Source organism: Bradyrhizobium sp. MOS002 (assembly GCF_003020115.1).
Taxonomy (GTDB): Bacteria; Pseudomonadota; Alphaproteobacteria; order Rhizobiales; family Xanthobacteraceae; genus Bradyrhizobium.
On the sequence record NZ_PYFX01000017.1, the window covers coordinates 57,672 to 115,342 of the forward strand.

Annotated in this window: 42 protein-coding genes and 5 pseudogenes (2 of these 47 cut by a window edge); 27 read left to right on the plus strand and 20 right to left on the minus strand. The window is 58.6% G+C overall.

Annotated features, from left to right (window positions below):
• The 7 genes from C7G41_RS30625 to C7G41_RS30655 form a co-directional block, all read left to right on the plus strand.
• Window positions 1-2,209, plus strand: partial view of a formate dehydrogenase subunit alpha gene (locus C7G41_RS30625; RefSeq protein ID WP_373681171.1) — the 3' portion only. Its footprint begins 743 nt before the window's first position; 2,209 of the gene's 2,952 nt are visible here — the last part of the coding sequence; its start codon lies beyond the left edge, outside the window; its stop codon occupies window positions 2,207-2,209.
• A 12-nt stretch (window positions 2,210-2,221) separates the two neighbouring features.
• Complete coding sequence (fdh3B, locus tag C7G41_RS30630; protein ID WP_106946021.1) at window positions 2,222-2,824, plus strand: formate dehydrogenase FDH3 subunit beta; 603 nt, start codon at window positions 2,222-2,224, stop codon at window positions 2,822-2,824.
• 64 nt (window positions 2,825-2,888) lie between these two features.
• Window positions 2,889-3,884, plus strand: coding sequence for a formate dehydrogenase subunit gamma (locus C7G41_RS30635; protein ID WP_106946022.1), 996 nt, complete (start codon window positions 2,889-2,891; stop codon window positions 3,882-3,884).
• A 132-nt stretch (window positions 3,885-4,016) separates the two neighbouring features.
• The gene (locus C7G41_RS30640) at window positions 4,017-6,017 is read left to right on the plus strand and encodes a 4Fe-4S binding protein (protein ID WP_106946023.1); all 2,001 of its coding nucleotides are present in this window, start codon (window positions 4,017-4,019) and stop codon (window positions 6,015-6,017) included.
• Window positions 6,014-6,520 carry a DUF3305 domain-containing protein gene (locus C7G41_RS30645; protein ID WP_106946024.1) on the plus strand — a complete coding sequence of 169 codons (507 nt, stop codon included), beginning with the start codon at window positions 6,014-6,016 and terminating at the stop codon, window positions 6,518-6,520. The genes C7G41_RS30640 and C7G41_RS30645 overlap by 4 nt, the downstream gene beginning before the upstream one ends.
• Window positions 6,513-7,094, plus strand: coding sequence for a DUF3306 domain-containing protein (locus C7G41_RS30650; RefSeq protein WP_245446782.1), 582 nt, complete (start codon window positions 6,513-6,515; stop codon window positions 7,092-7,094). Before C7G41_RS30645 ends, C7G41_RS30650 begins: the two co-directional genes overlap by 8 nt.
• Before the next feature lie 118 nt (window positions 7,095-7,212).
• Window positions 7,213-7,740: a molecular chaperone gene (locus C7G41_RS30655; RefSeq protein ID WP_245446784.1), complete on the plus strand. Its 528-nt coding sequence runs from the start codon at window positions 7,213-7,215 to the stop codon at window positions 7,738-7,740.
• A 256-nt stretch (window positions 7,741-7,996) separates the two neighbouring features.
• Here the strand turns inward: C7G41_RS30655 and cydB are convergent, their stop codons facing one another.
• From cydB to rclC, 3 genes are all read right to left on the minus strand, one after another.
• On the minus strand, window positions 7,997-8,983 hold the full coding sequence (gene cydB / locus C7G41_RS30660; protein WP_106946026.1) for a cytochrome d ubiquinol oxidase subunit II: 987 nt from the start codon (window positions 8,981-8,983) through the stop codon (window positions 7,997-7,999).
• Window positions 8,984-8,985: 2 nt separating this feature from the next.
• On the minus strand, window positions 8,986-10,395 hold the full coding sequence (locus tag C7G41_RS30665) for a cytochrome ubiquinol oxidase subunit I (protein WP_106946071.1): 1,410 nt from the start codon (window positions 10,393-10,395) through the stop codon (window positions 8,986-8,988).
• A 356-nt stretch (window positions 10,396-10,751) separates the two neighbouring features.
• Window positions 10,752-11,429 (minus strand): reactive chlorine resistance membrane protein RclC, encoded by a 678-nt coding sequence (gene rclC, locus C7G41_RS30670; RefSeq protein WP_106946027.1) that lies wholly within the window; start codon window positions 11,427-11,429, stop codon window positions 10,752-10,754.
• Window positions 11,430-11,776: 347 nt separating this feature from the next.
• On the opposite strand from rclC, the gene C7G41_RS30675 reads away from it, so the two are divergent.
• Both C7G41_RS30675 and C7G41_RS30680 read left to right on the plus strand, forming a co-directional pair.
• Window positions 11,777-13,282 (plus strand): multicopper oxidase family protein, encoded by a 1,506-nt coding sequence (locus C7G41_RS30675; RefSeq protein ID WP_106946028.1) that lies wholly within the window; start codon window positions 11,777-11,779, stop codon window positions 13,280-13,282.
• 732 nt (window positions 13,283-14,014) lie between these two features.
• Complete coding sequence (locus C7G41_RS30680) at window positions 14,015-15,625, plus strand: OprO/OprP family phosphate-selective porin (protein WP_106946072.1); 1,611 nt, start codon at window positions 14,015-14,017, stop codon at window positions 15,623-15,625.
• Between the two features lie 236 nt (window positions 15,626-15,861).
• On the opposite strand, the gene C7G41_RS30685 is transcribed toward C7G41_RS30680, so the two are convergent.
• On the minus strand, window positions 15,862-16,212 hold the full coding sequence (locus tag C7G41_RS30685) for a response regulator transcription factor (RefSeq protein WP_106946029.1): 351 nt from the start codon (window positions 16,210-16,212) through the stop codon (window positions 15,862-15,864).
• A 316-nt stretch (window positions 16,213-16,528) separates the two neighbouring features.
• Between C7G41_RS30685 and C7G41_RS30690 the strand changes: the two genes are divergently transcribed.
• Window positions 16,529-17,170 (plus strand): response regulator transcription factor, encoded by a 642-nt coding sequence (locus tag C7G41_RS30690; protein ID WP_106946030.1) that lies wholly within the window; start codon window positions 16,529-16,531, stop codon window positions 17,168-17,170.
• A gap of 386 nt (window positions 17,171-17,556) precedes the next feature.
• Here C7G41_RS30690 and C7G41_RS38415 read toward each other — a convergent pair whose 3' ends face one another.
• A complete protein-coding gene (locus C7G41_RS38415; protein ID WP_245446786.1) occupies window positions 17,557-17,841 on the minus strand; it encodes a hypothetical protein in 285 nt (94 codons plus the stop codon).
• On the opposite strand from C7G41_RS38415, the gene C7G41_RS39075 reads away from it, so the two are divergent.
• Entirely contained in the window at window positions 17,749-17,949 is a 201-nt protein-coding gene (locus C7G41_RS39075; protein WP_373681173.1) for a transcriptional regulator, read from the plus strand. The genes C7G41_RS38415 and C7G41_RS39075 overlap by 93 nt on opposite strands.
• 536 nt (window positions 17,950-18,485) lie before the next feature.
• Here C7G41_RS39075 and C7G41_RS30700 read toward each other — a convergent pair.
• From C7G41_RS30700 to C7G41_RS30710, 3 genes are read right to left on the minus strand one after another with little or no spacing between them, the layout of a single operon-like run.
• Window positions 18,486-20,684 (minus strand): xanthine dehydrogenase family protein molybdopterin-binding subunit, encoded by a 2,199-nt coding sequence (locus C7G41_RS30700; RefSeq protein WP_106946032.1) that lies wholly within the window; start codon window positions 20,682-20,684, stop codon window positions 18,486-18,488.
• Window positions 20,685-20,687: 3 nt separating this feature from the next.
• On the minus strand, window positions 20,688-21,683 hold the full coding sequence (locus C7G41_RS30705; RefSeq protein WP_106946033.1) for a xanthine dehydrogenase family protein subunit M: 996 nt from the start codon (window positions 21,681-21,683) through the stop codon (window positions 20,688-20,690).
• A 3-nt stretch (window positions 21,684-21,686) separates the two neighbouring features.
• The gene (locus C7G41_RS30710) at window positions 21,687-22,211 is read right to left on the minus strand and encodes a (2Fe-2S)-binding protein (RefSeq protein ID WP_106946034.1); all 525 of its coding nucleotides are present in this window, start codon (window positions 22,209-22,211) and stop codon (window positions 21,687-21,689) included.
• Window positions 22,212-22,818: 607 nt separating this feature from the next.
• On the opposite strand from C7G41_RS30710, the gene C7G41_RS30720 reads away from it, so the two are divergent.
• The 6 genes and pseudogenes from C7G41_RS30720 (at window position 22,819) to C7G41_RS30745 (ending at window position 33,602) form a co-directional block, all read left to right on the plus strand.
• On the plus strand, window positions 22,819-28,323 hold the full coding sequence (locus C7G41_RS30720; protein WP_106946036.1) for an AAA family ATPase: 5,505 nt from the start codon (window positions 22,819-22,821) through the stop codon (window positions 28,321-28,323).
• Window positions 28,324-28,423: 100 nt separating this feature from the next.
• Complete coding sequence (locus C7G41_RS30725) at window positions 28,424-29,272, plus strand: ABC transporter ATP-binding protein (RefSeq protein ID WP_199198698.1); 849 nt, start codon at window positions 28,424-28,426, stop codon at window positions 29,270-29,272.
• Window positions 29,269-30,069 carry an ABC transporter permease gene (locus tag C7G41_RS30730; RefSeq protein ID WP_106946037.1) on the plus strand — a complete coding sequence of 267 codons (801 nt, stop codon included), beginning with the start codon at window positions 29,269-29,271 and terminating at the stop codon, window positions 30,067-30,069. The genes C7G41_RS30725 and C7G41_RS30730 overlap by 4 nt, the downstream gene beginning before the upstream one ends.
• A gap of 113 nt (window positions 30,070-30,182) precedes the next feature.
• On the plus strand, window positions 30,183-31,211 hold the full coding sequence (locus C7G41_RS30735; protein WP_106946038.1) for an ABC transporter substrate-binding protein: 1,029 nt from the start codon (window positions 30,183-30,185) through the stop codon (window positions 31,209-31,211).
• Between the two features lie 711 nt (window positions 31,212-31,922).
• Window positions 31,923-32,237 (plus strand): annotated as a pseudogene (locus C7G41_RS39080) (hypothetical protein); the annotation flags it as partial.
• Between the two features lie 1,032 nt (window positions 32,238-33,269).
• Window positions 33,270-33,602, plus strand: a complete 333-nt coding sequence (locus C7G41_RS30745) for a hypothetical protein (RefSeq protein ID WP_106946039.1) — start codon at window positions 33,270-33,272, stop codon at window positions 33,600-33,602.
• Here C7G41_RS30745 and C7G41_RS30750 read toward each other — a convergent pair whose 3' ends face one another.
• Window positions 33,603-33,809 carry a hypothetical protein gene (locus C7G41_RS30750; RefSeq protein ID WP_106946040.1) on the minus strand — a complete coding sequence of 69 codons (207 nt, stop codon included), beginning with the start codon at window positions 33,807-33,809 and terminating at the stop codon, window positions 33,603-33,605.
• 62 nt (window positions 33,810-33,871) lie between these two features.
• Window positions 33,872-34,084, minus strand: coding sequence for a hypothetical protein (locus C7G41_RS30755; RefSeq protein WP_106946041.1), 213 nt, complete (start codon window positions 34,082-34,084; stop codon window positions 33,872-33,874).
• A 333-nt stretch (window positions 34,085-34,417) separates the two neighbouring features.
• Between C7G41_RS30755 and C7G41_RS30760 the strand changes: the two genes are divergently transcribed.
• From C7G41_RS30760 to C7G41_RS30785, 4 genes are all read left to right on the plus strand, one after another.
• On the plus strand, window positions 34,418-34,723 hold the full coding sequence (locus C7G41_RS30760) for a hypothetical protein (protein ID WP_106946042.1): 306 nt from the start codon (window positions 34,418-34,420) through the stop codon (window positions 34,721-34,723).
• 721 nt (window positions 34,724-35,444) lie between these two features.
• Window positions 35,445-35,633, plus strand: a complete 189-nt coding sequence (locus C7G41_RS30765; protein WP_106946043.1) for a hypothetical protein — start codon at window positions 35,445-35,447, stop codon at window positions 35,631-35,633.
• A 932-nt stretch (window positions 35,634-36,565) separates the two neighbouring features.
• Window positions 36,566-37,066 carry a DUF2939 domain-containing protein gene (locus C7G41_RS30780; protein WP_245446790.1) on the plus strand — a complete coding sequence of 167 codons (501 nt, stop codon included), beginning with the start codon at window positions 36,566-36,568 and terminating at the stop codon, window positions 37,064-37,066.
• Between the two features lie 270 nt (window positions 37,067-37,336).
• Window positions 37,337-37,735 carry a hypothetical protein gene (locus C7G41_RS30785; protein ID WP_146159832.1) on the plus strand — a complete coding sequence of 133 codons (399 nt, stop codon included), beginning with the start codon at window positions 37,337-37,339 and terminating at the stop codon, window positions 37,733-37,735.
• An 860-nt stretch (window positions 37,736-38,595) separates the two neighbouring features.
• Here the strand turns inward: C7G41_RS30785 and mddA are convergent.
• A complete protein-coding gene (gene mddA / locus C7G41_RS30795; RefSeq protein WP_245446792.1) occupies window positions 38,596-39,378 on the minus strand; it encodes a methanethiol S-methyltransferase in 783 nt (260 codons plus the stop codon).
• Window positions 39,379-39,893: 515 nt separating this feature from the next.
• On the opposite strand from mddA, the gene C7G41_RS30800 reads away from it, so the two are divergent.
• Both C7G41_RS30800 and C7G41_RS39085 read left to right on the plus strand, forming a co-directional pair.
• A complete protein-coding gene (locus C7G41_RS30800; RefSeq protein WP_158268058.1) occupies window positions 39,894-41,540 on the plus strand; it encodes a winged helix-turn-helix domain-containing tetratricopeptide repeat protein in 1,647 nt (548 codons plus the stop codon).
• Window positions 41,541-42,001: 461 nt separating this feature from the next.
• Entirely contained in the window at window positions 42,002-42,292 is a 291-nt protein-coding gene (locus C7G41_RS39085) for a hypothetical protein (protein WP_373681172.1), read from the plus strand.
• Window position 42,293: 1 nt separating this feature from the next.
• Here C7G41_RS39085 and C7G41_RS30810 read toward each other — a convergent pair whose 3' ends face one another.
• The 6 genes from C7G41_RS30810 to C7G41_RS30835 all read right to left on the minus strand — a co-directional run bounded on the left by C7G41_RS30810 (window position 42,294) and on the right by C7G41_RS30835 (window position 48,543).
• A complete protein-coding gene (locus C7G41_RS30810; RefSeq protein WP_106946048.1) occupies window positions 42,294-42,770 on the minus strand; it encodes a hypothetical protein in 477 nt (158 codons plus the stop codon).
• 1,225 nt (window positions 42,771-43,995) lie between these two features.
• On the minus strand, window positions 43,996-44,706 hold the full coding sequence (locus C7G41_RS30815) for an ABC transporter ATP-binding protein (RefSeq protein WP_106946049.1): 711 nt from the start codon (window positions 44,704-44,706) through the stop codon (window positions 43,996-43,998).
• Window positions 44,703-45,455, minus strand: coding sequence for an ABC transporter ATP-binding protein (locus C7G41_RS30820; RefSeq protein ID WP_106946050.1), 753 nt, complete (start codon window positions 45,453-45,455; stop codon window positions 44,703-44,705). The genes C7G41_RS30815 and C7G41_RS30820 overlap by 4 nt, the downstream gene beginning before the upstream one ends.
• A complete protein-coding gene (locus tag C7G41_RS30825) occupies window positions 45,452-46,387 on the minus strand; it encodes a branched-chain amino acid ABC transporter permease (RefSeq protein WP_245446794.1) in 936 nt (311 codons plus the stop codon). Before C7G41_RS30825 ends, C7G41_RS30820 begins: the two co-directional genes overlap by 4 nt.
• A 14-nt stretch (window positions 46,388-46,401) precedes the next feature.
• Window positions 46,402-47,301 (minus strand): branched-chain amino acid ABC transporter permease, encoded by a 900-nt coding sequence (locus tag C7G41_RS30830; RefSeq protein ID WP_106946052.1) that lies wholly within the window; start codon window positions 47,299-47,301, stop codon window positions 46,402-46,404.
• A 6-nt stretch (window positions 47,302-47,307) separates the two neighbouring features.
• Window positions 47,308-48,543 (minus strand): ABC transporter substrate-binding protein, encoded by a 1,236-nt coding sequence (locus C7G41_RS30835; protein ID WP_106946053.1) that lies wholly within the window; start codon window positions 48,541-48,543, stop codon window positions 47,308-47,310.
• A gap of 619 nt (window positions 48,544-49,162) precedes the next feature.
• Between C7G41_RS30835 and C7G41_RS30840 the strand changes: the two are divergent.
• Window positions 49,163-50,131, plus strand: a pseudogene (locus C7G41_RS30840) (MBL fold metallo-hydrolase).
• A gap of 424 nt (window positions 50,132-50,555) precedes the next feature.
• Here the strand turns inward: C7G41_RS30840 and C7G41_RS30845 are convergent.
• The 3 genes and pseudogenes from C7G41_RS30845 to C7G41_RS39095 form a co-directional block, all read right to left on the minus strand.
• A complete protein-coding gene (locus C7G41_RS30845) occupies window positions 50,556-52,163 on the minus strand; it encodes an NAD(P)/FAD-dependent oxidoreductase (RefSeq protein WP_106946054.1) in 1,608 nt (535 codons plus the stop codon).
• A gap of 154 nt (window positions 52,164-52,317) precedes the next feature.
• Window positions 52,318-52,746 (minus strand): ketopantoate reductase C-terminal domain-containing protein, encoded by a 429-nt coding sequence (locus C7G41_RS39090; protein ID WP_373681174.1) that lies wholly within the window; start codon window positions 52,744-52,746, stop codon window positions 52,318-52,320.
• A gap of 62 nt (window positions 52,747-52,808) precedes the next feature.
• Window positions 52,809-52,994, minus strand: a pseudogene (locus tag C7G41_RS39095) (ketopantoate reductase C-terminal domain-containing protein); the annotation flags it as partial.
• A gap of 1,563 nt (window positions 52,995-54,557) precedes the next feature.
• Between C7G41_RS39095 and C7G41_RS30865 the strand changes: the two are divergent.
• The 3 genes and pseudogenes from C7G41_RS30865 to C7G41_RS30875 form a co-directional block, all read left to right on the plus strand.
• A pseudogene (locus C7G41_RS30865) lies at window positions 54,558-55,558 on the plus strand (autoinducer 2 ABC transporter substrate-binding protein).
• A gap of 109 nt (window positions 55,559-55,667) precedes the next feature.
• Window positions 55,668-57,152: pseudogene (locus C7G41_RS38870) on the plus strand (sugar ABC transporter ATP-binding protein).
• On the plus strand, window positions 57,145-57,671 hold the 5' portion of the coding sequence (locus C7G41_RS30875) for an ABC transporter permease (protein WP_106946057.1). It continues 478 nt past the right edge of the window; 527 of the gene's 1,005 nt are visible here — the first part of the coding sequence; it begins with the start codon at window positions 57,145-57,147; its stop codon lies off the right edge, out of view. The pseudogene C7G41_RS38870 and the gene C7G41_RS30875 overlap by 8 nt, the downstream one beginning before the upstream one ends.

A 57,671-nucleotide genomic window follows, 5' to 3' on the forward strand; every position in this document is an offset into this window, starting at 1 on the left:
ATTGGAAGGGAAGGAGCTCAACCGCGCCAACATGATCGTAGTAGACCCCCGCATGACGCGGACAGCTGCTCATGCGACTGAATATGTAAGGGTCCGGCCCGGCACTCACATCCCCACAATCTACGGCATGCTGTGGCACATCTTCCAAAACGGTTGGGAAGACTCAGAATTCCTTGCTCAACGTGTACACGGCGTCGACGAAATCCGTGAGGAAGCAAAGAAGTGGCCGCCGAAAGAGGTCGAACGTGTCACCGGCCTTCCCGAGGCCCAAGTCAAGCATATCGCCGAGCTGTTTGCCAAGCAGAAGCCTGCAACCTTGATCTGGGCGATGGGGCAGACACAGTTCACAACCGGCACCGCCAACGTGCGTGCAAGTTGTCTTCTGCTGCTCGCCACCGGGAATGTCGGTCAGCCGGGCGCCGGTGCGAACATCTTTCGTGGTCATACCAACGTGCAGGGCGCGACCGATCTCGGCCTCGATGTCACATCGCTCCCGCTCTACTACGGGTTATCTGATGAGGCTTGGCGGCATTGGTGCCGGGTGTGGGATGTTGACTACGAATGGATGACATCTCGCTTCCCAAGCAAGACGTTGATGGAAACGCCTGGAATTCCAAGCACGCGCTGGTTCGACGCCACCTTGTTGCCCAAAGATCAGATCGATCAGCCCAGCCCGGTCCAAGCCATGTTCATCATGGGCCATGGCGTCAATACGATCACCCGAATGCCGGAGGCGATACGCGGGATCGAAAAGCTTGAGCTTTTGGTGGTGTGCGATCCGTATCCGACTGCGTGGTCAGTGCTTTCCAAACGCAAGAACGGCATCTATCTCCTGCCGACGTGCACCAGCTTCGAGATGGAGGGCTCACGGACCGCGTCGAATCGCTCACTCCAATGGGGTGAGAAGATCGTCGATCCGGTTTTTGAGTCAAAGAACGATTACGACATCATGTATATGCTAGCCGTCAAGTTTGGCTTTGCTGACTTGATGTTCAAGAACATCAAAGTCGAGACGGGATCCGTGTCGGCTGAGGATATCCTTCGCGAGATCAACCGGGGCGGCTGGTCGACCGGCTATTGCGGCCAATCTCCGGAGCGGCTCAAAGCTCATATGAAAAATCAGGCCAAGTTCGATTTGGTCACGATGCGAGCACCGAAGGATGATCCTGAGGTCGGAGGCGACTATTACGGACTCCCATGGCCGTGTTGGGGAACGCCGGAGTTCAAGCATCCGGGAACGCCCATCCTCTACAACACCAATCTTCCCGTCAAAGAGGGTGGTGGGACCTTTCGAGCCAGATTTGGAGTGGAGCGGATTGTCAAGCGCAAGGTGCTGGAGAATGGGCAGGAGGTCGAGCGTGAGGATCACGACAACCTTCTTGCCGAGGGCTCCTACTCCGCTGGTTCGGAGATCAAGGATGGCTATCCGGAGTTCACGCTGGGCGTGTTGAAGAAGCTTGGCTGGGACAAGGATCTCACGCCGCATGAACTGCAAGCAATACTGCGCGTCAGTCCCACCAGACCGGATTCAGTGTCTTGGGCGACGGACCTCTCTGGTGGCATTCAGCGGGTGGCTATCGAACACGGGTGCTCGCCCTACGGCAACGCCAAGGCTCGCATGATGGCCTGGAACCTTCCCGATCCGATTCCTGTGCACCGCGAACCCATCTACACTCCTCGGCCGGACCTCGTCGCCGACTATCCGACATTGCCCGACGCCAAGCAGTTTCGCGTACCAAATATTGGCTTCTCCGTGCAGAGAGCGGTCGTCGATCGCGGCATCTCGATGCAGTTTCCGCTAATTCTTAGTTCGGGCCGGCTGGTCGAATACGAAGGCGGCGGCGAAGAAACCCGTTCCAATAAATGGCTTGCCGAATTGAAGCAGCACATGTTCGTAGAAATAAACACCGTCGATGCGGCCGAACGCGGCATCAAAGACGGGGGCTGGGTGTGGGTAACCGGCCCGGAAAGTGGCTCGCGGGCCAAAATGAAGGCGCTCGTGACCGAACGGGTCGGCAAGGGCGTTGCTTGGATGCCGTATCACTTCGCGGGCTGGTTCGAAGGCGCTGATCTGAGAGCAAAGTATCCGAGCGGCAGCGACCCGATCGTGCTGGGCGAGAGCGTGAACGCGCTGACGACCTATGGCTATGACCCCGCAACCGGCATGCAGGAGCCGAAGGCTACGCTCTGCCAGATCAAGGCTGCTTGAAAGGAACGCGCGATGTCACGAATGAAATTCCTGTGTGACGCGGAACGATGCATCGACTGCAATGCCTGCGTTACAGCTTGCAAGAATGAGAATGAAGTGCCCTGGGGTATCAATCGTCGCCGCGTTGTCACTATCAATGATGGCAAGCCCGGCGAGCGATCGGTCTCAATGGCGTGCATGCATTGCACCGACCCGCCGTGCGCGGCGGTGTGCCCCGTCCAATGCATCTACCCGACCGAAGATGGCGTCGTTCTCCACAACAAGGATCTGTGCATCGGCTGTGGTTATTGCTTTTATGCCTGTCCGTTTGGCGCGCCGCAGTATCCGCAAGTCGGCAATTTCGGAACGCGCGGAAAGATGGACAAATGCACTTATTGTGCCGGTGGCGGGGGAACTGAGGAGCCCGGCAGCGCCGCGGAATACGCGAAGTACGGCTCGAACCGTTTTGCCGAAGGCAAATTGCCACTATGCGCCGAAATGTGCTCGACAAAATCTCTACTGGCTGGAGATGGAGACATCATCGCACAACTGTATGGAGAACGGGTCCGCACCCGCGGCTACGGGTCAGGAGCATGGGGCTGGGAGACCGCCTATCACGAGGACACCAAACCCTGAGCAGCCAGCGCAATTGGCCGCCGTTACGTAAGTCTCGATAGGACGATCGGCACAGGTTAGCATCATGTTTGTTCTAGTCCGCAATAGCTTAGTGATCTTCGCGCTGTTGGTGCTTGGGGTCGGTGAAGCGCCCAGCCTGGCACAAAAGCTCGGTACGGACGGTGCTCCAAACCCGGACGCCAGCGTCGTGAACCAGCGCACGCTGCTCGAGCAGGCGCCCCGTATCGAGGGCCGCATCGATATTCCGGATGTCAAGGCGAGCGTCCTCATTCAGCCAGCAGGACGAACCTGGGACTATTTCCATGAAGTCCTTTTGCATTGGGGCGGCGCCATCATGCTCCTCGGAACGCTGGCAATGTTGATCGTAGCTTACCTGGTAGTCGGACCACTTCGCATTTCAGCAGGGCGCTCAGGCCAGAAAATCATACGTTTTATCGCATTCGAGCGTTTCTCGCACTGGTTGACGGCGACCTCCTTCGTCGTCCTTGCTCTGACTGGCTTGAACATCACCTTCGGCAAAATCCTGCTGCTGCCGATAGTCGGTCCTGAGACGTTTTCCGAGATCTCACAGATTGCGAAATACCTCCATAACTTTGTCAGTTTCGCTTTTATGACGGGCGTGGCCCTGATCGCGGTGATCTTTTTTCGGCACAATCTGCCGCAACGGGTCGACCTCGAATGGATCAGGCAGGGTGGCGGATTTATCAAATCCAAGCATGCACCGGCCGGACGATTCAATCCCGGTGAAAAGATGGTCTACTGGTTGTCGGTCGCCGCTGGCCTTTTTATTTCTGCGTCCGGACTTGTGCTCCTGTTTCCTTTTTACGGCACCACCATTGCTGACATGCAGATCGCGCACGTGGTCCACGCGGTCATCGCAATGTTGTTTGTGGCTCTCATTCTCGCCCACATCTATATCGGCACGATAGGGATGGAGGGCGCATTTGAAGCCATGGGTACCGGGAAGGTCGATCTCAACTGGGCGCGCGAGCATCATGATCGCTGGTTAGCCGAAAGCCTTGAGGACGAGCGACATTCTGCCGCGACACCAGCCGAGTGATGCGATGGATCACACTCCCGTCAAACTATCCTTACGGACTCACGATGCTGCTCTCGCTGGAGGCAATCGACGATCTTGAGCCCAACATTTGATCCCACCAGGCAAGCTCTGATTTGCTCGTGTGAGCACACGATGCCGCTTGATGTTGATGCGATTCGCAGCGGCTGCCCTCAGCCTATGACAGCGGTCAATCAGCTTTGCGGCGCCGATATCGATCGCTTCAGAGAAATCGCTTCCGAAGATCGCCCGCTGACAGTCGGCTGCACCCTGAAAGCAGCGCTATTCTCCGACGTCGCTGCGGAACTCGGTCGGAAGACTCCGATACAGTTTGCGGATATCCGGGAAACTGCCGGGTGGTCCAGCGAAGCCAATCGGGCCGGCCCGAAGATGGCCGCATTGCTGGCTGCCGCCGCAGAGCCTGCGCCGGCAGCGCCTTGGGTCGAACTCGAAAGTCGCGGCGTCATTCTCATCTCTGGTTGCGACGAAAAGGCGATCGAGGCCGGCAATCTGCTGAAAAATCACCTAGATGTCACGGTACTGATCTCGTCACCAGCCGCCATCACTACCCCGTACAGTGCGGTCTTTCCGATAGCGAAAGGCCGGGTGACGGGTGCTACCGGACATTTTGGCGCGTTCGAGGTAACGGTCGACGATTTCGCGGAGGCCGCGCCCTGGTCGCGCGGGACTTTGACATTCGGACCATCTCGGAATGGCGCCCGTTCTGCCTGCGACATTATTCTTGATCTGACAGGCGGGCGACCGTTGTTTGCGGAGTCTGGTCTCCGTGATGGCTACCTGCACCATGATCCCGATAGCCCAGCATCGATTCTGCAAGCCGTGATGAAGGCTCGCGACCTCACCGGAACCTTCCAGAAGCCTCGCTACGTCAATTTCGAACCCAAGCTATGCGCTCATTCGCGTTCGCAGCGCACTGGCTGCACCCGATGTCTCAACCTCTGTCCGGCGGGGGCAATCACTCCCTCCGGAGATCACGTAGAGATCAACGCAAACATCTGTGCTGGCTGCGGCCAGTGCGCCGCTGCCTGTCCTACCGGCGCGGTATCCTATGCGCTTCCGTCAGAGGAAGCGCTTGTGCTTCGAATGCGCGCAATGATGATGGCCTACCGAGCAGCTGGAGGTGAGCGCGCTATCTTGCTCGTGCACGATGCGGCTCATGGAGCACCGCTCATCGAGGCACTATCACGCTGCGGTGATGGGTTGCCGGCCAACGTGCTGCCGTTCGCACTGAACGAGACAACGCAAATCGGTCTCGAGACGATCGCAGCGGCCTTTGCCTACGGCGCATCGACGTTGCGGCTTCTGCTCCGGGCGAAACCGCGTCATGACATCTCCGGATTGGCACAAACACTGATACTTGCAGATTCAATCCTCTCTGGACTTGGCTTCGGTGCGGACCGGGTCGCGACCATTGAAACGGATGACCCCGATCTCCTGCTGCAAAATCTACGCGCAATTCCGCCTCTGGCGCCGTCGGCGCAGCCGGCGGGCTTTCGAGCAGTCGGGAAGAAACGGGACGTGCTCCGTTTTTCGCTTGGCGCACTGCACCGTTCGGCTCCCGCTCCGGTGGGCATCGTTCCGCTCCCTCCCGGGTCCCCCGTGGGTGCTGTCGAAGTCGATACTGCAGGCTGCACCCTTTGCCTGTCCTGTGTCTCCGCCTGCCCCACGAGCGCTTTGCGAGACGATCCTGAAAGGCCTGTATTGCGATTTGTCGAGGATGCCTGCGTACAATGCGGCTTGTGCCAAGCGACTTGCCCGGAGCACGTCATCAAACTGGTGCCGCGCATCAATTTTGAGACCGCGAGGACGCCATCCCAGATCCTTAAAGAAGAAGAGCCGTCTTGCTGTATTCGCTGCAGCAAACCGTTTGGAGTCAAAAGCAGCATTGATCGCATCATCGCAAAGCTGGATGGCAAGCATTGGATGTACGCAGGTTCCTCCCGTAGGCTTGACGCGATCAGGATGTGCGGAGATTGCCGTGTCGCATTTCTGGCTGAAGAGATCACCGAGCCCTTCAATGCCGGCAAGCCTACCATGCGTACGACGGATGATTACTTCCGCAAACCGAGTCAGAAATCGGTGGTTGATCAGGATCGGAGCGGAGGTGAGAAATGATATCAACTGCGTTGGCGCACATCCCGATTGGCGTCGTGGTCGAGCGACGCAAAGCAAAGAGCGCCTGGGCCGATACCTTGTGGCGACCCGTGTTGGTGTTCGGTGGAAGGCCCGCCGCTAATCCCTGGACTTGGCTCGGCGGTGGCGACGACGTGTCATTGTTCTATGCAGGCGAGGCGATCGTCGAATTGCACCGCACCGAAGCCAACAATTATCGCGACAATCTTCTTTCGGGTAGGCCGAGCGTGTGGGTGAATATGCGCCCGATCGCCTCCGAACCGCCATACGAATTACGGGCAGTTACAGTCGATCCGGCTGAGGGCGAAGCCTTTACGGACGCCGGCAGCAATCTGGTCGAGGCCGTTTCGATGCCATCAGAAATCGCGGAGATTGTCCACCGTTTCGTCGCTGAGCATTATGTCGAGCGTCCTTTCGTCAAACGGGCGCGCAGTCAACAGAGCACAATTCGTCGTAATTGGACCCACGGAGAAGCCGGTGAGTGAGCGGGAAAGTTTATTTCTGCGCTGGGCACGGTTGAAACAGACTGCCAGATCTTCAGAAGAGCGCCCTTATGATTTGTCTGAAACCGGTCCGGCTGTTGTGCCGGACCGCGCGGAAATGCCGTTCGACACGACGAGCCTACCGCCCATCGAATCGATAGTGGCTGAAACGGACGTCACCGCATTTTTGCGGTCGGGAGTACCCGCAGATCTGACGCGCCTGGCTCTGCGCCGGGCCTGGACGAGCGATCCCGCCATTCGGGATTTCATCGGGATCGCCGAGAATCAATGGGATTTTAACAACCCAACTGGAGTTCCGGGGTTTGGAGCCCTGGCGCCGCTGGAGAGCAGCGTTGATGTGCTTAGCTACATAGCGTCTCGAGGACCTTCGTCGTCTGCTCCTTCTGAGGGCTCCGCAGTTGTCGATCCTTTCTCCGAGAGCGCGAGAGCTCAAACAATTTCACTGGAGCGCAACGCAGACGCCTCATCGGTCGTCGGCGTCAAAGGAACACCTGCGGGACAGACAAGCGATAGGGCCGCGAGCCGGCCACGTCATGGCGGCGCGCTGCCCACCTGAAACACATTCTTTGGACCAAGCGGCGCATAGCGTCGGGGAGTTGAAGAGGATGGTACATGAGATCTCACCGAGGCGCACTGTCGAAGAGGTCGACATAGCTCGAGCCCGGGAGTATGCCTTGTTGGCAACCTTGCTAACCCGCAGTCCGTGCGCGCAGCTTCTGGCCAATCTTGCTTGTCTACCCGGCGGTACCACCCCGCTTGGTCAAGCACATATGGCTTTGGCGGAATCTGCTGTGAGATCAACCGCGATAAGCACTGCCGACGAATACTCGTCTTTATTTGCCGGAGTTAGCGATGGCGCTCTGCTGCCTTATGCATCGCATTACCTAGCCAACACATTGTACGGGCGCCCGTTGGCACGGCTTCGCGAAACGCTTGGGATCCTTGGCATCGAGAAGGGATTGGAGCGGATAGAACCTGAGGATCACGTCGGCATTCTTTGTGAGATCATGGCGGCTTTGATCGACGGTGGCATTTCAGCGCCTGCTGGCGCAGATCAAATGTTTTTCAGCAAACATCTTGGCTCATGGCTGAACCGCTTCTTTGTTGACCTTGAGAATGTAACTTGCGCGCCCTTCTATAAGTCCGTCGGCACGCTTGGCCGAACTTTCATCGAGATCGAGGCAGAGGCTTTCGCATTGTAACATTGTGTGGCGAAACATCTTCGTTGTAGCAGGTTGTACCAATCACGGTGCACCCAGGAGCCCGGTAAATGCGAACGTTTGTCATTGCGTGTCTAGTGTTGACCACTATTGCATTTGGATCTGCTGCGACACTTTTGATGTTTGTTCAGGAGTCGGCCGCGACAGCGTTCGCCGAGCCGAGCGCAAGAGTGTAACCCGACCACCCTCATTGTGAGTTGGTCGATCCAGCTTCTGGCGATCACACCGGCCTGGACCGTCAATGGTGATCGAGGCCAGAGGTCGCTTTGCCGCGGAAAACACGATAACCAATGGCGACATAAAGAAGCATCAGTGGGAACACGAACAGTCCCTCACCCCAGAACATGAACGCGAGACTTGAATGAGGAGCTGCGGCCTCGTCGATCGTGACGACAAATGGGATCATGTACGGCCAAAATGACAGGGCAAATGTTCCGAACGCCGACACGAAGATCAATGCGACCATGCGGAACGGCCAGTTATCGTTGTGATGCAGTACACTCCTGGCCAGCACCGCGGCCGCCAACGCGCTGATTAGCGGAAACACCAGAAGATATGGCCGATCGACCCATCGTTGCAGAATCGCGAGGTGCTCGGATAGTGCGTAGATAAAGACGGCGGCCAGAAACGCCAAGACTGCAGTTGCAAGCGCCGGGATTTGGCGACGAGCCGTATTGCGGACCGCACCCTCGCCCTTTCCGACCAGCCAGCAGGCGCCAAGCAGGGCATAGCCGAAGCAGAGGCCTAATCCACACAGTAGGGAAAATAGGGATAACCATCCGAACGTTCCGCCGGTGTAGTCTCCGTTTGAGAATTTCAATCCTTCGACCAACGCTCCGACCATTGCTCCCTGCATGAAGCTTGCAGCGGACGAGCCGAGGACGAAGCTCGCGCTCCAGACCCAGCGTGAGCGTAATGCCCTGCCTCGAAATTCGAACGCCACGCCGCGCAGAATCAATCCCAGCAGCATGATGATGACCGGGATATAAAAGGCGGATAAAAGCATGGAATAGACCACCGGAAACGCACTCCACATGATCACGCCGGCCACCACCAGCCAGGTCTCATTGCCATCCCATACTGGAGAGATCGTGTTCAGCATCGTGTTCCGGCTCGTTTCACCGTTCGGCAGGCCAAACAACATCCCGACACCGAGGTCAAATCCGTCAAGAAGAAGGTAGATAAGGATACTGATGGCAAGGAGCGAAACCCAGAACATCACCATGTCTACTGTCCCGCTTTGTCATAGGTGCGCGCCACGCGCACCGGGTCGGCAAGGGACATCGGTCGGTTCGGAGCGGGCATGAGCGATGGGCCTTCTGCGAGGCCCTCGGGGCCCGCCCGCATTAGCCGATAGATGTAATACGTGCCAAATGAGAAGATAACGGCGTAGACCACCACGAAGAGTATCAAAGAGGTCAACGCAGCCGACGCGGTGAGGAACGGCGTACCAGAGTCGGCTGTCCGCAATACGCCATAGATCGTCCAAGGCTGGCGCCCCACTTCTGCGGTGTACCAGCCCGTGAGTATCGCGATCCAGGGCAAGGGAAAGCTGAGGAAGATCCCCCAAAGCAGCATCCGGCTCCGCTCGAGGCGATTTCTGAGGACGAGCCAACTCCCGAGCCAAGCCAGCGCCAGCATTAGAAGGCCGCAGCCCACCATTATGCGGAATGCGAAGAACGGGATCAGCACCGGTGGCCGGTCCTTTGGCGCGAAGCTGGTCAAGCCAACCTCCTTCGAACTCAAACTCATGCTCCCGATGATGCTCCCGAGCACCGGAACCGATATCGCGTATTTGTTCGATTCCGTGCTGGAGTCGGGGATCGCGATCAGCACTTCGGAGGCCGGCTCCTCATCATGCCAACGCGCTTCGATCGCTGCGAACTTGGCCGGCTGGTAGTCGTGGACGTAGTCGCCGACGAGATGCCCGATAAAGAGCTGAATCGGAAGCATCAGAGCCGCGAGCAGAAGGCCCATGCGCAGCATGACATGCGCCTCCGCCCGATAGCACCGCCGCAACAAATACCATGCGCCGGTTGCCGCCACGCAGAACGCACCAGTGAGGTAGGACGCGAGCAGCATATGTGGGAATCTGACCCAGACAACGCGATTGAAGATGATCTGCGTCCAATCGTCGGGCACGAACTGCCCATTCTGCAGGACGTATCCCGTAGGCACCTGCATCCAGCTATTGTTCACCATTATCCAGAAGGCAGAAATGGCGGTTCCTAGTGCCACCATTGCGGTGGAGAACAGATAGAACCAGGGCGAGACGCGAGGCCGTCCGAACATGAGAATGCCGAAAAACCCTGCCTCCAACATGAAGGCCGTAAATGTCTCGTAGGAAAGAAGGGGGCCCTGGATTGGTCCAGACATCCTGGAGAGCACACTCCAGTTCGTTCCGAACTGAAATCCCATCACTACGCCCGACACGACACCCATTCCGAAGGCGACGCCGAAGATTTTGAGCCAGAATTCAAACAAGGTCCGGTAAACGGGCCTGCCACTCTTTAAGTGCATTGCTTCGAGTACTGTGAGCCACGCCGCAAGGCCAATCGTGAAGGCCGGGAAGATGATGTGAAACGAGATCGTAAAGGCAAATTGCAACCGGGACAGGAGAAGTGCAGTCGGATCCATCGACGAAGTCCTTTCGGTTATCATCAGGTCTTGTCTGACTGGCGCAAAGGCACGCAAGAGGGCCGACCACGATCAAAGCTCGCAGGCTGGCAAAACGGGGACATAAACCGCCGCCCCACCCCCAGTATCCGACCAGATCCGGGTGCTACTTCAACGTACGTCGGCATCTGCTAAGACAGTCGGAAGCCATCTTGGTACTTCTGCTTTTTGACAGCCCATGTGTATTCTCTCCGTGAGCAGAGGAACGGAAGGAAACGCGCTCATTTCCCAATAAGAATGATTGGAATCACGCGAGTTCCGGACACTCACAATCGAGCTTTCGATCGACGATCTTCTCCGCCGAGCGAGCAGCTCGACTATCGCCTCGGCTCCAGCTTCTTGAGTGAGGGAGCAGGTCGTAAGTAGCACTCCGGGATAGCCTCCGCGAACCGTGCCTTTCGATTGCGCAGCGAATCCCGCACGCAATCGACCACGACCAACCACGAACCTGCGAAGAGCAGGACATCCTTGATAACCAGGCGACCCGCCCCGGAAAGAAACGGGAATCCGAAGTTTGCGTCGCCGAGATTTCCGACCCACGCCTCCGGTGTCGTAATCAAGAACGACAACGTAACCAGCGGAGTGAGCAGGGACAGCATGGCGCCCGCTAATCCGTAACGCGGTGAAAACAGCCCGATCAGCGTGAGAAGGCCGATGAGCACCTCCACGATCCCGAGACCTTGCGAAAATCCGTAGGTATTGTTGTTCGTCTGCCATTCTCGCTCTGCCGGCACAAGCTCACCCTCTCGCGTGAGATGTGCCTTGTATTCCGCTGGGTGGTTGTAGAACAGGCGCATCACTGGGTTATTGGCAACAAATGGTGTGATGCTGTCAGCTTCGTACGGGACGAACTTCAACGCCCCGATCCACAGAAATACAATAGCGATCGCGATGCGCATTGCTTGGATGCCAAGCTGCTCGGACCGGGGCCCGGCAACCCAGTGAGCTAGACGACGCCTCCCATTCTGCGCGCCAGATACTAAGTGGAGTCTCATTGATCATGCCCTTTCTGTTGGTTTAAGCCCCACCTCGTTAATCGGCGGCGGCCTACGCCAACTCTGTCTGCCTATGTGCCTCTGGGAACGAGTGCATCTGTTCTTACACGCCTTGAAAGACCTGCTGATCTTTAGGCTCTTGTCTGTCCATCAGCGGCGTACCCGCCGAGCCGCAGGCTGTGCAATTCGGAGCGATGGTGGAAGTGAAAGTGTTGCACTGATCAGATGACAGCTGCTCAGTAGAGCAAGGCAGTTACATCGACTATTCTTATGGGCAGCTCGGCCGCGTGAAATTCCAGCTGTACGTAGAGTCTCCTGAACAAGCTCCCGTGCGACGAAGCAAAACAATGCGAGTATTCTCAACGCCAGATCGCCGTTCCTTTATCAGGGCTGCCAGCATCGTCGTTGGCGGAACGATCGGGGCCGGGAAACTGCTAGCGACCGGCGCTTCGAAGCAAGCGACCGGCGTCCGCTCGCAATTTGGCAATATGCCTGAGCCGCTCATCCAGCCGACCGAAGTGCGTAGCACTAACGGCCTGCTAGATTTTGCGATGACGGCAGCGCCAGGCCAGGTGCATCTAGGAAAGCGCAAGTTCAATGGGCTGCTATACAATGGCGCTTACGTGCCGCCAACGTTACGAGCACGCCTGGGCGACACCCTGCAGATCACCTTTCGCAACAACCTCGAATCGGGGCTGGATCGCACCGAATCTCTCGGGCCTATTTGCGCCGGAGCTGGCACTCCTTCAAATCTACATTTCCATGGGATGAGCGTGTCGCCACAGGCGAACGGCGACAACGTGTTCGTCCACGTTCAACCCGGCGAGACCTTCCGATACCAGGTTCACATCCCAACGTCTGGACGCCAAGGCCGCGGATTATTTTGGTATCACCCGCATGCTCATGGTTTCGTCAATCAGCAAATTCTCGGTGGGCTGTCTGGCGCTCTCGTCGTCGACGGCATGGACGAGATCTTCCCGTTGCTGCGCGGATTGCCGGAACGCATCATGCTGATCAAACAAGTCCAATTGGACGACGGAAGCGAGATCATTTCGATCAATAGTCAGGTCAATCCCCTAATCGAAATACGGGCCGGCGAGCTGCAGTTTTGGCGCATCGCGCACATAGGAGCATCGAAATTCCTTCGCTTTCAGCTTGATGGCGTGCCCCTCTTCGTCGTAGGCACCGACGGCCATGCGCTATCGCAGCCTCGTAAGATGGCTGAGTTCTTCATCGGCCCCGGGGAGCGGATTGATGCGATCGCTATTGGACCGGCATCTGGCAACTACGCGGTGCGAACCATTCCTTTTCAGAACGAGGCTTGGCGGTCGCCAGAACCGTCAGTGCAACTGGCCACCATCAGCTCCAGTGGCTCGTCTTCGAACGTGGCGATCGAGGATGAAGTCGTGCGTCAGCGCGTGATGGGGCCGCGATGGATTGACGATGTTCGCGCGGCGCCGATCGCGCGACGTCGGACGCTGACTTATTCGCGGAACCCAGACCGCAAGATATTCCTGATCGACGACCGCGCTGTGAATGAGGCACGCACGGATCAGACTGTCAAACTTGGCGAGACGGAAGAGTGGACGGTCGTCAACATGGATCAACAGTATCACAGCTTCCACATTCACCAGACGGCCTTTTTGGTCACGGAAATCAACGAGGTTTCGTTAAGTGACGATGGTCTGCGCGACACTTATTCGGTGCCGCCTGCAACTGATCAGCGTCCTGGCGTGCTCAAAGTTGTGATCCCGTTCACCGACCCCGTAATCGTTGGTCGGTTCGTTTACCATTGTCATGCAGTCGACCACGAAGACAAGGGAATGATGGGCGTCATCGAAGTCGTCGCCTAAACACGGCTGCACCTATCTCTCAGTTCTGGGCACTCTCAAATCGACGGCGGTCTGACCTGCAAGCTCGTGATAGGGAAGCAGGCGCCTCGACCTATGGCCACCGCCTCACCAGCCCAGAAACCGATCCACGGAACGAACGACTTCTATTGCCACTGGTAGAGCGATTAGTATCGACGCAATAAGAGCGACAAGCGCAGCAACATAAGCGGTGACGAATTCCAATCTCACATAACTTCCTTAAGTGACTTAGGTTGATTGCCATGCTTCCAGTAGCTTCGACTAGCGAGGCAGTGTTAGTCGCGGAGAATGCGAAATATGCTTTGTCGGTGGAAGTGAAAGCACTTCACCTGCCACATGAAAATTCTGCAGTTGTGCTCGCACATGCAGCAAGGTATTTCGCGCTACCTCGCTGACGACGACTCATCGGCTTTGTCGCGCACTGGTTGGTGAAATGCTCTCCGCGGCGATAGCGGAGCTTGCCTTGACGCCTCGCATAAGGCGGCCATCCGGCAGGCGACTTGGGGTCCTGAGCGCCGCCTAGGCTTACAGGCAAGACTTCAAACAAATCGCTCGCTAGCTCTACCATGGCCCTGCCCATCTCCACGGACTCGGTGCAAATCTCATGTCAGAACTGCTGCCATATCGTGAGAGCGCCGGGAGTTGTGCGAGCGCAAGGACCGGTGCAGGCTTCAAGGATCAAGCTGGAAAATTTCAAAAAGGGGGATGCCAGTGATCAGCAAAACATTCGCGGCCGCAACACTGGGCCTCGCCGCCGCACTGGCGGCCTCTCAGGCCCGGGCCCAATCGGCGAGCAGCAGCGACCAGGAGATCACGCTCCTGAAGCAGCAGTTGAAGTTGCTGGAGCAGAAGCTCGACAAGCTCCAGAGCCAGACCGCTGCGAACACTGCCGCTGCGGCAAAGGCCAGGACCGAAGCCAAGGCGGAGGCGAAAGCTGAGGCGCGGTCCGAAGCGAAGGCCGTCGTCGCCAACGCCAACGCGGCGATCCCGCTCAAGGGACCGGCGCCCGCATCCGGCGTCGTCGTGACGATGCCGAACAACCGGCCGACCATCTGCACGGCCGATGGGGCAAACTGCGTCGGGATCACAGGCCGCGTGCATTGGGATGTCGGCGGCTACGACTATCGGCCCAACACGGCGGCAACCGTGCCGCAGAAGCTCGACAGCGGCGAGAACGTCCGCCGCGCGCGCATCGGTGTCGCCGGCAAGTTCTTCCACGACTGGAATTTCGCGCTGGTCTACGACTTCGGCGGCTCCTCCGACGGGTTTGGCGGCGCAGCTCCGGGTTCGCTGCCCGGCGGCGGCGTCTCTGGCGTCGAGAACGCCTATCTCAGCTATACCGGCCTGAAACCGTTCGGCGGCAAGATGGCCATCGAAGGCGGCATCATGGACCTACCCTACACTCTCGATGAAGCCACGAGCTCCAACGACATCATGTTCATGGAGCGCGCCTCGGCCGGCATCGTCGCGACCAGCATCGCCGCGGGCGACTTCCGCTCGGCTGTCGGCACGCGCTGGTACAACGACCAGCTCTGGATCGGCGGCTATGTCACGGGGCCCTCGACCGGCGCGATCCATTCGGCGTCGAGCGCAGCACCGAACGGTGCCTCCGAGCAGTATGGCGCCGTCGCCCGCGTTGCGGGCCAGGTCGTCAGCGGCAAGGATTACTCGCTGCATCTTGGCGGCAATGCCGAATGGCTGATCCAGCCGTCGCGCAACATGGTGACGGGTGCGCAGACGGTGACGCTTAACGATCGTCCGGAACTGCGCATCGATCCCACGGCACTGGCCACGACCGGCGCAATCGCCAATGCCTCCGGCGCGCAGGTCTACAGCGTCGAAGCGGCCGCCACCTATGGGCCATTGATCCTGCAAGGCGAGTATTTCTGGTACAACATCGATCGCAGCGCCAATACCGGTCTGCCGCCGCTGGGTGCGCCGAGCCTCAAATTCCAGGGCGGCTACGCGCAGGCCGGCTACGTGCTGACGGGCGAGGGTCGCAGCTACAATGCGGCGAATGCGGCCTATGGCGGCGTCAAGCCGGCGCACCCGTTCTCGCTCGAGGGCGGCGGCTGGGGTGCGTGGGAAATCGCGGGACGCTTCTCCACGATCGACCTCAACGATCAGCTCGGGACCGCCACCGGCATCGCGGGCGGCCGGCAGACCGTCTACACGGCGGCGCTGAACTGGTACGTCAACGGCAACGTCCGTTTCATGCTGGACTATTTGCACGGCACGGTGTCGAGGCAGGCCTCGCCAATCTCGGCCGCCAATGTTGGCTCGAAGTTCGATGCGGTCGCCATGCGGACGCAGTTCGCGTTCTGAAGGATGCATTGATGGAGCGCTGGGCCGCGTTTGTTCTTCCATGCGCGAACCGAGGAACACGGCACGCACGGTCGAAATCGGCCCACGAGCGACTATTTTACGGTTGAAGGTTACCTCCTGCAAATGCGCAAGAGAGGGCACCATGATGCCGCCCTGTCACATTCCGCAAGCCGACAAAGCGCTTACCCGAGCGAAGCGATGCAGTTCGCGTAGCCACCAGTCGCCGGAGTTCCGCTTCACAAGGCATTTTCAATGCATTTGATCAGATCATCTATTTCAAAGGGCTTTCTGAGTAAGCCCGCTGCACCGGCTGTCTCGAGAATTGCTTCCGTATTCGCTGTAACCAGTATTACTGGAATCAGCGATCCTCGGGCTTCAAGCCATTGAACTAGCTCAAGCCCGCTCATTCCAGACATATGAATATCTGTGACGACGCAATCATAGGATCTGTTAGCAGCTGTCGAAATAAAGCTCTCCCCAGAGGAGTATCCATCAGCTCCAAAACCCCGCGAGGAAAGCGAATCCACCAGTGCCACACGCAACGAATCATCATCGTCGATGACTGCAATTTTTGGCTCTTCTGGCACTCAGTATCCTACCCCGAACTAGATAGACGGCACGGTCGCAACACCACATTCGCACGGCCCCATGGGCGAAGGAACTATACGAGAGTGTTAGGTCGGGCGCGCGGTATGGTTGAGCATCCGAGAAAATCAGCGGCTTGATCAAGATCTGACAATAGTTCCCTTAACTCGTCAGCCGGGCAATGCGGCTTCTGTCAGACTGTTGTAGTCGGCAGTTTCGGCGTGGCTCCGAAGAGCTCTGCTGAACTGGAATATATGATCGCCTAAAACGTGCCATTTTGATAGCATTTCCGTCTGGATAGACTCTAGGTTCAACATCATGCTGTTGTCCGCAAACGAAAAACCACTTGTGCATGTGGTCGATGACGATGCTTCCATGCGAAGCGCGTTGGAAGGTCTTTTTGATTCAGTGGGCCTGCAAACCCTCACGTATGCGACTGCCGAGGATTTCCTGTCCGCGAACCGGGCGGACAGACCAGGCTGTATCATTCTTGATGTCCGCCTGCCGGACGTGAACGGCCTCGAATTCCAGAGTCGCCTGGGTCAGATTGGAGTAGGGATGCCGGTCATCATGATAACCGGGTTTGGAGACATTGAAATGTCGGTTCGCGCCATGAAACGCGGCGCAGTCGACTTCCTTCCGAAGCCGTTTCGGGACCAGGATATGCTTGACGCGGTCATGGCCGCTATTGAGCGCGACCGACAACGTCGGAGCACTGAATACGATCTCTTTCAACTCAAGGAGCGTTTTGACACTCTCTCGCCCCGCGAGCAGGAGGTGATGTGGCATGTCACCGCTGGTAAAATGAACAAGCAGGTTGCAAGCGATCTAGGCGTTAGCGAAATCACGGTCAAAATCCATCGTGGTGCAGCGATGCACAAGATGAGCGCCAAAACGTATGCCGAGTTGGTTCGAATGGCTGATGCATTGAAAGCGTCTCGTGGCAAACGGCGATTATAGATAAGGACATACGCCTCTTTTGAAGGCTTCGCAGATCGACGCTTCAAATAGTACAGCCCGGTGCTCTCTGCCCCGATTGAATAATGGCGAACAGCGGCACGCGAAGTTGGAAAGGCATCCGACCGCCTTCCTACTCCCGAGTGGCAGCACCATGCAGAAGTCGCGCTTCCCAAATCAGAAGCCTCGAAGCTGTCTTGCATATGAGCTCGCCCCCTCCTCATGTCGCTGCCACCTATACGTCAGTATTAGATTTTCCATCTTAGCGACATCGCAATCCCACCAACGTGCAATTGCTGCCTGGTGCCGATCGCCTTAATAAATCCACTTGTTGCCCAAGGCTCACAGGCCGGAGGGACATCAATCGAAAGTGGGTGAATGCCATGCAATCAAATGAACTCATGTGTGCCCCCACACAGCGGGGCGAGGATGTGCTGGGGCGAATATTGCAGCTGCGAGCCGTAGAATCCGAACACTTCAAATTCGGGCCTTATACCTTGATACCTGGCAGACGGCTCTTGTTTGAGGGACACGATCAGATCGAGCTTGGCGGCCGGGCCTTCGACATACTGGTATTGCTCGTGAAGCGGGCCGGCGAAGTTGTCAGCCTCCGCCAGATCTTGGAGCAAGTCTGGCAGGACGTCGCGGTCGACGATTCGAACATCAGAGTTCAAGTGGGTGACCTTAGGCGGGCATTAAGCCCGAAGCATCAGCGCTTTATTGTAACCATACATACGAGAGGATATGTGTTTGTCGCGCCGGTGCAACGGCTTCCGTCGTAAAGCGTGCCATGGCCCGCCACTTGGTCCCATTCCGCTTGGCTGGATGGTCGCACAAAATCGTCGTGTCGCCGAGACGGTGTAGCGGACGTCGCTTCGCCGGGCGGCGCGATAGTGGCCAACACCGCAACAAGCGACAACTTTTCACTCCGGCATGTCGAAGCACACATGTCTGACCAATCGAACTGCCTTTGTCTCTCTTCGGCCGAAGTATTGGCTCTGGATGAACCAGAACGTCCTATCCTTGGTGCTTTCTTCTTCGTCTCCCGGAACAAGGTCGGGGCGGGACAAAGGATGAGACCTGAACCCGCTTTCGCGCGGCGATCCTCGCTTGAAGTAGCTATCCGGCGCTTGCGAGGGCCAACTTTCGGATAGCCGGCAAAAGGGCTCTGATTCACCTGAGGTGGCGCTTGATGCTCGAGGCAACGGCATGGATTGCCTCTCCAGAGCGATGTCGATCCGGTTTCTTGGAGCAAACCGTTGACGCAGTCGCGGCGGCCCGGCTCATTTGAGCAGATCGGAGGCTGGCCTGACGCTATCTAGAGCAGGTGATCGATGCGGACCGGCAGATCGCGCAAACGACGGCCAGTCGCATGAAACACGGCATTGGCGATCGCAGGTGCCACACCCGTCATCGCCACCTCACCAAGGCCCTTGACCCCGCTGCGGTTAAAAACCGGGTCGGGTTTGTCGATGAATTCCACATCGATAGAGCCGATGTCGGCATTCACCGGCAGTACATAGTCGGCGAGATCGGCGTTCAGGAAACCGCCATAGCGAGGATCGACCTCGCTGGATTCGCGCAGCGCCGCGCCAATCCCCCAAACGACTCCACCTCGTACTTGGCTAGCCGCCGTGCGTGGGCTTATGACTCGGCCGCAATCGGCGACGCTCACCACACGCGGCACCCGGATGCGCCGCGTGCCCGGCTCGATGACAACCTCCACGAAATGAGCGATGTAGCTAAAGGTAACGTGGCTGCGGTAGACGGGACCCGCGACGGACGGCAACCCGGCGCGGAGCCGTCCGAGGATCTCATCAGGCTGGCCCGGGGGCTTTCTCTGTACCTCAACCTCCAGCGTGCGCCGGCCGGCGGCTTTGAGGATCTCAGCCGGGGTGCGGTCTGCAATGCCCGCAGGCGACATCTCGGCGAGAGCCATCAGCATTGCATCCGCAGCATCCTCGGCCGCCGGGATGGCGGAGGCCGTGCCCCAGGAGCCGGCGGTGAGGTGCTGAGGAGCGGCGCGCGTATCCCCGATCACCGCCCTGACCTTTTCGGGAAGAACGCCGAGCTTGCGGCTGACCGTGTTCGCTAGAGACGTACGGATGCCCTGCCCCATTTCGTGGCCACCGATGCTGATCACCACGCAGCCATCTTCGTCGGCCTTCAAATGCGCAACCGCCGGCGTGGTCAGTCCTGGATAGGCGCCTACCGCCACGCCCCACCCGATCGCACTGCCGTCCTTAGCGCGCATAGAGCGCGGCGCCATAGAACGCCTGGTCCAGCCAAATAGCTCGGCACCCCGCTTCAGGCACTCAGCCAGATAGCGCGACGAGAAGGGTAGCCCAGTCGCCACGTCGGTATCGGTGTCGTTGGCCAGCCGCAGTGCCACCGGATCCTGGCCGAGCGAATAGGCCAGTTCGTCGACACAGCATTCCATGGCGAAGCAGGCCGGATGCTCGAACGGGGCGCGCATATAACCGGGCGTCTGCACGTCGGTGCGAACGAGGCGCTCCACACCCCGGAAACTGCCAAACCCATAAAGGCGCGAACTGGTCGCCGTGTATTCGCCAGGAAAGAGGTCATGCCGGGAAGTTTGCGCGTCGACTTCGTGGATGGCTGCTAGCATTTTTCCAGTTCGTTCGGCACCGAGCCGGATATGGTGGCGGCTCTCTGGCCGGAAGCTCGCAGCATGAAAGAGGGTGGCTCGCGGGACGACCAGCTTCACCGGCCGCCCGGTTTCGCGCGCCGCCACGGCCGCTAACAGCGTTTGCATCTGCAACGAGTTCTTCTGGCCGAAGCCGCCACCGAGATATGGCGAGATCACTTCCACCTGCTCCGGCGCGATACCAAGCGCCGTCGCAACACCGTGACGAACGGCCTCGGCATTCTGAGTGCCCTCGTGCACGGTGAGCTTATTGCCTCGCCATTCGGCTACCGAGGCGATCAGCTCCATCGGGTTCTGGTGCTGCGGCGGGGCCTTGAACACCGCATCGATCTTGACTGGTGCTTTTGAGAGGGCCTGGTCCGCATCGCCTGAGGCGATCTCGGGGATGAAGTTCTTCAGCGGCGTATCTGCCTGATGGACGACTTCAACGCCCGGCGCGTCGAGGCTGACGCCGAACGGCTCCTCAGCATAGCGGGCTCTAACGAGGTGCGCCGATTCAACCGCCTGTTCAAGTGTCTCGGCGGCAACGAGGGCGATGGGCTGGCCGCGATATGCGATTGCCGGCGACAGCATGGGCTGGAGGCTTTGAAACCCATAGCCGCCGCCCATGATAAAGCCGGCGGACTTTGCAGCGCCCATCGTCTTGTGGGTGAGCACCAGTCTGACGCCGTGCACGGCGCTGGCCGCTTGCGTATCGATGTCGGTGATGCGCCCCTTAGCGATGGTCGAGACCGCCAGCGCAGCGTGAAGGAGACCCGGACGATTGTCGTCCGCCGCGTAGATCGGTTTGCCGCGGACCTTGTCCTCGGCATCAACGCGGATCGTATAAGGATACGGCAGGCTGGTCATAGCTTAAGCTCTTTGCCTTGCAATCATCAGGGCGTCTGCGACGGTACGCGCGCCGAGTTCGATGCGGAAGGAGTTGTTACGGCCAGGCTTTGCTTCGTGCAGGGCAGCATCGCCGGCCTGCCGTGCGGTTCGCTGCGAGAGCGTCTTGCCTGCCAGGACCTGCTCCGCCGCACGAGCGCGCCAGGGCCGCGTGGCGAGCCCACCAATAGCTATGCGCGCATCCCGGACGGTGTCGCCATCCATGTCCAGCGCAACGGCCGCGGAGGCGAGTGCGAAGGCATAGGACTCTCTGTCCCGTATCTTGTGGTACGTTGATGCTCGACCCATCGTCGTCTTGGGCACACGAACACGTAGGATCAATTCACCGGATTTGAGCGTGGTCTCGACATTCGGACTCGTTCCCGGCTCGCGGTGCAGAGCTTCCACGGCAATCGTGCGCTCTCCAGTCACGCCGAGCACGTCGATTTTTGCGTCGAACGCAACGAGAGCGACCGCTAAATCACCGGGGTATACAGCGACACAGGAACTGCTTCCACCAAGCAACGCATGGCCACGATCATTACCTTGCTGCGCCGCGCATCCGCTGCCGGGGTCTCGCTTGTTGCAGGCGAACGGCTCACCACCGCGGAAGTAGACGCACCGCGTGCGCTGCAGGAGATTGCCGCCGAGCGTCGCCACGTTGCGGAGCTGCTGCGAGGCCGCTCGCCATAGCGATTCCGAGATGGCGGGATACTCATCGGCGATCTGCGGATGGGCCGCCACGTCGCTCATACGGGCGAGCGCGCCGAATACGAGTTCACTGTGTCCCCCAGCGTCGATGTGATTCAAATCCCTGAGCCCGGTGATGTCAACTATCTTGTTTGGCGTCTCGAGATTGAGCTTCATCAGGTCGTAGAGCGTGGTGCCCCCCGCGATGAAGCACGTCCGCGGCCCGGCGCCTGCAACGCTGCGAACGGCGTCTTCAACGGTCTCCGCACGCGTATAGCTAAAAGTTTGCATGCCTCAGGTCCTCCGCATCTTGGCCGCAGCATCCTGGATCGCGCTAACGACGCCAACATAGGCGCCGCAGCGGCAGATGTTGCCACTCATGTATTCGCGGATCTCTTCAGTCGAACCGGCGTGCCCTTCATCGACGCACGCCACGGCGGCCATGATCTGCCCCGGTGTGCAATACCCACACTGCAATGCGTCATGGTCGATGAACGCCCGCTGCATCGGGTGAAGTTCACCGTTCGGACTGGCCAGAGCTTCGATCGTCTTCACCGCGCGCCCGTCGGTCTGCACCGCCGGCATGAGGCAGGACACGATGCGTCGGCCGTCCAAATGCACAGTGCAGGCGCCGCACTGTCCATGATCGCAGCCCTTTTTCGCACCAGTGAGGGCCAGATGCTCGCGCAGGAGATCGAGGAGTGACGTGCGCGGATCGATCGCGAGCGACCGCGTCTCGCCATTGACAGTCAGTGTGACGTCGACGCGTTCTGATTCACCGCGTGCGGCCTGGTCGGCCGCCTGCTCATCGGCCGTCATCGCCTGAGTCGTATTGTGCGCCCGGAACTTGCCGTTTCTCCATCGTTTTTCCCCGAATAGTTGTGCAACCAATCAAGATCGATGCGGGATCGATCACCACCCGTAGCCTGCCGCTCTAGTTTTTACCGTTCTCGAGCAAGCAGGAAGTGAAACCAATTCAATGCTAGGATGAGCGCGATGCACTACGAGGTTCGACAAAAGGAAGCACCGCTCCACGGCGATGGAGCGGGTAGTGCGCTGGCGCGCGACATCGTTAGCGCGATCCATGAAGAATGGTGACCGGGCTCAACGCCTCGACCGGCATTTCCTACGAAAGCCCATGCCCAGCGAGAGTTCTTGCGTCCCCGATCCGATCAGCGGAACGACTCTCTTCATGAGCAACGAGGTGATCGATCCGGCTCGGACGTTGGTCTTGTTGGTCCGCCCTAAGCTCGAGATCGCAGACGGCTAGGAAGGAAGTCTACAGCCGGTCTTTCGGGCCTTGCACATACGGCTTTCAAGGGTATGTGCAAACGGCTAATGTTCCTTAGGAGAGGGAAGGACAACGCGGCAAGGACAAGGATAGGCAAAGGTCGTGCCATCTCCCGGCTCAGCGGCAGGGTTTGCGATGGATCTGTCTTCTCGCTTCAGCGCGAGCGGACTTGGCGGCCTTCGAGTGTTGTCGGAGGACGGTGAACTCACTCTCGGCAGAGGGTGGCGTCACACAAGTGAAGGTATGCAAGTCGGCGTGCTGGTCAAGTTCCCGGCCGCGGAACGGCCAACGCGGACCGCCTGCGATCGCCTTGCCCACGAATTCTCCTTTAAGCATGAGCTGGACAGCACGTGGGCGGTACGCCCCCTTGAACTTGAGCGCGAACGCGGTCAGACCTTTCTGGTGCTTGAGGATGCAGGCGGCGAGCTCCTCGATGGGCTCCTCGGCGGGCCGATGGAGGTAGGAGATTTCCTGCGGCTCGCAATCGGCGTTGCCGCGTCCCTGGGAAGGGTGCACCAGCACGGCCTGATCCACAAGGATATCAAACCTGCCAGTATTTTAGTAACCACGGCGAGCAATGAGGTACGGCTTACTAACTTCGGACTCGCGTCACGGCTTGCTCGAGAGCGGCAGGCCCCCTCAGCGCCCGAATTTATCGCCGGCACGCTCCCCTATATGGCACCGGAACAGACTGGCCGGATGAATCGCTCAATCGATTCTCGAAGCGACCTCTACTCCCTTGGTGTTACGTTCTACCAGATGCTCACGGGAAGGCTGCCGTTCAGCGCGCATGATCCCTTGGATTGGGTTCATTGTCACATCGCTAAAATGCCGATACCGCCGTGTCAAAGGCTGGAGACGATCCCGCCCCCTATTTCGCAGCTCGTCATGAAGTTACTCGCCAAGATTGCTGAGGAGAGGTACCAGACCGCCGCCGGCCTCGAGCATGATCTTCGACGATGCCGCGCCGAATGGGAAGCGCAGGGCCGGATCGACCTGTTTCAGCTCGCAGAGCATGACTCCGCGGATCGGCTGTTGATTCCCGAGAAACTATACGGGCGTGCGCAAGAGGTCACCACCCTGCTCGGCGCATTCCAAAATGTCGTGGCGGTCGGCACTCCGCAAATGGTTCTCGTCTCCGGATATTCGGGCATCGGCAAGTCCTCGGTGGTGCATGAGCTCCACAAGGTTCTGGTACCGCCACGAGGTCTGTTCGCTGCCGGCAAGTTCGATCAGTTCATGCGCGACATTCCTTACGCTACGTTGGCGCAGGCCTTTCAAAGTCTGGTCCGGCACATCCTGAGCAAGAGCGAGACTGAGCTCCAAAGCTGGCGGGAGGCGCTTGCCGAAGCGTTGGGCGCGTACGGACGTTTGATTGTAGACCTCATCCCCGAGGTGGAACTTGTCATCGGCAAACAGCCGGCCGTCCCCGATCTACCGCCGCACGATGCGCAGCGCCGATTCCAAGCAGTGCTGCGGCGGTTCATTAGTGTCTTTGCGCGCCCAGAGCATCCGCTTGCGCTCTTCCTCGACGATCTTCAGTGGCTCGACGCCGCCACGCTCGACCTGATCGAAGATCTTCTGACGCGATCAGCCGTCAGACATTTGCTGTTGATTGGCGCCTACCGAGACAACGAGGTCAGCGCTACGCACCCACTTTTGCGCAAGCTCGATGCGATCCGTCGGGCGGGCGCAACGGTACACGACATCGTATTGGCGCCCTTGAGCTATCACGACCTCGGACACTTGATTTCGGATTCCCTGCGCTGCGAGATTGGACAAGCGAACCCGTTGGTGAAGCTGGTGTACGAGAAGACCGGCGGAAATCCATTTTTTGCTATTCAGTTTCTCTCTGCGCTCGCAGATGAAGCGATGCTGGTTTTCGATCAAAGTCGGGCGCAATGGTCCTGGGATCTCGATTGCATCCACGCAAAGCGCTACACCGATAACGTCGTCGATCTCATGGTCGGTAAACTCGGTCGTTTGCCATCAGAAACCCAAACGGCACTTTGCCACCTTTCGTGCGTCGGCTCCAGTGCGGTGTTCGCCCTCCTTGAAACCGTCTGCGAGACGTCGCAGGAACTTCTTCATCATAGCCTCTGGGAGGCCGTTCGAGGCGGGATGGTGCTCCGCTTGGAAGACTCCTACGCTTTTCAGCATGATCGCATCCAGGAGGCAGCCTATTCGGTTATTCCTGCCGACGCGCGCGCCGAAGCGCACCTGCGGATCGGCCGTTTGTTGCTGGCGCATACGCCGCCCGACAAGCGCGAAGAGATCATTTTCGAGATCGTAAGTCATTTCAATCGAAGCATGGCATTGCTCACCTCGCAAGACGAGCGCGAGCAACTGGCACAGCTCAATTTGACTGCAGGCAAACGCGCCAAGAACGCAGCGGCCTATTCATCGGCACTGACCCATTTTGCAGCCGGCCGCGCGCTGCTGGCAGAAGATTGCTGGACGCGACAGTACCCTCTCACCTTCGAACTCGAATTTCACCACGCTGAGTGCGAGTTCTTGACCCACGATTTGGAGAATGCCGAAGAACGGCTATCGGTGCTTGCGAGTCGCACGAAAACCCTTGTCGATCTAGCTGCCGTCACCTCTCTGCGCGTAGACCTGTACATAATGCTCGCTCGGTCGGCGCGCGCTCTCGACGTCGTACTCGAGTATCTCCGGCAGGTTGGCATCGAGTGGTCGCCTCATCCATCCGATCACGACGTCCGACAGGAGTTCGATCGTTTGTGGCAACAGCTTGGAACCCGTCCGATCGAGAGTCTGATTGATCTTCCCGTGATGAATGACACCGGCACGCTCGCGACCATGAACGTTCTGTCCAAGCTCGTGCCGTCCGGCAACAACACGGACAACAACTTCAACTACCTGTTGGTCACGCGCATGGTGAACCTCAGCCTTGAGCACGGCAACAGCGATGCATCGTGCCTCAGCTATATCTCGCTAGCTTTGGCCTTGGCCACTGACTTCGGAGACCACTCGACAGCCCTGCGCTTTGCCCAGCTCAGCCTCGATCTGGTCGACAAGCGCGGCTTGGATGCCCTAAAGGCCCGCATTTACCTCAGAATTGGGGGAGGCATCAGCCCATTGACCCATCATTTTCGAATTGGCCGCTCGCTCCTTCTACGAGCTTGCGATGAGGCAGATAAAATCGGTGACGTTCTTTATGCTAGTCATTGTCGCTCTCACGTTATCAAGAATTTGATCGCTTCTGGTGAGCCTCTTCACGAGTTGGAACTGGAGGCAGCGAATGGCCTCGGCATTGCGCGGAAGACTGGTTCTAGTTTTGTTTATTGCATCATCCTTAACAAGCTCTACTTGATTCGGAGGCTCAGAGGCCGATCGCTCGATCTCAGATTATTCGATGATACAGAGGTCAATGAAAGCGACTACGAGCAGTACCTTGAATCAGATTCAAATCTGACGAACCCCAAGTATGCATATTGGACCCGAAAGCTACAGGCGTGCGTCTTTACAGAAGATTATGCGTCAGGTGTTGATGCGGCCGTCAAGGCACAAGGCATGCTCCTTGGTCCGTCACCGGTCGAGCGCGCCGAGTACCACTTTTATGCTGCACTCGCCCGGGCTGGGTCTATCGAGGCCGTCGAGGGCGTTCGACCCGATCGGCAGACGACGCACTGGCAGGCTCTGACAGCGCACCACCAGCAACTTCAGATGTGGGCCGCGCGCTGTCCTGAGAATTTCGAAGACCGCGCAGCGCTGCTCGCCGCCGAGCTGGCTCGCCTGGAGTACCGTGACCTTGATGCCGAGCGTCTATACGAACAGGCGATCCGTTCGGCGCGCGCAAACGGATTTATCCATAATGAGGCGCTTGCTTGCGAAGCAGCCGCGCGCTTCCACGCCGCGCGCGGCTTTGAGGTGATCGCCGAGTTGTTTCTAGAAAAGGCCCACGCCGGCTATTTGCATTGGGGTGCCGATGGCAAGGTGCGGCAACTTGAGGCCCGCTATCCACAACTGGTCATGGCCGGTCTGCGCGGCCGGAAAAGAGACGCTACTTCCACGGATCAACAGCTCGACGTGGCTGCCGTCGTGAAGGCCTCGCAGGCGCTATCCAGCGAAATGCTGCTGCCCGGCTTGATCGAGCGGCTCATGACCATCGCCCTGCAAAATGCGGGCGCCGACCGTGGCTTGCTGATCCTGCCACAGGAGAGTGACTACCGCATTGAAGCCGAGGCGCGGGCGAATGGTGAGAAAATTGTCCTCCACTACGGCCCCGTAGCCGGTCCGGCTGTTCCCGAAGCCATCGTCCGCTACGTCATGAGGACGCAAGAGAGCGTAATCTTGGACGACGCGGCTAAGCAAAATCTCTTCTCCGGAGATCCATATTTTGGTCTTCGCCAACAGCGATCGATCCTTTGCCTTCCACTCATTCGTCAAGGCGCAATGGTCGGACTGCTCTACCTGGAGAACACACTGGCGTCGCACGTCTTCACTCCGAATCGCGCGCGTCTCCTTGAGCTTTTGGGCTCGCAAGTCGCAATTTCGTTGGAGAACAGCCGTCTATATGGCGTTCTCCAAGAACGAGAAGCTAAAGTTCGGCGCCTTGTTGAATCCAATATCATCGGGATATGCATTTTCAATCTTGACCGTCGTATCATAGAGGCCAACGACGCGTTTCTCAGCATCGTGGGCTATGGCCACGATGACGTCCTTTCGGGTCGTCTGAGCCTCACCGGCTTGACGCCTCCCGAATGGGCCGGAGCTGAAGAACAGCTCCTAGCGGAGCTGGCTTCTACTGGAACCTGGAAACCAAGTGAAAAGGATTTTTTTCGGAAAGACGGCAGTCGCGTGCCCGTACTTGTGGGTGGGGCGAGCTTCGGCGAACTCCGCCACGAGGCCGTTGCCTTCGTCGTCGACCTGAGCGAGCGAAAGCGAGCGGAGGCAGAGTTGGCGCACGCGAACCGTGTAGCGACAATGGGTCAACTTTCAGCCTCCATTGCGCACGAAGTCAACCAACCTATCGCGGCTCTGCTTACGAATGCCGGAACGGCTATGCGCTGGCTGGCTCGTCAGCCGCCAAATTTGGAGAAGGCGAAAACGTTGATTGACCGCGTCATCGGCGACGGCAAGCGGGCGGCCGAGATTGTGAGCCGGATTCGTGATTTCTCTAAAAAGGCGCCGGCTCAGAAGGAAGAATTGCAAATCAATGAAGCGATTCTGGAGATTGTCGCTCTGACTCGTGTCGCCATGTCGCAGCATAGCGTTTCAATGAAGCTGGAACTGTCAGAAGGGCTGCCCTACATTCTGGGAGATAAAATCCAGTTGCAACAGGTCATCCTAAACTTGATCATGAACGCAATTGAAGCGATGAGCGAGGTACGCGAGGGATCGCGCGCGTTGCTGATCAGCACCAGCGAGGCCGAGTCGGGTGGCATGCTCGTTGCGGTAAGCGATTCGGGTCCCGGGCTGCCTCCGGCGAACTTGGCTCGCATCTTCGAGGCCTTTTATACGACCAAATCGAGCGGTTTGGGGATGGGATTGTCGATCTGCCGCTCTATCGTAGAGGCGCATGGTGGGCGCCTGTGGGCCGCGTCAAACGAGCCTCACGGCGCGATCTTTCAAATGATGCTGCCGACCGGAAACATCGCTTGGGAGCCCGAACCGTGAAGGGCCTGATCCTGCAAAAAGGTGAATGCGGCTGCTGGTAGCCGGGCCATTTGAACCATAGCTGCCGAGATTAGTGAAAAGAGATTCAGGAGGCGACTGGATGCCGTTTATTACTCGAAAGAGCCCAGCGCTTGAGATGGTGGAGCCGACGACCGACGAAATCGCGGTGAGTTTGGATGGGGTGGGCCACTGGTTCGACGGACCGTCGGGCCGGACGCAAGTATTGAGCGACATTAACATCCAGATAAAGACGGGCGAGTTCTTCACCGTGCTTGGCCCTTCCGGCTGTGGCAAGACTACCTTGTTGAATATCGTCGGCGGCTTCATCGAAGCCAAGGCTGGTGAGGTGGCTACTTTTGGCGAAGCTGTTACCGGTCCGGGCCCGGATCGCGGCGTCATCTTTCAAAGTTATGCGTTATTCCACTGGCTAAGCGTTTTGAAGAACGTCGAATTTGCCCTTCACGGCCACAAGCTTCCGAAGTCCGAACGAGCGGACGTGGCGCTTCAATATCTCGATCTCGTCGGCTTGAAGGACTTTCGGCACCATTATCCCTATCAGTTGTCCGGCGGGATGAAGCAACGAGTGGCAATCGCGCGTGCACTCGCGGCGAATCCAAAGATCTTGCTGATGGACGAGCCGTTCGCAGCATTGGACGCTCAGATGCGCGAGGTCCTCCAAGAGGAATTGCTCGAAATTTGGCAACGCACACGAAAAACTGTGCTCTTCATTACGCATAGTGTTGATGAGGCGATCTTCCTATCGACCGACATTTGCGTTATGTCCGCAAATCCCGGCCGGCCGAAGGCGCTCCTGTCCAACAACTTGCCCCAACCCCGCGCGGATTGTCGAGCGCGGACTACAGCGGCATTTCAGGAAAGCAAAGAACGCATCCTCGGACTGATTCGGGAAGAGGTGCATCCAACCAGAATTCGGGGGCCGCTTCCATGATGCGCACGCGCCTTAAGCAAGCCGCCAACGCTCTGGAGGCCAGACCGGCACTTGTCGGAACGATGTCCACATTGTTGCTTCTGATCATCTGGTCCATTTGGGCGCGCGAAACGGAAACCATGCACTCCAGCTTCGTCGGCCCCTTAGAACTGTTGTACCAAGTCTATCTACTCGCCACGCAGGGTTATGGAGGCACACCGCTATGGGTACATATCGCCACCAGCCTTTTCCGAGCGGGCGTAGGCTTCATTGCCGGCGCGATCGTCGGCATCTGCGTGGGTGTAGCGATGGGTTACAATCGGATCATCTCAAGCGCGCTGGCGCCATTCTTTTCTTTCATTCGACCTATCCCGCCGATCGCGTACATTCCGCTCGTCATTCTCTGGTTCGGAATTGGTGAATTTTCGAAGATAGTCTTGATATTTCTGACGTCTTTCCTGTACGTCGCGCTCAACACCGCCGCGGGTGTGCGCGCGGTCCCGCAGGACCTTATCCGAGTCGCCCGCACATTCGGCATCAGTAATTTTCGGTTGTTCTATGCGGTCGTTCTACCCGAGGCGCTCCCCTATGTAATCGTTGGCCTGAAAGTCGCTCTAGCCTTAAGTTGGGCGGTGGTTGTCGCCGCCGAGTTGGTGGCGGCCCAGGCCGGGCTTGGTTACCTTATTATGGACGCAGCAACTTTCTTCCGCATTCCTGATCTGTATGTTGGGATAGTCCTCATTGGGTTAATTGGCCTGTTGCTGGAGCGCGGGCTCACCATGTTCGAACGGCGCTTCGTACATTGGAGCGGCAAATGATCGAGCCGCTGCATCGACATCACGGAGGAGAATTAACGAGCGTAATTTAGCAGACGGCGCTCCGCCGGCCGCTCCATCGCGATTTGGCGACACTCATCGAAGGGCGATAAGCAATGCAACGACTTCTGTCTCATGCATGTCTCGTGATGTGCGCTTTGATTGGCCTGACAAATGCAGCTAAAGCCGCGAACGAGATTCGGATCGGGTGGCAGCCAGCCGCCTTCTTCGAATTCTTCTATGCGCAAAAGGAAAAGCTGTTCGAGAAAGCCGGTCTCAAACCAACGTTCGTGAAGTTCACCACGGGCCCTCCCATTCTCGCAGCAATGAAGGCCGGCGACATCGATATCGCCTTTGGGGGGTTACCTCCATTCATCGCCGGCGTCGTGGGGGGAATGGATATTTCGGTCTTCTGCTGGCTTGAGACGGCGAATACCTCCTTGATTATGCAGCCGTCCGAGGAAATCACTTCTCCCAATCAATTAGCTGGAAAGAAGATTGCGACGATTTTTGGCACCTCTGCGCACTTTACCTTGCTGAAATATCTGAATGCTGAAAAGATTCCACTCAAGGACGTATCGATCGTGAACATGGCCATCCCGAGCATGTTGCCCGCTTTCACCAACAAGGACGTCGACGGCATCTCCGTTTATGAGCCTTGGGGCATCAAGCTGATGAGCGTCGGCGGGAAACCAGTCGGACCTTTTACGGGTGCAAGCGGTTACGAGCAGCCGGGGATCTACTGGGGGCGCCGCCAATGGATGGCGGATAATTTGCAAACCATGAAGATGTTCCTCGCGGCCCTCGACGAGAGTTTGCGGGCGATTAACGCGAAGCCTGAGGCCGCCGCCGAGGCCCTCGCTCGCTACGCTGGCATGGATCCGGCCGATGCGTTGAAGATCCTCACGATGAACAAGCAGGTTTTGGTCAAGGACATGCGCGAGGCTCTTGAGGAGTCCTCACTTGCGCTTAGGCAGAAGCCTGGTGAGAAATATTCCGGCCATGTCAGGTTTACCAAGGAGATGGCCGATTTCCTCCACCACAACGGCATTATCACGCGTGAACTCAGCTTCGAGGAGATCACGAAGGCCACAGCACCGGAATATATGGAGGCCTACATTGCCTCGCGACCGCTCACCAAGTGAACGAGCAGCCGGTTTTTTTGTGGTACAAGCGAGCTCACAGAGCGACTCGGGTTCGAGCGCCTGCTCGGCCTCTTCCTCGCTTTCCTCGTCGTCGGGGTGAGATGGGACGTTTGGAGGGCTCTGATGGTCGTCGGCGGAGCCTGTTTGCGTCCGGTTGGGCTGCGCTCGTTTAGCCGCTTCGTTTTCGCTGTTGCGACATGCTTTTTGTGTTGTGCGCTATAACGCACTCGCGACGACGCGTGGTTCGGGTAAGACGCGCGGGATTGATCGAGCATAGAGCGGGTCTAGGAGCGCTTATACGACTGGGTCGCTGTGCAGCACCCCTGGCTTCGCAGCAAAAGGCCGATGTCTCACCTCCAAAACTCGATTGCCATCTCAGCCGCGCTCAGCTTTCGCTGATCATTTCGATCAGCGTCTGTACTCGCCCTTGATTGACTGCTTTGCACGCGCAAAGTTTCCGCTACCCTTGGTGTTTTTACCCGGCTTGATTTGACGACGTGTGGGCCGCAGCGATTTAACCTCCCGCTGCGGCCTTCACCGCACGGCAGGCCAGCGTGATTCGGCGAGCGCCCCTCAAGCTGTACGCTCTATCGTTGAGTCCTCAAGTCGGAGGATCGTGAGAACGGCTAAAGCTCTGCAGCCGGAGCTTTCCCGTCTGCTCCGCCGATCGAGGCTTCGCAACAGCGGCTCGCGCCGGGCAGTGATCGCTTCCTCGCCACCAGCGGCCCGGACTGGGCCGAGCGCACCAAGCGGCTGGCGGCGCGGGTGCCCGGGCTAGACATTTTTTCGGATGGCCTGATTGAGCGTCAGAGCGGCGGCTGGATGATCACGGTCAAAGGGCGAGCCGTGCTCGAGTCCATGGAGGCGCGCCGAAGCGAAGACGCTGTGATTGAGAAGGTCGCAATAGAAGCGGCTGCCGCGCTGGTGCCAGCGTTGCCGCAGCCCATGGAGCGAGCGAAGGGCCGACGCGAACGTCGCCAGCGCCGGCGCGAAGCCCGCGAACGCGCGCGAGCGCATGCTTCCTGATGGCCCTAAGTTGCCGGAAGGGCCGAAAGGTTGACCGTTGGCTCGCATTGGAGACGAACAACTCCGCCCCCGACGTCCGAGTTGCTGCTGTGCCGGGTTGGCCCGGAGCGGACAGCGGGGCGGCGAAGCGGCCGGGCACCCGCGGCGCGTCGCGCGAGATGGGCCCAAGTGAACCGCCGCGCACGACTGATAAGGTTTGGCGACAATCTTTATCAGTCTAGAACCGTCTCCAATTCGGATCGTTACAAGCAAGCCGACTGATGCCGCGTCCTTAAATTGTCATCAGATGAGGCGCCACCTTCCGCCGCTGCGCTCGTCTTCAGGAGCGGATGGCGTCAATCGCGTGAGCTATTAGAACCGCAACGCTTGCCGCGATTATGATCACTAACAACCAACTGATCACGTCCGTCTCCATCAACATTATGGAGTGAAAGCGCTCAAACGCGCACAGTCAAAAACAAGTCGCCGAAAAGCTTAATTTCAGCGATGGGCTGAGGACTCAAGGCAACTCTTGCGTCCGCAGTCGGTCCTATCGGCGTAATGCCAGTAGCCGGGTCCCCACCGGCTAGATTGACTGGGTCTCTGTGCAGCGCCCCCTCGCTTCGCAGCGGCAGAAAAATCAGAATTGTTCCGCCGCTCGGAACAGAATGCCCGCTAGGTGGATTTCGGTTCCACCGAAATTGTGTTTGCAAAACAGACAAAGCTGCGGCAGAATTTTTGCTACCGGGGCTGGCTGCATATTTCACTTGGTGTTTTTAACCCGGCTTCATTTGAAGGCGCGTGGGCCGCAGCGATTTAACCTCCCGCTGCGGCCTTCGCCGCACGGCAGGCCAGCGTGAACCGGCGAGCACCGTGAGAACGGCTCAAGCGTTCTCTAGCCGCAGCTTTCCCGTCTGCTCCGCTGATCGAGCTTCGCAGGAGCGGCTCGCCCTGGGCATTTAGCCATTGAGATAAGTTGGCCGCGAATCGGTGCCGGTTGCACGAAGGGGGCGGAATCCGCATTATGGTTTTGCTGGGCGAAGCGGATCTACCGTGGCTCTGAAGAACCCCGACGCTATTGCGGCAGTCGTGACTGCGCTGCGGCTTACTTACGGCGACGAAACGGCACGAGCCATGCTGGTCGGCGGCATGAGCCTGGCCGCGCTGATAGAGGCGATGTTCTCCGCCTCAGTTGAGCGACGCAATGCCGTTCGATACGTTGCGTCTGCCTTGGACGACTTCGCCATCTCGCCGGAACCCGGCCCCGTCTGGCACCTTCGCTACGTTTACGAAAGTCATGGCTCGTTTCGTGTTGTCGATATGGAGATTGCGACCCCGACCGGCACACTGTCCAGTAAAGACGTCTGGCTTCGTCTGCCCGTCTAGCTACCTCGCCACCTCCGCGATGTGGCCGGTGCTGTCGACGATTAGCGAGCGCGCGGTGCCTTCCTTGACGGCCTTGTAGGTCTTTATCTTTCCGGCTGGTAGTTCCTGGATGTGGGAATAGCCGGCGGCGCGAAGCTTGGCGATGATCTCCTCCGACGTCAGGCTGAGCGCGGACGAGGGTCCCCAGACCAGTACGAGGGCAGCCATGACGAAAGATCGCAGCACTTGCCCTCGTTGTGCGCACGCCCTATCGGGTTGGCGCCTTTAGCTTAACCGCCGACCGGCCCCGACAACATCTCCAGGCCCGCCTCGATTGCCGCGATATCCTGCTCGATCTGCGCAATCGACAACCTGCAGTCAAAGCCCACCCAGGCTTTCAGGTCTCCGGCAAGTCGCCGGCGATGGATCCTCAGCTCTTCAAGCGACTGGCGGTCTTTCACTGTTGTGTAGCTATCCACAATCAACTCAATCGCACTGGACATGACGCTACTCCACAAAAACAACTCGGATCTAATCGAATGAGCTTAGTGCAAGCCGCGCGGTGGCCGCAACATCTGCGCTGGGTCCTACAAGCTGGCCCCTCCGCCGGTTTGCACTTCACAAATGGAGCGGCTGGGAGCGACAAGAGCCAAAGAGCGCCGCAAATGCCCAACCAGGATAGGTCATGATCATTGACGGGTTGGCATTGCCCTCATCGTCCAACGGCAAACTCTTCGGAAACGGAAGGGCATAGGACCTTGGTTTTTTCTAGCTTTTCCCGAACGGAGGCGTCAAACTTGCCCTATTGAGAACGTAATTTTTTCAGGGACATTGCGATGGGAAAACCTGCCGTTTCCCGTGATGCCTTTCGGGGACTATTCGCTTTCTATGCGGCCAAGGCTCATCACGACCACAAGCCCGAGGCCGAACATTCCCTTTTGCGGATGTTCGGATCTGCGGACGATATACCCGATACGTTGCTGCAGCAGTGGTCCGACAGAGCTGAGTTGCTCGGCTCCGAAACCGTCGGTCGCTTATTGGATCCACGCGTCCGTCAAATCACGAACGGCAACGCGCAATACGACCATGCCAGCGACTTTCTTCACACGCTGCTGAGAGACCTCGGGCAGAAAATGCAGTGATCGAACCGGCATGCCATTGGCGCCGCAGCCGTCAGACGCATAGACTTGGCACCTCGTCTCCTCAGCCAAGCTCCATGAGCCGGCGCACCCGACTGTGCTAGGCATCCCTACCGCCGCTATCGGGCTGATGCAGCCGACCCAGGCCTGCTAAACCACTGGACCGTGTCTACTGCCAACTAGGCTACGATTGCAGGGCCGTGTGAAATAGTTCACAGATTGGGAAAGAAAAGCTCGCTACCATGGAGAAAGCGGCGGAAATGCTCCGGCCTGCTCCTGCTCGGTCGCCTGCCCATCCCGCTTGACGATGAGTTGTTTGTCGTTTCACTCCCGGAAAGCCGACGACGATGATTGACAACGATTTGGTCCGGGCACATCGCAACAATATTCAGCGCTACCACCTCTTATTGCAAACCACTCTGACGGACTTCGAACGGCAGTATGTCGAAAGACGTCTGAGCGAAGAGCTATCGAAGCTGGATAGGCTAACGACACGTGCTCAAGCAAAGCGAGACGGCCAATCGGCTACAGATCACGCAGGGTAGAACACCCGATGAGGCACACGGGTTGCTGTTAATGGCTGCCGCAGAAAAGCTTGTGTGAGCAGCGGAGCAGCTTCAGCATTCGGAGGCGAGAGACAACTAGCCGAAGCACGGCAGCACCACCTAAACACTTGCGCTCGCCCTTCGGTTGCGGTTGGATCGTCTTTTTAGGATTTGATCCAATGGCAATTCAATTGCTTGTGGCAAAGGTTCTCAGGGACGAGCTATCTCTCAGAGGCATTCGATCGTTAAGCGCTGAAGATTCCGAGGCGATTGCTGCTCGCATCTTCGAGCGGATCACTGAGCTCGAGCTAGAACTTGCCGCCCGGGGCTTCAACATCCCTGCGAGCGGCGATGACAGACCAACGTGACGAGCTGAGCGTCATGTCCGTTTACGATCCGCTATTGCGGGAGCTGGGGCGCACAAAGGCGCAAATTGTTCGGCTCACGTTCTCGGAAATCGAGGCGATTCTCGGGAGGCCGTTACCGCCGTCAGCCTACAAGTTCAGTGCTTGGTGGGGAAATGAGAGTTCGCGCAAAGCTGGGCACACGCAGGCTATGGCGTGGCTGCAGGCAGGCTTCACGGCTAGAGTTTCTCTGAAACAGCGGGCGGTGGAATTCCATCGAGCCTGAAGGCTTTCACGTCGCGCCACCTTATGAGCAGCACCGTCTGCTCGCGCCAATCTAGCTCGGACGGGCTGTCGAGCACATTGCATATCGATTGCGAGGTGCAGCCTTTTACGGGAGACGCGGCAGCGACTGAAACGGTCGCGGGATTGGCCGAAGTACTTCCAAAATAATCATGGGCGACGCTCAGTCACTTTTTCATGCAAAGCCCAATCGTTGACTGCGCCGTCGGCCTGAACCGCTCGGATGTTGACCGTCGCCGGATCACCCTTGTCTCCCTTTTCGCCTTTCGGACCCTGCGGCCCTTGAGGCCCCTGCGCGCCGGCGGGGCCTTGTGGTCCAGGCACTACTTGGATGCCTTGGGCTCCCTGCGGGCCGGCTGGACCTTGCGCCCCTGGATCTCCTTTAGGCCCTGGGTCTCTCCCACACGCTGCAGGTGCGAACGCAGCGCACATTGCGGCTACAGCATCATTTTGTGCATTGCCAACCTCCAACGATTAAGATGACTGAACTTCTCGGCTGACAGCGGCGCAAGAAGCGTCAGTGGCCCTTGCCGATCGCATCTTGGAACAATGCCCTTCCACCACGATTGCCGCTCCATGAGGTGGCTCGTTGGCATCGTGGCGGCGTTCCTGATCTGCCTCCTTACTTATGCCGGGTCAGCCTCGTTTCTGTCTTGGAGCTGGTTTCGGCGGTGCGAAGCGGAGACGCCGCTCAGGTGGTGGCGCGAACGAACCTTCCGCGCCTCCGCCATTCGGTGGTCGATCAGGTTGTGTCCGCCTATCTCGACCGAATTGGCCAAAAGCGGCCGGTGCGGCCGTTCGAACGAATGGCAGTTAACGCAGTCGGTGCGACAATCGCCGACGATCTCGCGGTCAGGCTCATGACACCGGAAAATTTGTCCGTCCTGTTGAGGAGCGGCACCGTCCGCAACGCGGCAGAAAACATTACATTTGGGACGATGTCTTCGTTTGCCGAACTCGACGTTTCGAACATCTTTGTTCTCGCGGGACGGATAACGCCAGTGCAGCCGGTCGAGTTTGCGGTGAGGCTCGGAGCAAATCAGGACGCCGGGAGTGTTAGCCTGCATTATGAAGGGGCGAGCTGGAAGCTATCCGGCATCACTTTGCCGCCAAAGGTCTTGTCCAGCATAGTGGACCGGCTACCGACGCGCTGAGCCGACGCTTTTGGTGACCTTGCGCGCGGGAACGACCCCGGTCGTCCCCGGGGCTGGCGCCGGACGCGCCGGGGCCGCCCGACGCACTACCGAAGCAGCGCGCCGTTGCTATCTTGCGTCCCGCGGTAACTAGCTGGAGTATCATTTGATTGAAGCCGGCGCTAAACCCCGCTGCCCTTCTTCCGAATGAATCCTGGGGAGATGCCAATACGGTACCAATCCCGCCTGAAGCAAAAATGGGATATCTTGCCGCGACTCAGGGAGGCCCGGATGGCTAAAAAATCAATAGTAGAACGAATTTCAGACACTATGAAAGAGATCGTGGACACCGCCTCGACTGCAGCCGCGGAGGCTATGAAGCCCGATCCAGAAGCGGTTGCCGGAGTGACTAACGAGCAAGTCTACATTCCTGAAGCGACCGATGCTGCCGCTGTTCCGCCGCCGATCATCACTCGGAAGAAGAAGCGCGTTCCTCCCCCTTTGAGAGCTAACAAACGGGTCGCAGCTGCTCGTACAAAGAAGACACCATCCGCGGCGAACAAGTCTGCCAAGAAGGCGGCTAAAACACCACCCAAGAAAGCTGCAAAGAAAGCCACACCAAAGAAGGCGGCCAAGAAATCTGCGCCTAAGAAGGCCGCGAAGAAGAGCAAGAGTAAATCGCAGCGCTAGCGCTCATTCGTGGAGTGGTGCGTTGCAACGCCAGAAACGCCTCCAGTTGGCTTCTTCCACGCTCGAGACCTCCCTCCCCGCTCGTCGGTCGTAGCCCGGCCGTCCGGACAGTCGAAATAGAACCTTGTCATCACCACTAATGCGGGGCCTTGACCATTGATGTGCCCGGAACCTGATTGCCTCGACGGCTGAAGCTTTCTAGCTGGTTACTTTCACGACTCGAGCTGGACGGGCGAAAGCACATATTTTTCAGACGCCTCTCCTAAGCAGTACGCTGGAGCCCGATGATGAAGCCATCACAGATTTACAAAGAGAACGCAGACAACTGCGCCATGCTCGCTGAAGGAGAAGCATCTAAGGATAGTCCGGCTTACAAGCGGTACCGACGCATGGAAGAAGCGTGGCGAGCTTTAGCCGAGGAGCAGGAATGGCTGGACGGGGAAGTGCCACCCTTCGGGACAAACCGCGCCAACACAACCAAAAAGCCGCCTGGTTAGGGTGGCACCTACCAGCACTCGGTATTTTCAAGGTACTCACGATGCCGCTTTGATGGCGGAGAGTCTCGCCCTATCCCACAGAACACCCCAATGAACGCCGCCGGCCGGCCGGGAAAAGTCATCTTCGGCGAGATGGATGAGATGGATGAGATGGGTCTACGTGGCGTTGCGACCGCGACGTGGCAAGCTTATTGTCGAGTGCGATGGTTCGGACCTTGGGTAAGGTGCCGTGCCTACAACGCAGTGAGTCAAGGCTTGCCCAGAACGGGACGAGATCCGCGATTGCTGGCTAAATGTTGAACCACCGCCGGCGCGGCAAACGGCCCGCTTATCGGTAGGCCGTTCGCGCACGAGATCGATCGATCAAAACAGACCGGGGAGCAGCATTGCGACCCGCTCGCGATACTTGCGGTACTCGTCACCAAAGAAGGCGACCAAATCCCTTTCTTCCAGCCAAATTCCCACAAAGATGTAGCCTGTCGTGACCGACGCGAAGAGCAGATGGCCGACGGTCATCAACGGGGTGCACCAAAAGGCGATGATGAAGCCGAGGTAGATCGGATGCCGAACCAGTCGGTAGAGTCCAGGCGTCTTGAACTTGATAGGCTGGGCAACCCGTCCCATGAACTGCGTGATCACCTGCGTCAATCCGAACAGCTCGAAGTGACTGATCAGGAATGTGCTGTACAGCACGATGATCCAGCCGATGGCGCCACCAGCGGCGACGGCGCCGGCGAAGACCGGGCCATCGATGCCCCACACGACGGTGGGTGATGGTTGCCACTGCCAGAACAGCAAGATCAAGCTAAGACTCGCGAGCAAGACGAAGGTGCTGCGCTCGACGGCCGGGGAAAAGAAACGCGCGAAGAACGACTTGAAAGTGCGCCGTGCCATCCCGCTATGCTGCACAGCGAAGACCGACATCAACGCGAGGTCGATCATTAAGGCCGTGCTCCACGCCCCAGTCGTGCCGTCGTCGATCGTCTTCGGCACCAAGACGCCCGTAACGAAGCCGATCGCGTAGAGAAATGCACCCAGAAAAACGGCATACGAGAGCAGGCCGTACACGAGGCCGAGCGATCGTGTCGCGCGAGATGGCGTAGCCGGAAAAGCGGAATTTTGATCGGGATGAAAAACCATAGTCATGTGAATCTCCATCACTTCTGAAATTTATCTCGGGATGCGCGCGCTTCAGAGTCGTCGGCCGCTGCCTAGCCGTGCTGCCGCCCAAGCGATCAGCTGGTCGAGCGGACTGTAGCGAGTTGATCTCTGGACGAGGTGCGAACTCTCGGCTCGCCACTGCTGCCGCGTCACCGCATGCTTGGCCTGTTCGGCTATTGCCGCCGCGATCGCCTCGTTTGTTGCCCGCCTTAGCCGAGCGGCCACGACCAGAACGCGCCGTGATAGCGAAGGCTCCGGCTCGAAACGAAGGACAAGCAACGACGATCCGGGTCGGGTTGGTCGCTTCACGGGGCAGAATTTGCCCGAAGCACGGGTGTAGTTTTGAGGTGGGCCGGTCATATGGCTTCTCCTGTTGAACGCTATTTCACCGGTCTGTAGATTGTTGTTGTCCGAACTGCTTGGCGGACTCCTTGAGGAAACTCTTATTTTTCGTTTGCTCGAGGATCGTTGACCGCCCGGCAGCTTGAGGGGCAATGGTAATGAAATACCGGTTCGCGGAATTCGAGATCGATCTCGGGCAGCATGAATTGCGCCGGCGCGGCTCGCCCGTTCATGCCGAGCCGCAGGTTTTCGATCTCATCGTTCATCTCGTGCGCAACCACGACCGGGTCGTCAGCAAGGATGAGCTGATCGAGAACATCTGGAACGGCCGGATCATCTCGGAAGCCGCGTTTTCGAGCCGCATCAACGGCGCCAGACGCGTGCTCGGCGACAGCGGCACCGAACAACAATTCATCAAGACCTTGCATCGCCGCGGCTTCCGCTTCGTGGGAGATGTCGAAGAAGTGCCGAGCTCGGACGCGGATACTGTCAAGCTCGTACCTGGCGAGGTGGGCGGCCCGGAACGTGGTCCGCCGAGTACTTCCGTTCACACTGAGATTTCGCAGCTGGACGACGTCATTTCGGAGGCCGTCAAAGCCGAGGCGATCACCCGACCATCCATCGCCGTGCTCCCGTTCCAAAACATATCGAACGACCCCGAAAACGAATACTTCAGCTATGGGCTCACTGAAGACATCATCCGGCTGCTCGCCCGAAACCGATGGCTTTCCGTGATCTCCCGCCATTCCACGATCGGCTTCCTGGGCGGCACCGTCGACGCTCGCGAAGTGGGCGCGCAACTTGGTGCGACCTACGTCATGTCGGGAAGCGTGCGAAAGAGCGACGGCTCCGTGCGCATCGCCGCGGAGCTCGCGAGAGCCGCGGACGGACAGCAGCTCTGGTCCGAAAAGTACGAATTTCAGCTGCTGAACATCTTCGACATCCAAGACGAGATGGCGCGACAAATCGCCGCCACTATCGAGCCCGAGCTGTCGAAATTGGAACAGCAGCTGGCGGCCCGCAAGCCACCGGAGAGCCTGGACGCTTGGGACTGCTATCAGCGCGGACTGTGGAATCTATGGCGTTTCACCACGCCTGGTTTCGACAGCGCGGAAGAATACTTTCAGCGGTCGATCGCCGCCGATCCGACTTTCGCGAGAGGACACGGCGCGCTCAGCTACGTCAACATTCAACGCTCACTCTACGATGCGCCCGAAGCCCGGGGGGCTCGGCTAAAAACCGCTTTGCATCAAGCCCAAACCGCCGTATCTCTCGACGAGCTCGATTGCTTCTGCCATTGCGCGCTCGGACGCGCGCTATGCCTCACGCGGCAGAACGAAGAGGCGTCCGCGGCAATCGGCCTGTCATTGGAACTCAATCCCAGCTTCGCACAAGGCTATTTCGCGCAAGGCTTCAATCTCCTGTGGTGCGGGCGCGAGATCGAAGCGGAAACGCTGCTGGACCAGGCCACGATATTAAGTCCACGCGACAGCCACCTGTGGAGCTTCCACCACACGCGTTCGTGGGCACACTTCTCGCTTGGAGAGTACGACATCGCTGCGGAGTTCGCCCGCAGAGCGGCGCGCCAATCGAACGCCACGTATCGAGCCTATGCAACCTTGGCCGCTTCGCTCGGACGCCTCGGTGACCACGCGCAGGCAAGCGCCGCTGTGGCAGAATTGATGAAGCGCAAGAGCGGTTACACAACAGGAACCGCGGGACGAGAGCTCTTCTTCTGTAGGGACCCCCGGTTCTTGAGCGAATACACCGAAGGATTGCGTTCGGCCGGCGTTCGCGACGACTGATCGTTGCGCACTGCGTTGCGGCCTGGGGCGCGCCCGATGTCCTCAACTTCCCGAGCTCGAACGCCATGCTATTCGCCCCCCGCACGATCGATCAAGTTGACGGATGCCCGGCAGATCACGCCTTACAAGTGGGTGCATCCGACCGAGGAGAGCTAAAGGTGCGACCGAGGGCGAAGTGTGCCATTGAATAGCCGATGAAGCGGCTCAATGGCGGCGCTTCTTCACGTCTACGTCCGTAATGACGTGGCTGGCATCCGGCTCCTCGATTCCTGCGTCTACGTCCGGCGACCTGTTGCAGGCGCACGGATCACCGGCACCACACTGGCAGCCGAAACCCCTAATCTTGCCGCGCGCCTGCAAGGCGTGGCCGAGCCGAACACCGTTGTCATTGCTGAGAGCACGCGAAGCCGCCGCACGTTCATTTCGAGGTTCACGGCCGGTTCGAACGGCTCATCACCCAGATGTATTTTCCCGACGAGCCGCTCAATGCGTGCGATCGGCTGCTCAACGCTACGCTGCGTCCGGACTTGCTGATCGCAACGCCGGTTTCATCGCAAGGTGGGCCCGGCCGCATGCTGAATTTCGATATTTGTTCTTGCGCGGGGATAGGTCGGCAAGACAGAAGCATGTCGGTAGCCAATGTTGCGACTACCCGCTTCGCGCCAGAGATGGCCGTTCCGAAGAATCAGCTTTTGACCGGAGCGCAGTTAGAGCGACCGAGGCCGATTCAGCGGGAACGACGGCTCGGGTGAATCAGAACTCGCAGTCGGCTGAACCCAAAGCCTTAAGCAAGCCACCAAACGCGCCTAGCCGGCAAGGTTCGGCGTTCCCGGCAGCCTTTCGCCGTTCGGTAGTTGTGGTCCGCTTGACCTCGGCTTTCTTTGGCTTCGACTTCGGAGAAGGGACGGTGGTGACTTTCTTCGGCTTGGGATCGTGCCGATGGGGGTTCATCGTCCTCGGCGGCTCCGATGCACCGACACTGGTGCCTTCCGGCGAGGAATTGCGTTCGTCGACGAGAGCAGGCCGCGCTGGTGTCTCGATGCTCGCTGCGGCCACTTCGAGTCGATCAGCCTTGGCCAACACACCGCGTGGCTCGGAAACGCCTGCTGCTATCTCGGCAACGGGCGGGACAGGCACTGCTGCACTCCGCGCTGGAGTTTTGAGTTCCATTGCCGCAAGCACTCCCACACCCAGTGGGATGAGGAAGCTCAACAACATCATTCTCAGCATGATGCCTCCGGCTTGAAATGGCGCCGGTTAGAATTCTCCGATCTAATGAGGCAACTTGGCGGCGGCCGACCTGACAACGCGCCCCGCGTGCAGAGCGTTTGCCGATAGAGTTAACAGCCGCTCCAGAAATCCGCATTGCTAGATCGCGGAACAGGCTTCGGTCAGGCTTGGTCGCGGCATCGCGGTCGTCTTGAAGTCTTCTTGAACTTGCTGTCGTACTGCCCGTCCTTGCACTCGGCGTCATCGAGTTCAAAGCAGCCGCTGCCCTCGGTTTTCCTTTCATCTGCGGTCAGTGCAGCCAAGGACTTCCAGGGCAACTTGATTTCTCAGCCTCCCCCGGTGCCACGGGTGTGTCAGCAACTGCGAAAGTGCTGTTTGCAAGTGCAGTAGCGACGCCCGGTGCTCCTACGGACGAATGAAGGCCGCACCTTGCTGAAATCAGCCTTCGGGCGAATGCCCGCTTCCCGCCAGAAGGGGCCGTTCACAAGCGTTACTCCCTGCCCGCCGTGCGAACTGATAAGCTTTTGCGTATTTCCTTATCAGTTCGCCAACTGACTCCATTTGCGACCGTAGCTGATACGGCCGTTCCCAATCGCGCAAGTTCGTCATTGGCAGGCACGCCTTCCATGACCATAAGGTTGACCCTGGAGAATATCAAAGCGAGGCGTTCGCGTTCGTTGGCTAGGACCGCAGCGCAGCTGTCGCATCCCTATCGAGGTCGCGTTTATAGCCCGTAATTACAACACCATAGATCGATCGATCCCTCTCCGGGCTTACGAGTCCATCGCGAACATCGCGTAGCACTGCCTGAGGATCCGGACGAAGCGGGTCGCCATAGCCTGGCGAAGACATCGTGGCTCGGAGCGAGGAAAGTGACGAACGCCGTACTGGAGGACCTCGAATTGCACAACCATGACAGCCGCAACGGCCTTATTGTCGCCGCCAGCGCGGTTCGGATCAACCCTTCTCTCATCTCCTTCGGGTCAGAGGCTTCCCTCCAACGCTGGCCTAAGCGCAATCAGTTCACCTCAAGGGAGCAGGCCTACTGCCAAATTTAACTGAGGTCTGCGCGGGTCCCATGCGTTCATTTTATAGCTCGCTGATTATGCAGCAGCATCGGTTAGGACGAAGCCAGTGCTCGCGGCGACCGCCTGACACATGACTGAGGCAGGAGGTCGGCTTTCGGGAACAACCTGTCGGAGGCGTGATGTCTGCTCCGCAGGGTCTACATCGCGAGATAGCGCCTTCGAATATCATCATTTCCTGAAAGGCCTGTCGTGCTTTCACGATGGACGACTTTGCCCTTATCGATGACGAGCGCCTCCTGTGCAATCCGCAGGCAGAAATGCATGTTCTGTTCAGCCAGCAAAATCGTGGCGCCACCCGCGCCCAATTCTCGCAAGACCCTGCTGATGTCGGCGACAATGATCGGCGCCAGCCCTTCGCTAGGCTCGTCAAGCAGCAGGACCAGCGGGTTTCCCATCAGCGCACGAGCGATCACCAGCAGCTGTTGCTCGCCGCCGGAAAGGCGGCCTGCCTGGCGGGATCGAAGCCTTGTAAGAAGCGGGAACGTTTCCCAGATCCGCGGCAGCGTCCAGTCACGCCGGCCGCCAGGGCCGCTCTTGGCCGCGATCAGGAGGTTGTCCTCCACACTGTGCTCGGGGAATACTTGCCGGTCTTCCGGCACATAAGCCATTCCCAGCTGCGCGCGCGCGTGAGGTGGTGCGTGCGTGATGTCGCGGCCAGCGAAGAAGATGCGGCCGCTGCGCACCGGGACAATGCCAGCGAGCGCCTTCATTGTCGTGCTCTTGCCCGCGCCATTTCGGCCGAGCAGCGCTAGTGTACACTTTTCCTGGAGCGCAGCATCGACGCCGAATAGGATCTGGCTCGCGCCGTAGAACACGCTTACGCCCTCCGCACGCAAGAGCTCGGTCAACTCGCGTTCTCCTCTGCCCCAAGATAGGCGTCGATGACAGCCTGGTTGTTGCGGATCTGGTCTGGGGTGCCCTCGGCCAGCACCTTGCCGTAGCAGAGCACGCGAATGCTGCTGGCAACCTTGAAGACGATATCCATGTCGTGCTCGATGAAAATAAGGGTCAGCTTTCGGCGTTCCCAAAGACCGCGAACGCGCTCAATCATGCGCCAGCGTTCGTCCGGGCCCATGCCAGCCGTAGGTTCATCGAGCAACAGCACTTTGGGCTCCAACGCAAGCGCAATAGCGATATCGAGCAGCTTCTGATCGCCATGCGAGAGGATGGTCGCCTCGACATCGGCAACATCGGTCAACCCGACGAACTCCATCACCTCTTCGGCACGCTCGCGCATGCCGGCGGACGGAAAGCGATGAGACAGGCTGGTCCAGCGGCCGGCGTGGGCCGTGACCGCAGCCATCAAGTTCGCGCGCACAGTCATGGTCGGAAAACAACTCGCGACCTGGAAGGCACGCCCAATGCCCCGCCGCATGCGTTCCGTCTTGGAGAGCTGGAGAATGTCCTCACGGTCAAGCAGCACCTCGCCAGAATCGGCCATGAACGCGCCGCTGATCAGGTTGAAGAAGGTGGTCTTGCCGGCCCCGTTTGGTCCGATAACAGCTGATAAGCTGCCGGAGGGAAAGGCAAGCGACACGTCGTCGATCGCGCGTACGCCGCCGAATGACTTGGTGAGATGATTGATCTCAACATTCATCGCGCGCGCTTGCTCCAGACGAGGTGGATGAAATCGAGTACGCCTCGGCGCAGGCCAAGCGCGAATGCGAGGATCACGATGCCCAGAACAAGTCCGTGATACTCCGTGAACCGCTGCACCAGATCGTTCAGCGCGAGCAGGATCATCGCGCCCAGCACGGGCCCAAGAAAGCTGTTGATGCCTCCCAGCATGACCGCAAAAATGGCCTGGCCCGAGTTGGGCCAATCGGCCAGCTCGGGATAGGCGCCTGATACGAACAGGGCTGCCAGCACGCCTCCAATCCCGGCGAAGCCGCCCGCGATCGTGAACGCCAGCAGTCGAGCGCGCCACAGGACGATGCCGACAAAGCTGGCGCGTTCCGCATTGTCGCGGATCATGCGCAACGTATTCCCAAACGGACTCATCGAGACATGGCGGAGCGCCAACAATCCGAGCACGGCGACGATGGCGCAGAACTGGTATAGATGAAGCTGCGAGCCCAGGTCGAAACCAAAGATGCGACGGCGAGGAATACCACCGCGCAACCCCTGATCACCTCCCGTCAGGCTCTGCCATGAAACAATAACGCTGAAGAAGAGCATCTGCACCGCGAGGGTGATGAAAGCGAAATAGTCCGTGCTTAGTCGGACGCAGATTGCGCCAACTACGAGAGCGGCGATGGTCGTCAGAGCCACCGCGAATAGCGCCGCGACGGGCAGAGACAATTCCGTCAACTGCATCGTGAGGCCAAATGCATAGGCGGCGAAGCCATAGAACATCCCGTGGCCGAATGAGACCATTCCTGTGGTGCCGACCAGCAGATTGAGCGAGGTCGCGAACAGCGCCATCGCACTGAGACGGATAATGAAGTCCTCGAAGGCGGGGCTACGATGCAACATTGGGATCGCGAGCAGCAAGATCAGCACGATCGCGGCGAACAGGGCGTCGCGCAAGGCAGGATTGCGCTTCATAGCGGTCGGCCGAACAGTCCCTGCGGGCGCAGGACCAAGATACCAATCATCACGATGTAGATAAGCCCATCGGTGAATCCGGGGAAGCCGATCGTGCCGAAGCCTCGAACGAGCCCGATGATGAGCGCCGCAACCATCGCGCCTGCGATCGAGCCCATACCGCCGATCACGGTGACGATGAATCCCTCGATCAGGATCGAGAAGCCCATGCCGGGCGAAAGCGAGCGAACGGGACCCGCGAGCGCGCCTGCGAGGCCAGCGAGCCCGCCGCCGATCGCAAAGACGATCGCGAATAGCACCGTCGTATTGACCCCGAGTGCCGAGACCATCTGCGGATTGACCGCCGCGGCCCGAACTGTCTTGCCGAGGCGCGTTCTGGACAGCCCAAGGCTGAGCACGATGGCGATCAGCGCTGCTATTCCGATAAGCACGGCGTAAAACGGGGGCACGACGCCGCCTGCAATGAACAGCGGCGGGACCTGAAAGGCAGCCGGCATTCCCATGGCGCGGAACTCGGGACCCCAGACAATCTTGACGATGTCGTCGAAGATCAGCACCACCGCGTAGCACACCAGAAGCTGCATAAGCACGTTGCTGCCGTAGACCCTGCTCATCAGCACGCGTTCGAAGAGCACGCCGAACAAGGCCATGGCCACCGCACCCGCCAACACGGCGAGCGCGTAACTATCCGTCGCGACATATGCGCTGTAAGCTACATAGCCGCCCAGCATGTAGAAGGTGCCGTGGGCGAAGTTGACGATCTTGAGAACGCCGAAGATCAGCGTCAAGCCGGCAGCCACCAGGAACAACAGCATGCCCACGATCAGGCCGCTGGTGGCCTGCGTCACCACACAGGCGGGGGTCGTGAAACATGCGCCGAGCGCGTTGAAGTCCATCGATCGTCAGCTATAATTCTGCTGCTTCTTCCACTCCGTCTCAAGTTCGATGATCTTGCCCCAATCGGCGGGTTTGATGTCGGTGATGAACGGATCCTTCGGAATGGTCTGTCCCCACCCGATCGCATAGCCGATCGTGGTGTGATCGTCCCGCATGGTGATGGTGCCGTCGGCGCCAAAGGGCGAATTGATCTTCAGTCCCGTCAGGGCAGCCGCTATCGCCTTGCCGTCCAGAGAATTGGCCTTCTTGATGGCCGCCTCATAGAAGTGCATGGCGACCGAATTCTGCCAGGACCAATTAGTCGGCCGTTCGTTCCACCTTTTGAAGTACGCCTGACCCCATTCCTTGTTCGCCGGCGTGTCCGGGAATGTCTCAAGATAGCGCGTGGCCGACTGGATGCCCGCGGGCAGATTTTTGATCGCAGCCAGCACTGGATAGTCGACGTTCGGAGTTGCGACGGTCATCTGCCCGAACAGAGCATAGACATTCCCCTGGTTCACGAACGCCGAGAGATCGCCGGCATACAGCAGTGTGAACAGCGCCTGCGGCTTGGCCTGGATAAGCTTGGTAATCACTTCGGTGAAGTCCGGCTGGCCGAGTTTGGGCCAGGCCTCGGTTACGACCTCGACATCCGGTTTGAACTTCTTGAAGAACTGCAGATACTGCGCCGTCGTGTCGCGACCATAGGCGTAGTCCGGTGAGCAAGTCGCCCATTTGTTGATTTTCTTGGCATTGGCGAAGTCGGCGAGGTAGAGGCTGCCGGCGACAGCATCGTGCACGCCCTGACGCGCCACGCGAAATGCGGTGGGCACCCGGATCTTCGGATCTGCGGTGAGCGATGACGTCTCGCTGTTGGTGTGAATGCAGGCCACATTGAGGTCGCGCATAACCTCCTGCACCGCGAATGAGGCGGACGACGCTTCCGCATCGACCAGCAGCTCGCAGCCTGCAGTGTTCACCAGTTCACGTGCGACGCGCGCGGCTTCCTGCGGCTGGCCTTTGGAATCCCGGAATACGAACTCGATTTGCCGGCCCAGGAAGCCGCCAGCGGCATTGATGCGATCTTGCTCGATTAGGAGCGAGTTGCGCGAAGAGGTGCCGAGCAGCGCGATGGGTCCCGATAGGATGCTTTGCATGCCTATGCGGAGAGTATTTGCCTGTGCCCTGGCTACCCATGGGGCGGCCACCAAAGTAGCCGTGCCACCGGCCAAAAGCGTGCGACGCGTGACGGGTCCGCTCATCGAACTGCACCTCCCTGTGATCCGGCTGTTGAACCAACCAGTCGTGTTGTGCCCCGACTGTAGATCGGCGAGGCCATGCTGATCAAGCGACATAAAGGTGGAGCGAGGGCCGGAGCCTCGGTATGGGCATTGTACCTTCCGGTAGAGTTGGGCGCCGCCTTGCTGCTCAATATACGTCACGGGATCGTCCCGCGATGCGCTGGTGCCGCGCTATCCACCCTGCCCATTCCGCTCATCGCATGGACTTTCGCGAAGCGGATCCGGTTCGGGAATGAACGACGACATAGCGATCGCAAGATGAGCGCACGGCGCCTGTCGCCCGAGGTGTTTAGCGCGAAGGAAGGACGTCTACTCGCGGTCCCTCACGTCGAGCTCATCCAGCGCGGGTCATTTCCCTTCCAACCTAGCTGCGGACAGATGGCGACCCGGGAGAACCCAGACGCAAATGATATGTGACGCAGCTCCGCTCACCAGGAACGATCTACGGCAGTACGCGGGCCATTTCGAGCCGACGAGCGAGAGTACGGACGGCTCGCTCGCACAAGGCGGACGCCCCTTGCCAGCCTTCGGGAACGAGCGCATCCTGCTATGTTACTTCATAGTAACAAAACGAGGAAACATGACATTCGACCTTTCGCGACGCTCCTTACTCGCCCTCGGCGCAGGATTAGGCGCATCGACCGCTGGGCAATAACGCTTTTGCGCGAGCACCCAAGCTTGGGACGCAGCCAGCTTATTTCTATCGCTTCGGTCTTGGAGACGCCGAAGTGACGGTCGTTTCTGACGGTCCGCTGCCACTCGGTCCTCCGAAAGGGACCTTCATCGGCGTGCCTGATGAAGAAGTGAAGAAGATGCTGAGCGACAATTTCCTCTCACCAGAAAATGTGGTGCTGGAGCAGAATTCGCCAATCGTGAATATGGGTGATAGGCTAGTTCTGTTCGACACTGGCATGGGAACGTCCAAAGGCCTTCGGACCGACCACCGGCCGTCAGCAGAAGAGTATGGCAGAGGCTGGCATTAAACCAGCCGACATCGACGCCGTGGTCTTATCACACGCGCACATCGATCATATCGGCGGCATTGTGGACGGGGACGGTAAGCCATTATTCCCTAACGCACAGTACTACATAGCTCAGAGCGATTTCGATTTCTGGACCGATGCAGGCAAGCTTGGCAGTCCATTGAAGGACTTTGTCGTTCATGCACGCAAGAACTTACTGCCGGTACGAGATCGCCCTGTTCTTCAAGGACGGTCAGGAATTCCTTCCCGGCGTGCAGGCCATGGCAGCTCCTGGCCACACCGTAGGTCACACAATCTTCATGGTCTCGTCGGCAGGGAAATCGTTCACCTTCCTCGGTGATCTTACTCACCATCCGATACTGCTGCTTGAAAAACCACGGATGCAGTTCTCGTACGACACCGATCCGCAGCAGGCAGCTGAAAGCCGGGTCAAATTGCTGGATATGATTGCTGCAAATAAGATTCCTGTGATGTCCTATCATTTTGCTTGGCCAGGTTACGGCCATATCGCCAAGACATCGGAGGGCTTCCACTATTACCCGGAAGCGATGAGCTTGAATCTCTGAATTTCGAGGGCGGACAAAAGAGACGACCTCCAAAGCAAACTCTAGCCCCGGACTTGACGGGGCATTTTTGCGCCTTGTCTCTGACGAGAACGGTGTCGGACTGCGCATGTGGCCTTTCGGGTCAGACTCGGACGTGTTAGTCAAAATCACGACGCCCGATAATGGTCCTCGCAGACAATGCTGGAGCTCAACCTGCGCAGGCTTGTGCTCCGCACATCGCGACTTCGGAGAACATCGGCTTTGGCGTCAACCTTGTCCACCGCATCACCCCAGGATTTTCCACCTGCAGCTGGCGACTTTCTGGGGCACGCGCCGTGAGCGGCGGTGGCCTCGGAAGGATAGGCGCTTGCAGCTCCGCTAGGCACGGTTCAGGTCAACGACCGGACCATCGCCGAGGAAGACGGGCCGAACTCGTTGCGAACGACTATGACAGAGCGAAACCTTCGTAGCCGCGGGTGACGACGTCCTGACAGATCTCGCGATAACGGACCAAGCCGCCCGCATAGGGCATGAACACCTGCGGCTTGCCTGGAATATTCGCCCCGAGGTACCAGGAATGCTTTGCCTGCGGCAGTAGTGTTCGGGCAGCAGCCTCGTTGACTTCGCTTACCCATTTCTCGACGGCGTCGGCTCGTGCCTCGATCCGCTCCAGCCCGTTGGTCCGCATATGAGCGATGCAATCGGTGATCCAGTCGACATGTTGCTCTATGGCTACGGGCATGTTGCACAGAACCGATGGACTGCCGGGCCCCGTGATGGTGAAGAGGTTTGGAAAACCAGCGACCTGCAAACCTAGATAATTGCGTGGTCCTGCCTCCCAGACATCCTTGAGTGCGATCCCGCCCCGCCCGCGAATATCCATCTTGAGCAGCGGTCCCGTCAACGCATCGAACCCTGTCGCAAAAACTATGATGTCTAGGGGGTACTCGGCCTGATCCGTGCGAATTCCAATCTCGGAGATCTGCCGGATTGGCGCAGCTTTGACGTCCACGAGCATGACATTCGGCCGATTGTAGGTCTCAAAATAGTCGGTATCGATCGGCGGGCGCTTGGCCGCATACGGATGATCAATGTCAGCGAGGACCGCCGCGGTCTTGGGATCCTTCACAATCGAACGGATCTTCCTTTTTATGAAGTCGGCAGCGGTGTCGTTTGCTTCCTTAGAAACGAGCATGTCCTCAAAGGATGCGCGGAACTGCAGCCCGCCACGCTCCCAGGCCTCGTCATAAATCCTCTCGCGCTCCTCGGGCGGCGTGTCGACCGCTTTGCGTTCCGCAACCCTGAAGCCCATGCCGTTATAGGTTTGATGCGTAGTCGCGCGTATTTCGCTGGCGCTGTTTTTGACATATTGCTTGAAGTCCGCCGTCAATGGGACGTTGCGTGCTGGTACTGAATAGTTCGCGGTACGCTGAAATACGGTCAGATGCTTGGCTTGATCGGCGATCACCGGCGCCGCCTGGATGGCGGTCGATCCGGTGCCGATCATCCCCACTCGCTTGCCCGCAAACTCGACGCCTTCGTGCGGCCACTGCCCTGTATGGTACCACTCACCCCTGAAGGTCTTCAGTCCCAGAATGTCGGGCACGTTGGCAGTGGAGAGGCAGCCGACCGCGGTAATGAGAAACTTCGCAATGAAGGTCTCGCCCGTTTCTGCACGGATGTGCCAGCGATTCCTCGCTTCGTCGTAATGCGCCGACGCAACCCGGGTACCAAATTGAATGTCGCGTTTCAGGTCGAGCTTGTCGGCAACAAAATTCAGATAACGCAGAATTTCTGCTTGGCCCGGATAGCGTTCAGACCACTCCCATTGTCGCATCAAATCCAGGGAAAACGTATACCAATAGACATGGCTTTCAGAGTCGCACCGAGCTCCTGGGTAGCGATTCCAGAACCACGTGCCCCCAACACCCTGAGCCGCTTCTACGGCCTTGACTTTCAAGCCAAGGTCATCCCGAAGCCGAAACAGCTGGTAGAGGCCCGCAAAGCCCGCACCAACAACCAGCGCGTCTAGCTCAACCGGTTCATTGGACATTGCCGCACTCGCTCATTACGCCCACCCCACAAACATAAGGCTAGGTATACCGTCAGCGCCGTAAAGGTGAAAGTGCGCTGCGTCAAAGTGAATTGGGATTAATATAACCGTCCCGGTCAGTGCCCTCAAGCTCGCCTTCTCTGCTCAATGCAGCTCACTGCCGGGGGTCGCCTTCAAATCTGGAATGCACACCTTCAAAGACCGAGCCGGTCCAGAAGCAATCAACGTCGATTTGCGGAGACTCCATTTCTCGGACCTGCCGTTTCGACGTACCATGAGAAGAATTGCAGCGGCCGCAAGATTCAATTTTCCGGTCGATGTCTAATTGGAGCGACCGCGACTTTGGCCGCAGACATGCGTTATCTTGTGGGCGCGGCAATCCGGCCTGCGCTCGCAAGTAAACGCGGCGTCTTCCAGGAAGTGGCGGGAGAGACTGTAAGGGTGCCGCTCGATTCAATCGCAGCTCCGTGATGTGCTTCGGATCATCCACGACGAAGCCATTGAGGGGTTCGATTTCGGTGCGACGGCCCTTCTGCATGTCTTGGGACATCGAGGGGCTGCTCGGAGGAAGTGTATTTGGAATCCGAAAAGCGCTGCTGGTCGCGGACGTGCATCACGCTTCGTCGCCCTCGCCAGGCCCGCGATGGTCTCGGCCGGCAAATGCAGGACCTCCTCCAGCTGATAGCCCAGCGCCTGGCCCTCACGAATTGCCTCGCTCCCGAGGCGGGTCGAGAAGCGGCGGATCGAATCGCTCTGCAGCATGGCTCGCCCAGACAGGCCAGTGCAGGTAGAGCGTCCATTTCCCATGACGTTGGCCACGAGCTTGGACCAGCGCTCGCCCCAAAGATGTGGTCACCTTGGCGTTGTCGGCATAGGCGACCAGGCGGGATACTTCCTTTGCACGTGGCGTGATGCGGCCGTGCAGCTCGCCAGTGCGAACACCGTGTGTTTGGCGCCGTGCTTGCCAGTGCCGCGGTGGATGTGCCCTGGAGCAGGCAGATTGACGGTGATGCAACTGGGGATGCAGCCGAGCGTTTTGCCCCACCCGACAACGTGTGCGATGGTTTCGGTAAAACTTCGGCTCGACCCAGGTGGCCCTCGGCTTCTTTATGCGCTTCTTGATTTTTTGCTTCGGGGTTACGATCGTACCAAGCGCCTTGCGGATCTCCGGCGATTTCGTCCGGCTTCAGCCCAGACCTTGCCCATGTAGCGCAGCTCGTTCCCTTCCTGCTTGCCAAGGTAGAGCGCGGCGACGCCGGTGGGGTCCTTGACGAGCGCAACCACTGTGGACTTTTCGCGCTGCACCGTCTTGATCTTCTGCCACGCCTCGACGCGCTCCGACCGGTACGGCGCATCAACCCGCTTGGAGACGATGCCCTCGCAATTCAGCTTGCTGGCCGCCTCGAACAGCGTCTGCCCGTCGCCTTCATGGTGCTCACTGTATAAGATGGGGCGTCAAGCCCGTTCTCATCTATCAGCTGCTTCAGCCTGTCTTGTCGTGGTAAGATACCAATTCGGCACCGACGAGCTTTCGGACAGCCTTTCGAACATTGCGTCTGCTGCACCCTGCCTCGTCAGCAAGCTCATTGGCTGACCGCAAAGGTGCGAGGCCTTCCCCAATGCGAGCCGCGATGTTCTCAGCAGAGCTCAATCGGAGTATCCGCCAAGCAGCGGATTCGAAATGCTGCGTCATGTCGAAATCTTCTTCGCGGCAGTGCTTTCTTGACCTTAGATCAAGCGTCATGGACGTCGCCCTAACGCGGCGCATAGCCAATGGCGGGAATTGCCCTTCCCCTGCGCGCGCGGGGTTAGGATGGCATGCGACCCGCGATGCTGACAAGCAGGCGCCCGAGCGAATAATGATGTGAACGAACGGTCGGACGATGACGATTACGGGAAGCTAAAAACGTAACGATGACAGTCAGATAGTCGTGGCCGGCAATTGATTGGCAACGGCGAAGCTCGCCATGCCGGCCCTTCGCGCGCGCCCCCACACGGTGACGAAAAAATGACACTCAGAGATCAGTGAAAAGTGTGAATCGCTGTGCGCAGCCGACCTGGTGGGTTCTGAAGCCAGGTCCGGGACTGTTTGCTTTCGTCCGGCGGGATGGCGTGGGCGTTCCTTCGCTGAAGTGATGGCTGTAGGGAGGCTGATCGATCGCTGCAGCTCACTCAGCAGCTTGAAGACCAGACTAGGTATCGCACTGCGATGGTGGCTGGCGAGCATGTCACTTGCTTGACACGTTCTGGAGCGCCAGTCTCTAATCTGCTTCAAGGTCCTGCGGTTGGACAGGCAATAACTTTCTGCCTCCAGCAAGAACAGGGTCGACGGCCCCACCCAGCGACTGCCAGGTCAGGGGTGCGGAATCCAAGATAATTTCCTGGGAGGGAACAATGGACAGACGCCAGACGCTCAAGCTGATCGGCGGCACGGCCGCGTTGGCCAGTGCCGGTATTCCGGGCTTTGCCTTTGCGCAAGCCCAAAAGGAAATGGTCACGGTCGTGAAGATCGCGGGAATTCCGTGGTTCAACGCACTTGAAAAGGGAATCCAGAAGGGTGCGAAGGATTTCAGCATTAATGCCACCATGGTTGGCCCGGCGAACGTCGATCCGGCACAGCAAGTAAAGCTCCTTGAGGATCTGATTGCCAAGAAGGTCAACGTGATCGGCTTAGTGCCCCTTGATGTAAAAGTCTGCGAGCCCGTGCTGAAGCGCGCCCAAGCCGCCGGAATCAAGGTCATTACGCATGAGGGTCCGGAACAGGAAGGCCGTGACTGGAATGTGGAATTGATCGACCCGTTCGCTTCGGCGAGGTGCAGATGGAACGTCTCGCCAAGGACATGGGCGGCGAAGGTGATTATGTAGTCTATGTCGGGACTCTTACGACGCCGCTTCACAACAAATGGGCCAATGCCGCGATTGCCTACCAGCAGAAGAATTTTCCGAAAATGAAGCTCGTCGCTGACCGCTTCCCAGGGGCCGACGAGATCGACACCAGCCAGCGCACGACGCTCGACGTGATCAAGGCCTATCCCAACCTGCGTGGTATTCTCGGCTTCGGCTCGAATGGACCAATCGGGGCCGGAAATGCTGTGCGTCAGCAACGTCTTGGCAAGAAGATCGCCGTTGTCGGCACCGTGCTGCCAAGCCAGGCGAAGTCGCTTATCGCGGATGATACGATCCGCGAAGGATTTCTGTGGAATCCCACCGATGCGGGTTACGCGATGGTCGCGGTGGCCAAACTCGTGCTCGATGGCAAGCCCATCACGGATGGCGTCGATGTACCCGGCCTTGGCAAGGCGGCCGTCGAAGTTGCAGGAAAGCAGATCAAGGTGGACAAGATCATGCGCATCAACAAGGAAACGATCGACGGACTGATTGCCGGAGGGCTCTAGCCCGAAGCCGGTTCAGCCGCCTCATCGCGCTGCATTCCCGGCATTCCGGTCGGGAATGCGGTACCACTCGAGTGATCGCACGATCCAACGGTCCATTGCAGGCGAACCTTTGGCAACTTTCCTGGAGATGTCCGGCATATCGAAGCGCTTCGGCGGCGTGCACGCGCTCCGCGGCGTCGATCTCGCTCTGGAAGTCGGGGAGGTGCACTGCCTGGTGGGTGAAAACGGCTCCGGCAAGTCGACCCTGATCAAGATCATTTCGGGCGTAGAGGCGGCGGAGCCCGGCGGCCGGATCATAATTTCCGGCAAGGAATTTCCCAAACTAAACCCGGTCTACTCCACGCATTGCGGCATTCAGGTCATCTACCAGGATCTTTCGCTATTCCCCAACCTCACCGTCGCCGAGAATATCGCGATGGCGCACCATCTTGGCGGTCTCCATTCGGTGAACTAGGCCTCAATGCGCGCCATCGCTAAGGCCACAATGGCAAAGATCGGCGTTGAGTTCGACCCGGACGCGAAAGTGTCTGAGCTCAGCATTGCCGGACGCCAGTTGGTCGCGATCTGCCGCGCCTTGGCTGCGGATGCCAAACTCCTGATTATGGATGAGCCGACGGCATCGTTGACTCGCCACGAGGTGAACGCCCTGATCGCGCTTGTAAGCGAGCTGAAGCGTGCTGGCATCTGCGTCGTTTTCGTCAGTCACCGTCTCGACGAGGTGCTTGAAATCGCCGAACGCGTAACGGTACTGCGGGATGGCGCCAAAGTCGGTACTTTTGCTGCAGACGTAATCGACGGGCGGAAACTCAGCCACCTGATGACGGGTAAGTCCTTCGAGTATCAGGTACAGGCGCCTGAGCTTGCCACTGGCCCGGTCGTGCTGGAAGTAAAGGGCCTGGGCCGCCAGGGTGAATATGAGGATGTAAGCTTGCAGTTGCGCGCAGGGGAAGTGGTGGGTCTCACCGGCCTGCTCGGCTCAGGGCGAACCGAATTGGCGCTATCCCTGTTCGGCATGAAGCCGCCCGATCGCGGCACCATCGCACTTGACGGACGGCCGATCGCGCTGCGTACAAATGCAGAGGCGATCGATCGAGGGATCGCCTACGTATCCGAGGATAGGCTTACGCTTGGTCTCATCCTGAATCAGTCCGTCACGGCGAACGTCACGCTTACGGTGCTGGATCGTCTGGCTAGCGCGTTCGGCTTGATTGCCGCACGCGCGCGACAGACCCATGTCGCTCGGTGGGTTGCTGAACTCGGGATCAAGGTCGCCCATCCGGCCAACCCGGTGAAGACGCTCTCCGGGGGCAATCAGCAGCGGGTCGTGCTCGCCAAATGGATGGCGACCAATCCCCGGGTGCTTATCCTCGATAGCCCCACGGTGGGCGTCGACATCAGCGCCAAGGACGGCATTTATGAAATCATCCGGCGGTTGGCCCGCGACGGCGTCGCGGTCTTGATGATATCGGACGAAATTCCTGAGGTCCTTTATCATAGTCATCGCGTCCTGGTGATGCGGGAAGGTCGTTTGACAACCGACGTGGCTGCCACAGCCACTTCCGAAGATGCGCTTCGGCAGGCCGTCAATGCCTGAATCGCATATCGCATCATTCGGCAGGTTTCGTCGCAGCCATGAGTTCTGGCTGCTGATAGTCATCCTCGGGCTCTGCGCCAGCTTGGGCTTCGCTAACGCCCAATTCCTGACCATGCAGAATCTGTTTGACTTGCTGACCTCCTATGCATTTGTCGGCATCCTGGCGCTCGGGCTGCTGGTCGTGCTGATCGCCGGCGGAATCGACATCTCATTCACCGCGACCGCGTCAGTGGCGCAATATGTCACACTTTCGCTTGCCAATGCTTACGGGGCGAACTGGATCGGCGTCTTCGCCATCGCGATTGGAATTGGCGGTGCGCTCGGTGCCCTCAACGCGATTTTCATCCAGAAACTTCGAATACCATCGATCATCGTTTCGGTCGCGACGCTGAACATCTTCTATGGGCTTCTGATCTTCTTCACCGGCGGCAAATACATCTATTCGTTGCCCGACTGGTTTGCGACCGGAATATTCTGGTTCGAGTTCGAATGGGGCAAGGATAGCTCGTACGGTGTCAA

What these genes read in the sequence shown, in the direction of transcription:
- fdh3B (WP_106946021.1), top strand. Translation starts at nt 2,222, where the DNA reads ATGTCACGAATGAAATTCCTGTGTGACGCGGAACGATGCATCGACTGC.
- C7G41_RS30720 (WP_106946036.1), top strand. Translation starts at nt 22,819, where the DNA reads ATGGATCTGTCTTCTCGCTTCAGCGCGAGCGGACTTGGCGGCCTTCGA.
- C7G41_RS30635 (WP_106946022.1), top strand. Translation starts at nt 2,889, where the DNA reads ATGTTTGTTCTAGTCCGCAATAGCTTAGTGATCTTCGCGCTGTTGGTG.
- C7G41_RS30675 (WP_106946028.1), top strand. Translation starts at nt 11,777, where the DNA reads ATGCGAGTATTCTCAACGCCAGATCGCCGTTCCTTTATCAGGGCTGCC.
- rclC (WP_106946027.1), bottom strand. Translation starts at nt 11,429, where the DNA reads ATGAGACTCCACTTAGTATCTGGCGCGCAGAATGGGAGGCGTCGTCTA.
- C7G41_RS30835 (WP_106946053.1), bottom strand. Translation starts at nt 48,543, where the DNA reads ATGAGCGGACCCGTCACGCGTCGCACGCTTTTGGCCGGTGGCACGGCT.
- C7G41_RS39085 (WP_373681172.1), top strand. Translation starts at nt 42,002, where the DNA reads ATGTATTTTCCCGACGAGCCGCTCAATGCGTGCGATCGGCTGCTCAAC.
- C7G41_RS30710 (WP_106946034.1), bottom strand. Translation starts at nt 22,211, where the DNA reads ATGACGGCCGATGAGCAGGCGGCCGACCAGGCCGCACGCGGTGAATCA.
- C7G41_RS30755 (WP_106946041.1), bottom strand. Translation starts at nt 34,084, where the DNA reads ATGTCCAGTGCGATTGAGTTGATTGTGGATAGCTACACAACAGTGAAA.
- C7G41_RS30735 (WP_106946038.1), top strand. Translation starts at nt 30,183, where the DNA reads ATGCAACGACTTCTGTCTCATGCATGTCTCGTGATGTGCGCTTTGATT.
- mddA (WP_245446792.1), bottom strand. Translation starts at nt 39,378, where the DNA reads ATGACTATGGTTTTTCATCCCGATCAAAATTCCGCTTTTCCGGCTACG.
- C7G41_RS30665 (WP_106946071.1), bottom strand. Translation starts at nt 10,395, where the DNA reads ATGGATCCGACTGCACTTCTCCTGTCCCGGTTGCAATTTGCCTTTACG.
- C7G41_RS30705 (WP_106946033.1), bottom strand. Translation starts at nt 21,683, where the DNA reads ATGCAAACTTTTAGCTATACGCGTGCGGAGACCGTTGAAGACGCCGTT.
- C7G41_RS30640 (WP_106946023.1), top strand. Translation starts at nt 4,017, where the DNA reads ATGCCGCTTGATGTTGATGCGATTCGCAGCGGCTGCCCTCAGCCTATG.
- C7G41_RS30820 (WP_106946050.1), bottom strand. Translation starts at nt 45,455, where the DNA reads ATGAATGTTGAGATCAATCATCTCACCAAGTCATTCGGCGGCGTACGC.
- C7G41_RS30800 (WP_158268058.1), top strand. Translation starts at nt 39,894, where the DNA reads ATGAAATACCGGTTCGCGGAATTCGAGATCGATCTCGGGCAGCATGAA.
- C7G41_RS30810 (WP_106946048.1), bottom strand. Translation starts at nt 42,770, where the DNA reads ATGCTGAGAATGATGTTGTTGAGCTTCCTCATCCCACTGGGTGTGGGA.
- C7G41_RS30750 (WP_106946040.1), bottom strand. Translation starts at nt 33,809, where the DNA reads ATGGCTGCCCTCGTACTGGTCTGGGGACCCTCGTCCGCGCTCAGCCTG.
- C7G41_RS30700 (WP_106946032.1), bottom strand. Translation starts at nt 20,684, where the DNA reads ATGACCAGCCTGCCGTATCCTTATACGATCCGCGTTGATGCCGAGGAC.
- C7G41_RS30830 (WP_106946052.1), bottom strand. Translation starts at nt 47,301, where the DNA reads ATGGACTTCAACGCGCTCGGCGCATGTTTCACGACCCCCGCCTGTGTG.
- C7G41_RS30765 (WP_106946043.1), top strand. Translation starts at nt 35,445, where the DNA reads ATGGCAATTCAATTGCTTGTGGCAAAGGTTCTCAGGGACGAGCTATCT.
- C7G41_RS30725 (WP_199198698.1), top strand. Translation starts at nt 28,424, where the DNA reads ATGCCGTTTATTACTCGAAAGAGCCCAGCGCTTGAGATGGTGGAGCCG.
- C7G41_RS30785 (WP_146159832.1), top strand. Translation starts at nt 37,337, where the DNA reads ATGGCTAAAAAATCAATAGTAGAACGAATTTCAGACACTATGAAAGAG.
- C7G41_RS30730 (WP_106946037.1), top strand. Translation starts at nt 29,269, where the DNA reads ATGATGCGCACGCGCCTTAAGCAAGCCGCCAACGCTCTGGAGGCCAGA.
- cydB (WP_106946026.1), bottom strand. Translation starts at nt 8,983, where the DNA reads ATGGTGATGTTCTGGGTTTCGCTCCTTGCCATCAGTATCCTTATCTAC.
- C7G41_RS30845 (WP_106946054.1), bottom strand. Translation starts at nt 52,163, where the DNA reads ATGTCCAATGAACCGGTTGAGCTAGACGCGCTGGTTGTTGGTGCGGGC.
- C7G41_RS30760 (WP_106946042.1), top strand. Translation starts at nt 34,418, where the DNA reads ATGGGAAAACCTGCCGTTTCCCGTGATGCCTTTCGGGGACTATTCGCT.
- C7G41_RS30645 (WP_106946024.1), top strand. Translation starts at nt 6,014, where the DNA reads ATGATATCAACTGCGTTGGCGCACATCCCGATTGGCGTCGTGGTCGAG.
- C7G41_RS30690 (WP_106946030.1), top strand. Translation starts at nt 16,529, where the DNA reads ATGCTGTTGTCCGCAAACGAAAAACCACTTGTGCATGTGGTCGATGAC.